The organism is Streptomyces sp. NPDC001068 (genome assembly GCF_042897315.1).
Classification (GTDB): Bacteria; Actinomycetota; Actinomycetes; order Streptomycetales; family Streptomycetaceae; genus Streptomyces.
The window spans coordinates 1-57158 of the sequence record NZ_JBIAYD010000009.1 but is presented as its reverse complement, the minus strand read 5'-3'; the positions used below and the strand labels follow the sequence as shown (position 1 = coordinate 57158).

45 protein-coding genes and 1 pseudogene (1 of these 46 running past the window's edge) are annotated in these 57158 nt (G+C 72.6%); 18 read left to right on the top strand and 28 right to left on the bottom strand.

Annotation, left to right across the window (positions count from 1 at the left end; genetic code table 11):
* The 8 genes from ACFY3I_RS24960 to ACFY3I_RS24925 form a co-directional block, all read right to left on the bottom strand.
* Window positions 1-1092, bottom strand: the 5' portion of a protein-coding gene (locus ACFY3I_RS24960; RefSeq protein WP_390862788.1) for a hypothetical protein. Its footprint begins 3 nt before the window's first position; 1092 of the gene's 1095 nt are visible here — the first part of the coding sequence; the start codon lies at window positions 1090-1092; its stop codon lies off the left edge, out of view.
* A gap of 102 nt (window positions 1093-1194) precedes the next feature.
* Window positions 1195-2820: a serine/threonine protein kinase gene (locus tag ACFY3I_RS24955; protein ID WP_390862786.1), complete on the bottom strand. Its 1626-nt coding sequence runs from the start codon at window positions 2818-2820 to the stop codon at window positions 1195-1197.
* 199 nt (window positions 2821-3019) lie between these two features.
* Window positions 3020-3979, bottom strand: a complete 960-nt coding sequence (locus ACFY3I_RS24950; protein WP_390862784.1) for a threonine/serine dehydratase — start codon at window positions 3977-3979, stop codon at window positions 3020-3022.
* A gap of 81 nt (window positions 3980-4060) precedes the next feature.
* Window positions 4061-5149 carry a polyprenyl synthetase family protein gene (locus ACFY3I_RS24945; RefSeq protein ID WP_390862783.1) on the bottom strand — a complete coding sequence of 363 codons (1089 nt, stop codon included), beginning with the start codon at window positions 5147-5149 and terminating at the stop codon, window positions 4061-4063.
* On the bottom strand, window positions 5146-6186 hold the full coding sequence (locus ACFY3I_RS24940; protein WP_390862781.1) for a tetratricopeptide repeat protein: 1041 nt from the start codon (window positions 6184-6186) through the stop codon (window positions 5146-5148). The genes ACFY3I_RS24945 and ACFY3I_RS24940 overlap by 4 nt, the downstream gene beginning before the upstream one ends.
* 192 nt (window positions 6187-6378) lie before the next feature.
* Complete coding sequence (locus tag ACFY3I_RS24935; RefSeq protein WP_365287736.1) at window positions 6379-7056, bottom strand: AIM24 family protein; 678 nt, start codon at window positions 7054-7056, stop codon at window positions 6379-6381.
* A 56-nt stretch (window positions 7057-7112) separates the two neighbouring features.
* Entirely contained in the window at window positions 7113-8456 is a 1344-nt protein-coding gene (locus tag ACFY3I_RS24930; RefSeq protein WP_390862779.1) for a CAP domain-containing protein, read from the bottom strand.
* 554 nt (window positions 8457-9010) lie between these two features.
* Window positions 9011-10240, bottom strand: coding sequence for a serine hydrolase domain-containing protein (locus ACFY3I_RS24925; RefSeq protein ID WP_390862777.1), 1230 nt, complete (start codon window positions 10238-10240; stop codon window positions 9011-9013).
* A gap of 313 nt (window positions 10241-10553) precedes the next feature.
* Between ACFY3I_RS24925 and ACFY3I_RS24920 the strand changes: the two genes are divergently transcribed.
* The 5 genes from ACFY3I_RS24920 to ACFY3I_RS24900 all read left to right on the top strand — a co-directional run bounded on the left by ACFY3I_RS24920 (window position 10554) and on the right by ACFY3I_RS24900 (window position 19247).
* Window positions 10554-12320 (top strand): M4 family metallopeptidase, encoded by a 1767-nt coding sequence (locus ACFY3I_RS24920; RefSeq protein WP_390862776.1) that lies wholly within the window; start codon window positions 10554-10556, stop codon window positions 12318-12320.
* A gap of 217 nt (window positions 12321-12537) precedes the next feature.
* The gene (locus ACFY3I_RS24915; protein ID WP_390862774.1) at window positions 12538-13728 is read left to right on the top strand and encodes an ROK family protein; all 1191 of its coding nucleotides are present in this window, start codon (window positions 12538-12540) and stop codon (window positions 13726-13728) included.
* 31 nt (window positions 13729-13759) lie between these two features.
* Window positions 13760-15568 carry an alpha-galactosidase D gene (locus ACFY3I_RS24910; RefSeq protein ID WP_390862772.1) on the top strand — a complete coding sequence of 603 codons (1809 nt, stop codon included), beginning with the start codon at window positions 13760-13762 and terminating at the stop codon, window positions 15566-15568.
* A gap of 137 nt (window positions 15569-15705) precedes the next feature.
* Window positions 15706-18051 (top strand): glycoside hydrolase N-terminal domain-containing protein, encoded by a 2346-nt coding sequence (locus ACFY3I_RS24905; protein ID WP_390862770.1) that lies wholly within the window; start codon window positions 15706-15708, stop codon window positions 18049-18051.
* Window positions 18048-19247: an SGNH/GDSL hydrolase family protein gene (locus ACFY3I_RS24900; RefSeq protein ID WP_390862768.1), complete on the top strand. Its 1200-nt coding sequence runs from the start codon at window positions 18048-18050 to the stop codon at window positions 19245-19247. Before ACFY3I_RS24905 ends, ACFY3I_RS24900 begins: the two co-directional genes overlap by 4 nt.
* 86 nt (window positions 19248-19333) lie before the next feature.
* Here the strand turns inward: ACFY3I_RS24900 and ACFY3I_RS24895 are convergent, their stop codons facing one another.
* From ACFY3I_RS24895 to ACFY3I_RS24885, 3 genes are read right to left on the bottom strand one after another with little or no spacing between them, the layout of a single operon-like run.
* On the bottom strand, window positions 19334-19687 hold the full coding sequence (locus ACFY3I_RS24895; RefSeq protein ID WP_365296652.1) for a UBP-type zinc finger domain-containing protein: 354 nt from the start codon (window positions 19685-19687) through the stop codon (window positions 19334-19336).
* Window positions 19684-21168, bottom strand: coding sequence for an ATP-binding protein (locus ACFY3I_RS24890; protein ID WP_390862766.1), 1485 nt, complete (start codon window positions 21166-21168; stop codon window positions 19684-19686). Before ACFY3I_RS24890 ends, ACFY3I_RS24895 begins: the two co-directional genes overlap by 4 nt.
* Complete coding sequence (locus ACFY3I_RS24885) at window positions 21165-22841, bottom strand: FAD-dependent oxidoreductase (protein ID WP_365296649.1); 1677 nt, start codon at window positions 22839-22841, stop codon at window positions 21165-21167. Before ACFY3I_RS24885 ends, ACFY3I_RS24890 begins: the two co-directional genes overlap by 4 nt.
* A 183-nt stretch (window positions 22842-23024) precedes the next feature.
* Here ACFY3I_RS24885 and ACFY3I_RS24880 point away from each other — a divergent pair, with 183 nt between their 5' ends.
* Window positions 23025-23909 carry a universal stress protein gene (locus tag ACFY3I_RS24880; RefSeq protein ID WP_390862764.1) on the top strand — a complete coding sequence of 295 codons (885 nt, stop codon included), beginning with the start codon at window positions 23025-23027 and terminating at the stop codon, window positions 23907-23909.
* On the opposite strand, the gene ACFY3I_RS24875 is transcribed toward ACFY3I_RS24880, so the two are convergent.
* From ACFY3I_RS24875 to ACFY3I_RS24865, 3 genes are all read right to left on the bottom strand, one after another.
* On the bottom strand, window positions 23896-25131 hold the full coding sequence (locus ACFY3I_RS24875; protein ID WP_390862762.1) for a DUF4032 domain-containing protein: 1236 nt from the start codon (window positions 25129-25131) through the stop codon (window positions 23896-23898). The two genes, ACFY3I_RS24880 and ACFY3I_RS24875, sit on opposite strands and share 14 nt — an antisense overlap.
* Window positions 25132-25305: 174 nt before the next feature.
* Entirely contained in the window at window positions 25306-26055 is a 750-nt protein-coding gene (locus ACFY3I_RS24870; RefSeq protein ID WP_390862760.1) for an MBL fold metallo-hydrolase, read from the bottom strand.
* 87 nt (window positions 26056-26142) lie between these two features.
* On the bottom strand, window positions 26143-26769 hold the full coding sequence (locus ACFY3I_RS24865; protein ID WP_390862758.1) for an alpha-ketoglutarate-dependent dioxygenase AlkB: 627 nt from the start codon (window positions 26767-26769) through the stop codon (window positions 26143-26145).
* A 127-nt stretch (window positions 26770-26896) separates the two neighbouring features.
* Here ACFY3I_RS24865 and ACFY3I_RS24860 point away from each other — a divergent pair, with 127 nt between their 5' ends.
* Both ACFY3I_RS24860 and ACFY3I_RS24855 read left to right on the top strand, forming a co-directional pair.
* Window positions 26897-27523 carry a TetR/AcrR family transcriptional regulator gene (locus ACFY3I_RS24860; protein ID WP_390862757.1) on the top strand — a complete coding sequence of 209 codons (627 nt, stop codon included), beginning with the start codon at window positions 26897-26899 and terminating at the stop codon, window positions 27521-27523.
* A 58-nt stretch (window positions 27524-27581) separates the two neighbouring features.
* Window positions 27582-29255 carry an FAD-binding dehydrogenase gene (locus tag ACFY3I_RS24855; protein WP_390862755.1) on the top strand — a complete coding sequence of 558 codons (1674 nt, stop codon included), beginning with the start codon at window positions 27582-27584 and terminating at the stop codon, window positions 29253-29255.
* Here the strand turns inward: ACFY3I_RS24855 and ACFY3I_RS24850 are convergent.
* Entirely contained in the window at window positions 29252-29599 is a 348-nt protein-coding gene (locus tag ACFY3I_RS24850) for a DUF488 family protein (RefSeq protein WP_365296637.1), read from the bottom strand. The genes ACFY3I_RS24855 and ACFY3I_RS24850 overlap by 4 nt on opposite strands.
* Window positions 29600-29765: 166 nt before the next feature.
* On the opposite strand from ACFY3I_RS24850, the gene ACFY3I_RS24845 reads away from it, so the two are divergent.
* From ACFY3I_RS24845 to ACFY3I_RS24830, 4 genes are all read left to right on the top strand, one after another.
* On the top strand, window positions 29766-31175 hold the full coding sequence (locus ACFY3I_RS24845; RefSeq protein WP_390862753.1) for a M1 family metallopeptidase: 1410 nt from the start codon (window positions 29766-29768) through the stop codon (window positions 31173-31175).
* 151 nt (window positions 31176-31326) lie between these two features.
* Window positions 31327-32070 (top strand): hypothetical protein, encoded by a 744-nt coding sequence (locus ACFY3I_RS24840; protein WP_390862751.1) that lies wholly within the window; start codon window positions 31327-31329, stop codon window positions 32068-32070.
* Window positions 32071-32100: 30 nt separating this feature from the next.
* Complete coding sequence (locus ACFY3I_RS24835; RefSeq protein ID WP_390862749.1) at window positions 32101-32799, top strand: response regulator transcription factor; 699 nt, start codon at window positions 32101-32103, stop codon at window positions 32797-32799.
* Entirely contained in the window at window positions 32796-34661 is a 1866-nt protein-coding gene (locus ACFY3I_RS24830) for an ATP-binding protein (RefSeq protein WP_390862747.1), read from the top strand. The genes ACFY3I_RS24835 and ACFY3I_RS24830 overlap by 4 nt, the downstream gene beginning before the upstream one ends.
* Here ACFY3I_RS24830 and ACFY3I_RS24825 read toward each other — a convergent pair.
* Entirely contained in the window at window positions 34654-34908 is a 255-nt protein-coding gene (locus tag ACFY3I_RS24825) for a WhiB family transcriptional regulator (RefSeq protein WP_365296627.1), read from the bottom strand. The two genes, ACFY3I_RS24830 and ACFY3I_RS24825, sit on opposite strands and share 8 nt — an antisense overlap.
* A gap of 110 nt (window positions 34909-35018) precedes the next feature.
* Window positions 35019-36233: a saccharopine dehydrogenase family protein gene (locus ACFY3I_RS24820; RefSeq protein ID WP_390862745.1), complete on the bottom strand. Its 1215-nt coding sequence runs from the start codon at window positions 36231-36233 to the stop codon at window positions 35019-35021.
* Window positions 36234-36483: 250 nt separating this feature from the next.
* Between ACFY3I_RS24820 and ACFY3I_RS24815 the strand changes: the two genes are divergently transcribed.
* Complete coding sequence (locus ACFY3I_RS24815; RefSeq protein WP_390862744.1) at window positions 36484-37176, top strand: TetR/AcrR family transcriptional regulator; 693 nt, start codon at window positions 36484-36486, stop codon at window positions 37174-37176.
* A 20-nt stretch (window positions 37177-37196) separates the two neighbouring features.
* On the opposite strand, the gene ACFY3I_RS24810 is transcribed toward ACFY3I_RS24815, so the two are convergent.
* Window positions 37197-38081, bottom strand: coding sequence for a LysR family transcriptional regulator ArgP (locus tag ACFY3I_RS24810; RefSeq protein WP_390862742.1), 885 nt, complete (start codon window positions 38079-38081; stop codon window positions 37197-37199).
* An 87-nt stretch (window positions 38082-38168) separates the two neighbouring features.
* Between ACFY3I_RS24810 and ACFY3I_RS24805 the strand changes: the two genes are divergently transcribed.
* Both ACFY3I_RS24805 and ACFY3I_RS24800 read left to right on the top strand, forming a co-directional pair.
* Entirely contained in the window at window positions 38169-38786 is a 618-nt protein-coding gene (locus tag ACFY3I_RS24805) for a LysE/ArgO family amino acid transporter (protein WP_390862740.1), read from the top strand.
* A gap of 128 nt (window positions 38787-38914) precedes the next feature.
* Window positions 38915-40225 carry an MFS transporter gene (locus ACFY3I_RS24800; RefSeq protein ID WP_365296618.1) on the top strand — a complete coding sequence of 437 codons (1311 nt, stop codon included), beginning with the start codon at window positions 38915-38917 and terminating at the stop codon, window positions 40223-40225.
* A 51-nt stretch (window positions 40226-40276) separates the two neighbouring features.
* On the opposite strand, the gene ACFY3I_RS24795 is transcribed toward ACFY3I_RS24800, so the two are convergent.
* On the bottom strand, window positions 40277-40726 hold the full coding sequence (locus ACFY3I_RS24795) for a cyclic nucleotide-binding domain-containing protein (protein WP_365296616.1): 450 nt from the start codon (window positions 40724-40726) through the stop codon (window positions 40277-40279).
* Between the two features lie 397 nt (window positions 40727-41123).
* Between ACFY3I_RS24795 and ACFY3I_RS24790 the strand changes: the two genes are divergently transcribed.
* Both ACFY3I_RS24790 and ACFY3I_RS24785 read left to right on the top strand, forming a co-directional pair.
* Window positions 41124-41537, top strand: a complete 414-nt coding sequence (locus ACFY3I_RS24790) for an ATP-binding protein (protein ID WP_390862738.1) — start codon at window positions 41124-41126, stop codon at window positions 41535-41537.
* Between the two features lie 265 nt (window positions 41538-41802).
* A complete protein-coding gene (locus tag ACFY3I_RS24785; RefSeq protein ID WP_390862736.1) occupies window positions 41803-42630 on the top strand; it encodes a SigB/SigF/SigG family RNA polymerase sigma factor in 828 nt (275 codons plus the stop codon).
* Window positions 42631-42643: 13 nt separating this feature from the next.
* Here the strand turns inward: ACFY3I_RS24785 and ACFY3I_RS24780 are convergent, their stop codons facing one another.
* Together ACFY3I_RS24780 and ACFY3I_RS24775 are read right to left on the bottom strand one after the other, a co-directional pair.
* Entirely contained in the window at window positions 42644-44869 is a 2226-nt protein-coding gene (locus tag ACFY3I_RS24780) for an FUSC family protein (RefSeq protein ID WP_390863320.1), read from the bottom strand.
* Between the two features lie 60 nt (window positions 44870-44929).
* Entirely contained in the window at window positions 44930-46306 is a 1377-nt protein-coding gene (locus ACFY3I_RS24775) for an NAD(P)/FAD-dependent oxidoreductase (protein WP_365296608.1), read from the bottom strand.
* A gap of 247 nt (window positions 46307-46553) precedes the next feature.
* Here ACFY3I_RS24775 and ACFY3I_RS24770 point away from each other — a divergent pair, with 247 nt between their 5' ends.
* A complete protein-coding gene (locus ACFY3I_RS24770) occupies window positions 46554-47363 on the top strand; it encodes a methyltransferase domain-containing protein (protein WP_390862734.1) in 810 nt (269 codons plus the stop codon).
* 36 nt (window positions 47364-47399) lie between these two features.
* Here the strand turns inward: ACFY3I_RS24770 and ACFY3I_RS24765 are convergent, their stop codons facing one another.
* The 7 genes and pseudogenes from ACFY3I_RS24765 to ACFY3I_RS24735 all read right to left on the bottom strand — a co-directional run.
* A complete protein-coding gene (locus ACFY3I_RS24765; RefSeq protein ID WP_365296605.1) occupies window positions 47400-47834 on the bottom strand; it encodes an ATP-binding protein in 435 nt (144 codons plus the stop codon).
* 98 nt (window positions 47835-47932) lie between these two features.
* The gene (locus ACFY3I_RS24760) at window positions 47933-49837 is read right to left on the bottom strand and encodes an AMP-dependent synthetase/ligase (protein ID WP_365296604.1); all 1905 of its coding nucleotides are present in this window, start codon (window positions 49835-49837) and stop codon (window positions 47933-47935) included.
* A gap of 164 nt (window positions 49838-50001) precedes the next feature.
* The gene (locus tag ACFY3I_RS24755) at window positions 50002-51090 is read right to left on the bottom strand and encodes a glutamate--cysteine ligase (RefSeq protein ID WP_390863319.1); all 1089 of its coding nucleotides are present in this window, start codon (window positions 51088-51090) and stop codon (window positions 50002-50004) included.
* A 106-nt stretch (window positions 51091-51196) separates the two neighbouring features.
* Window positions 51197-53434 carry a 1,4-alpha-glucan branching enzyme gene (glgB, locus tag ACFY3I_RS24750; protein WP_390862732.1) on the bottom strand — a complete coding sequence of 746 codons (2238 nt, stop codon included), beginning with the start codon at window positions 53432-53434 and terminating at the stop codon, window positions 51197-51199.
* Between the two features lie 4 nt (window positions 53435-53438).
* On the bottom strand, window positions 53439-54797 hold the full coding sequence (locus tag ACFY3I_RS24745; RefSeq protein WP_390862731.1) for a maltokinase: 1359 nt from the start codon (window positions 54795-54797) through the stop codon (window positions 53439-53441).
* A 31-nt stretch (window positions 54798-54828) separates the two neighbouring features.
* Window positions 54829-56547, bottom strand: coding sequence for a maltose alpha-D-glucosyltransferase (treS, locus tag ACFY3I_RS24740; RefSeq protein WP_390862730.1), 1719 nt, complete (start codon window positions 56545-56547; stop codon window positions 54829-54831).
* A pseudogene (locus ACFY3I_RS24735) lies at window positions 56544-57158 on the bottom strand (alpha-1,4-glucan--maltose-1-phosphate maltosyltransferase); the annotation flags it as partial. The pseudogene ACFY3I_RS24735 and the gene treS, both read right to left, overlap by 4 nt.

Here is a 57158-nt window from a genome sequence, read left to right as displayed (position 1 = left end):
ATCGTGGGCGGAATCCGCGGCGGAATCCCCTTCCGGACGGACCGTGGCCCCGCTCCTCGTGACCCGCAGCGCGTCCAGGCAGGAGCCGATGGCCTGCTGGAGTTCCTCCAGGCGCTGCACCATGTCGTCCTCGTAGAAGTCCTGGGCGTCGTCGAAGGTCAGCTCCTCGAACGCCCTGGTGGCCTTCTGCAGGCTGCTGTAGAACCGGGTGCGCTTCTCCTGGACCCGCAGGTCCGGGTCGGCCTCGACCGTCTCGACGACCAGGTTCTTCATGGAGTCGTAGGCCTCGGCCGCCCACTCGCCGGTGTCCTCGTCCTCGTCCAGTTCGTCCAGGAGCGAGAGATGGCGCTCGGCCTCCTGCCGCAGTTCGACGGGGGCGTCGACGGTCTGCCCGGCCGGCGTCCTGATCTGCCCCGACTCGGCGATCTGGCGGACGTATCCGATGCGGTCGGCGGAGCGGCTCTCGGTGGCGACGGCCTTCTTCAGGTCGGCGGTGCGGACCACGTCCCTGGCCAGCACCGTCTGCAGGTCCGGGTCCTCCTTGATGCGGTCGAGGAGGGCCGAGCGGGCCGCGCGGGCGGTGGAGGGGTCGGCGAGGATCGCGGCCCGCAACGCGGTCGGGTTCTCGGCCACCTCCAGGGCCTTGGTGGGCCGGATGCCCGCCGCCTCGGCGGCCTCGCTGATGGCGGTGCCGCGCTCGGACGCCGCGCCGTCACGGGAGACGTAGTAGTCCAGCCAGACGTCGGAGTCCGGGAGTCCGACCTCCTGGCCCGGGGCGAGGACCTCGAAGTGCGGCACCACGCCGTCGTCGGCGGCCCGGTCCCACGCCTTGTAGTAGCGCATCACCCGTGCCGGGGAGCAGCCGGCCAGTTCGGCGAACTCCTTCGCCGACACCTTCGGCGTCCCGTCCGCGCCCTGCCCGCCGGGCCGCACACTGCGGGCCACCATCAGCCCGAACGCCCAGCCCCCGGAGCGCACATAGGCGCCGAACTCCCGGGCGTCCCGCGCCACGAGGTCGGACAGGGGGACCGGAGACGCGCCGGACGTCCCGGACGTCCCAGACGTCTCGGACGGGTCGATCGCTAGGGTCACGGAGGACACTCCTGGAGGCTGCCGAACTGCGTACGTACCGACCGGCAGCCTATATCGACCCTTTGGCCGGGGTTTGCCGCACGACCGGGACCAGCCACGGACTCAGCCCGCCGACGCCCGGAACGTGGCCAGGAACGTCTTCAGCGCCAGCGTGTCGTCGGCGTCGTCCCAGCGGTCGGCCGGGGCCGTGACCCGCAGCGAGAAGCTGCGGCCGCCGCCGAGCAGGAAACCGCGGCCGAAGGTGCGCAGCCGGCCGGCGCCCGTGCCGGACAGCCACTCCATGTCCGCCGCCCGGTACCCCTGGTAGGTGGTCGCCTCGATCTGCCCGATCCGCCGGTACCCGTCCAGCTGTTCCAGCCCCGGTTCCACGTCGTCGCGCCAGACCGCGACCGGGTCGGGGCCGGCCTGCGTGCTGTAGGTGACCGCCAGCGTGCGCGGGTCGTCGCCGCCGGGGCCGAAGGTGACGCGGTAGGCGGCGTCGTCCCGGTCGGTGCCGAGGCGCCGCCAGCCCGTCGGCAGTGCCACGGAGAAGCCCTCCGGGGCGGTGTGGCGCCGGAACCCGGCCGGCAGCGCGCCGGCCGTGACCGACGGGGAGGGAGACGGCGCCGTCCTCGACGGTGACGGCGAGGAGACCGGCGCCGAAGAGGCGGGGGAGGGCGGGGCGGTGGGGGCGTTGCCGTCCGTGCGGTTGCCCGGGTCCGCGGCCGTCGCGGCGGTGCTCGGCGCCGAGCCGGCCGCGGACCCCACGCCCGGGATCCCCTGGGTGGCGGCGAGCACCGCGACCGACACGGTCACCACCGCCAGCGCGGTTCCCCCGATCATCGTGGTCCGGCTCCAACCCGAGGCCCGCGCCGCCACGTAGGCAGCCCGTGGCCGGGGCACCGGAGCGGGCTGCTCGACCGTGTCGGGATCCGTGTCCAGGACACGTGTCAGCGCCTGCCGGAGCACCGGACGGCTGAGCCGTTCCCGGGAGTTCTTGCGCAGCAGTCCCTGGACGACCTGCGTGAGCGGCCCGGCCCGCAACGGGGTGCGCAGCGGCAGCCGGTCCACGCCCTTCAGCGTGGCGTCCGCCCGGCCGCGGTCCCGGAACGGCGGCCGCCCCTCGACCATCGTGTAGAGGATCGCGCCGAGCGCCCACAGATCGGCGGCCGGGCCGAGGCGCTCGTCCCTGGCCTGCTCCGGGGAGGCGTACGACGGTGCGGTGACCCGGGGGGCCAGGGTCGCGCCCGCCAGGCCGAACCCGGTGATCACGACCGGGCCCGTGTCCCGGACGAAGACCTGGCCGGGGCTCAGTTCGCCGTGCGTGTAGCCCTCACCGTGCGCGCCGTCCAGCACGTCGAGCACCTCGAGGGTGATCCGGGCGGCCCGCGCGAAGTCGAACGGGGTCTGCCGGCCGAGCAGTTCGCTCAGCGGTGTGCCGTCGATCAGCTCCGTGACCGTCCACAGCGCGCCCGCCTCCTCGAAGGCGTCGATCGCCATGGCGACCCGGCCGGGCCGCAGCGCGCCCATGACCTCGGAGGTGCGCAGGATGCGGGAGGTGGTCCGGCGCACCACGTCGGGGGTGAGGGCGTCGGGAACCTCGATCCGGGTCACCAGGCGGGGCCTGCCGGCCTGCGTGTCCTGCGCGTACCAGCTGACGCGGTTCGGCTCGCGGTCGGCGACCTCCAGGAGCCGGTACCTGCCGGCGACCACCTGTTCTGCGGTGACATGCGCCTTGACCATCGTCATCCCTCGCTGGAACCGCTGCGTCGTCTTGACCAGGGGTACGCGGGACCCGCCCGGGTGTGTTCAAAGAATCTGCAACTCCGAGGCCCTTCTTCCCTTTTATTCAAACGGTGTCCCCGGCCCGGGACTTGGGGAAGACGACCGATGGCCGGGGGACGACCTGCGGGTAACCGACGGTAAAGGGCCGGCTGCGGTGCGCCGTTCAGCGCAGTCCGAAGCGGTCGCTCCATTCCGCGATCTCGGCGTGCGTGACATTGCCGCCGCACACCACCAGGCCGAGCCGGGCGCCGTCACCCACCCGTTCCAGTACCCGCCGGGCGGCGGGCAGCAGACAGCCGGCGGCGGGCTCGGCCCACACCTTGGCGTGTTCGGCGAGCAGCAGAGAGCCCTGTACGGCCTCCCGGTCCGGGACCACCAGGACGTCCTCGACCAGCGCGGCCACATGGTCGTACGTCAGCCGGGACGCGGACGGCGCGCTGAGCGTCGTCACGATCGACGACACGGCGACCGGCAGCGGACCGCCCGCCGCGAGCGCCTCGGACAGGGTCTCGGAGCCCTCCGTCTCCACACCCCACACCCGTACCCGCGGCCACCGGGCGCGCAGCGCCGCCGCGACCCCGGCGATCAGCCCACCGCCGCCGATGCTGACGAGCACGTCGGTGAGCTCGTCCGCGTCCTGGGCGAACTCCAGGCCCACCGTGCCCTGGGCCGCGATCACCACCGGGTCGTCGAAGGGGTGCACCAGGGTCAGCCCCTCGTCCCGCAACCGTGTCACCAGCTCGAACGCCGAGGCCATGCCGTCGGTCAGCCGCACCGACGCCCCCGCCGCCTCCACCAGCCCGATCGAACGGGCTGGCGCCGTGCGGGGCATGACCACGGTCGCCTTCACGTCGAGGGCCGCGGCCATCACCGCGAGGGCGATCCCGTGGTTGCCGCCGCTGACGGCCACCACACCGGCCGCCCGCTCGGCCTCGGACAGCGACAGCAGTTTCGCCGTGGCCCCGCGTGCCTTGAACGAGCCGGTGCGCTGGAGGAGTTCGAGCTTGAGGGTCACGGGGACGCCGAGCAGCTCCGTCAGCCCCGGACTCGGGACGGTGGGCGTGCGTACGACGTGCCCGGCGATGCGCCGGGCCGCGGCTTCGATGTCCGAGATGCCGATCAAGGCGGTTCACCCTTCCGGCGCGGGGGTGGAGACCGCGCCCCTCGCACCCTGGCCCGAGGACACCGCGCAGGTCAACACGGTTCAGAGGTCGCGACGGACCAGGAACTCCAGCAGGCCGCGCAACCCGGCAGGTTCGGCCGGCAGTCCGGCGAGCAGCGCCTCGGCACGGGCGGTGTGCCGCCGGGCCTCGGCGACCGCGGCCGCCCGCCCGCCGGCCTCCTCGACGAGCGCGGCCGCCTCCCCGGTCCGCCCTGGGGTGTCGAGCAGCCGGGCGAGCCGTGGGCCGGCGGGGGAGCCGAGCGCGGCCAGCACGGGGAACGTCTTCTTCCGCTCCCGCAGGTCGCCGTGCACCGGCTTGCCGGTGACGGCCGGGTCGCCCCAGATCCCCAGCACGTCGTCGGCCAGCTGGAACGCCACGCCCAGCTGCCGTCCGGCACGGTCCAGCGCGCTCACCGTGTCCGCGGGCGCCCCGGCTAGCGTGGCCCCCAGCGCCAGGGCGCACCCGAGCAGCGCACCCGTCTTGTGCTCGGCCATCAGCCGGTACTCCCGCGGGGAGACGCTTGTCCAGGGCCGCGTGGCGAACAGCAGGTCGTCCGCCTGTCCGCGCACCAGGTCGGTCAGCGCGGCCGACAGCAGCCGCACGGCGCCCGGTCCGCCGGGAGCGGTGGCCAGGGTCTCGACGGCCAGCGCGAACAGGGCGTCGCCCGCGAGCACCGCGGGGCCGGTGCCGTACGCCCGCCACACCGCCGGGCGGCGGCGCCTGAGGTCGTCGCCGTCCATGATGTCGTCGTGCAGCAGGGAGAAGGCATGCACCAGTTCGACGGCCACGGCCGCCGGGACCCCGCGGGCGGCGGGCCCGCCTGCCGCCTCCGCGCCGAGCAGCGCGAGTGCCTGCCGGACGCCCTTGCCGCCGGGACCGCCGGCGGGCGCGCCGCCGACCTCGCACCAGCCGAAGGAGTACGCGGCCATCTCCCCGACCCACGGATGCAACCGCCCCACCGCGGCCTCCAGAGCGGGCCGCACCAACGCGTGGCAGCGGGCCAGGGCGGGCGGGGGAGCGGGCGCGGTGACGGCCGTGGACGCGAGCGGCGTGGACACGGTCGGCGGCGTGCTCGTGGTGGGGGACGTGGACTCGGGCGTGGACGTGGTGAGGGACGTCGTCGTGGTCATCGGGTGGACTCCGTCCCGGTGCCGAACTCCTCCTGCGCGCGGGTGACCATCTCCCGGGCGTGCCGCAGACCGGCGCGGTCCAGCACGCCGGCCAGGTCCGCCAGTTCGGCGGCCGTCTCGGCCCGGGGCCTTCCCAGGCGGGCCCGCGACTTGGCCAGGCCGAGCCGGGCCAGTGCCTCGCCGCGCGGCTCGCTCATCGCGCGGAACTCGCTCAGCGCCAGCTCGTACAGCTCCCTGGCCTCGGCGTAACGTCCCGCCCGGTACAGGACGTTGCCGCGCATCTTGTGGTTGTACGCGAGCGCACTCGACAGGTTCATCGCCCGGCAGGCCGCTTCCGCCTCCGACAGCAGCTCCAGCGCCCGGCCGGTGTCGCCGTCGCGCACCGAGACGATGTCCGCGAGCCCGCGCAGTGCCCAGGCGTGCCCCCGCCGGTCCTCGGCCCGGGCCGCGATCTCCGACGCCTCCTCGAACAGGGCGTACGCGGTGTCGTACGAACCGGTGTTGCGGTGGATCTGCGCGATGCCCTCCAGCGCCCACACCGTGTGCCGGGCCTCGCCTCGCCGACGCGCCTCGGCGAGGAGCTGTTCGTGCAGTCGCGCGACGGCCGCGTAGTCGCCCTGGATCCGGCCGGTCTCGGCGAGCCCCGCGAGCGAGTAGCCGCGCACGACGACGTCGCCGCCCTGCTCGCCGAGGTCGGCGGCCAGCGCCAGCAGGCGCCGGGCCAGCGGGAACGCCCCACGCTGCCGGGCCAGGGTGCCGCCGCTCCACAGCGCCCACGCCCGTGCGGCGGTGTCTCCGGCCGCGCGGGCCGCACGGTAACTCGCCTTCCAGGCCCGGTCGGCGTCCCCCACCCGGCCCAGCCTGCGGTGCGCCTCGGCGACGGCGAGCTGGCAGCGCGCCTCCTCGTCGCGGCGCCCCGACCGCTCGGCCTCCCGGAGCCGCTCGGTGCCCTCGGCCAGTACGTCGACCAGCGAGGAGTTCACGGACAGGGAGGTCAGCGTGCCCTGGTACTCCGGGGCGAATGCCTTGCCGTACATGCGTGCCTCTCCAGACGTGGGCACTGCGCACTTCACGTATACATGTCGTGTATACGCGATGTGTATACATCGTGTGCATAGTGCGCCCGAAATGGGCCCTGGCCGCGGGGGCCAGGGCTTCACTGTTGTGAATCAAGACGCGGGCATGTCCGACGGGGTTGCGCGCGTGGCGCGGATCACCGCACGCGGCCGTCAGTGCTGCTGGGCCTTCTGCGGGGTCGCCTCGCTCGGCCGGACCACGACGTACCCCTCGCCCTGGAGCATCAGCTGGACCGCCTCGCCCGAACCGCCGCGCAGCATCGACCCTATGGACTGCGAGCGGTGCAGCGAGGTCTGGAGCCGGGCCGTCCACCCCACCACCGCGTCCGTGTCGACGTACACCGGCGCCTGCGGCGAGACGGGGATGACCAGCGGGTTGCCCTCGCAGATCAGTCCCAGCCGGCCCTGCCCGGTGAACACGCTGTTGAACAGACCGCCACCGGCGATGCCGGACCCCTTCACGGTCTTGATCTCGTACGACAGCGAGGCGTCGAAACACAGGACGTTGCGGCCGTTGACGGTGAACTGGTCACCGGGCTCGACGGTGACGATGAAGCAGTTCTGCGCCTCGTGCGCGAACCAGGCCTCGCCCTGGCCCTGCACGGACATCAGGGGCAGCCCCTCACCGGTGACCGCGCGTTTGAGCATGCCGCCCACGCCCTGGCCCTTGCGCTCGAACTTCAGGTTGCCGCGGTGCGCGATCATCGCGCCCTGGCGGGCGTACATCTCGCCGTTCACGACGTACCGGACGCACTTCGCGTTCTCGGTCGTCATGCCCGGCTCGACGGCCGGCTCCACCATGTGCTGACTGGAAAAGAGATCACCCTTCATGCCCGGCATGGTGTCCCGGACGAACCCGTTCCGCCAAGATCACGGAACGTGTCGGTTCAGGCACCGAAGAGCTGGGTCCAGTACGTGCCCGCCCGGCCGCCGCCCGCGAAGCCGGTGCCGATGTGGGTGAAGTCCGGCTTGAGGATGTTCGCCCGGTGGCCGGGGCTGTTCATCCAGCCGTCCACCACCTCGGCGGCCGAGCGCTGCCCGCAGGCGATGTTCTCGCCGATGCCGCGCCGCCGGGAGCCCGCGGCGGCGGCCCGGTCCCAGGGCTGGGTGCCCTCGGGGGAGGTGTGCGAGTAGAAGTCCCGGGTCGCCATGTCCGTGCTGTACGCCTGTGCGGCCGTGGCCAGGTGCCGGTCCACCGCGAGCGGCCGCAGCCCCGCCCGGACACGCTCCCGGTTGGTGAGGTCGACTACCTCGGACCGGGTGCGGGTCAGCTCGGCCGGGGTGAGGGGTCTGGCCCACAGCGCGGTCCAGTAGGTGTCCCCGTCCCGCGGCCCGCGGACGTACGCGAGTCCGGCGTGGGTGAACGCCGGGTCGAGCAGGGTGCGCCGGGCGTCCTCGGCACGCAGGCAGTACTCGACGAACTCGGCCGGGGTACGCGGGCCGGAGACGAGATGTTCGCCGACCGTGACGTACGCGAATCCGGTCCGGCCGACCCGCTGGTGGAGCGAGACCCCGTCGGCTCCCTCGGTGGCCAGGTGGCCGGCGCCGGCCATCGCGGTGGCATGGGCGAGGGCGGCGGAGGCGAGCCGGGCGTCCGGCGCCACCGGAGGCCGGCCGGCCACGGCGCGGGCGGAGTTGACCAGGCCCAGCAGGCCGTCCGGGTCCGGAAGGGCGGCCGCCGACGGCCGGGGCGGGGCGGCGGCGGTGCGCTGGGTGGGGATCGTGGGGCGCGGCGCCGGGGCCGGCCGCCGGTCCTCGAGGACGTCGACCCCGAAGTCCCGGGCCAGTCCCGCCAGTCCGTCGGCGTATCCCTGTCCGACCGCGCGCAGCTTCCAGCCGGTGCCCCGGCGGTATATCTCGGCGAGCAGCAGCAGGGTCTCGGTCTGCGGGCGCGGCGGCGCGAACCGGGCCACCGTACGGCCGAGGCGGTCGGTGACGTGCAGCGTGGAGGCGGGCAGGCGGCCGAGCGGGGTGCCGGGCTCGTCACCGGTGACGGCGAGGGTCACGCGCTGGGCGCCGGTCCGCAGCCGGGCCGGCTCGACGGTCAGGGTGTCGCCGCGCAGCCGGACACCGGGCGCGTCCGGCTGGTTGTAGAAGACGAAGTCGCCGTCGCCGACGACCTTGCCGCTCTCGCCGGTGATCAGCGCGCAGACGTCGAACGGGCCGGGCACCCGCAGAGTCAGCGGGCCGTCCGGCAGCGGCAGATTGCCCCCGGGCACCAGCTCGCTCATCGCGCCGCCTCTGCGAGGTCAGGGGCCGAACGTCGCGCCCGGTGGGGAATCCGCCGGTAGAACGTCCGGCCCGACCGCGAGGTTCCCCTGCGGGGAGGCCCCGCGCCGGAAAGCGAGCGCCGTGGTCGCCGCCGCGTCCGGGAGCGGCACAGCGGTCGTCGTCACGGCGGTTGCGGTGGTCCTCGGGTGGGGTTCGGCGGTCGCGGTGGTCCTCGTGCGGGGGGCGGTTGGGGTGGTTTTTGTGCGGGGTTCGGCGGGTGCGGTGGCCGTCGTGCGGGGTTCGGCGGTTGGTCCTCGTGCGGGGTTCGGCGGTCGCGGTGGTCCTCGCGTCGAACGCGACTGTCGCGCCGACCGTGTTCCGGCGGCGCGTGCCGGGGTGGGCGCCGCCCGGGGAACCGCCGGTCTTTCCGCGCCGGGGAGGGGCGCGGTCGCGGCCGGTGTCCGCGCGCCGCGTGGTCGCGCGGCCGGCATTCTCGGCCGGTGCGTGTCCCGGTGGGGTCGCCGTTGCGGTGGCACCCGCCCGTGGGCCGGTGCCACCGCTTCCTCGGGGGGCGTTACTGCTCGCGCGGGGCGGACGGGGCGATGTCCTCCCGTTCGACCGGTGCGCCGGCCCGCCCGGACTTCGCCGCCTGCTTGCCGCAGAACGCCGCCTCCAGCGACTGCGCCAGCGTGTTGAGCACGGCCGAGTTGTTGGAGGTGTTGGCCATCGCGGTCAGGCTGCGCCTGCCGTCCTTCGAGGTGAACGCGTAGGTGTAGTAGCCCTGCACGGCGCCCGTGTGGCCGTACACCGAGATCCCGCACGACAGGTCCCGGCGGCGCAGCCCGAGGCCGTAGGAGGTCGTGGCGTTGACCCGGGTGAAGCGTCCCATGTCGGCGAGCCGGGCGGCCGACATCAGATCGCCCCGGACCAGCGCCGAGTAGAAGGTGTCGAGGTCCCGGGCGGTGGAGATGATCGCGCCCGCGCTCTGCGCCCAGGACACCGTCTGGTCCGTCGCGTCGACCGCCTGCGCACCCGCCTCGTCCGCGCTGAGGTAGCCCTTGGCGTGCTGCCCGGGGATCTTCGCGTCGGGGTGGACGTAGAAGGTGTCGCGCAGCCCCAGCGGCTTGAAGACACGGTTCTCGTACTCGGTCGCCACGCTGTGCCCGGTGAGCTTCTCGATCAGCATCCCGGCGACCACGAAGTTGGTGTTGGAGTAGGAGTAGGCGGCGCCCGGCGCGTTGGTGAGCGGCTTCTCCAGGGCGAGGTTCACCAGTCGGCGGTAGGTGAAGACCTTGTTCCGGACCGACTCGAAGCCCGGGACGCTGTGGGCGAACATGTCGTTGGTGTAGTCGTACAGGCCGCTGCGGTGGCCGAGCACGTGCCGGACGGTGATGCGGTCGTCGGGCAGCAGCCCCGGCAGGTAGCGGTTGACCGGCGCGTCCAGGGCCAGCCTGCCCTCGTCCACCAGTTGCAGGAGGACGACCGCCGAGAACGTCTTGGTGACGCTGCCGACCCGGAACCGGTCGCCCGTGGTGATGACACGCCGGGTGGACCGGTCGGCGACGCCCCGCGTCGTCTTGTGGACCGTCGCGCCGTCGTCGATCCGCGCCATCGCGCCGGGCGCCCCCTTCGCCACCACCGAGTTGAGCACCGCGGCCATGCCCGCGGTGTCGGGCGCCGGCAGGGCGGCGGCCGGCCGGGGCCCCGCTCCCGCCTTCGTGGGTGCCGCGTGGGCCGGTACCGCCAGCAGCGACAGCGCCACCGCTCCGAGCACCGCGCTCGTGCTCACCTTTGCCGAGACCATCCGGACCCTGCTCCTCTCTGTCTGTCTTCGATGCGAGATGGCTCACATTCGGTTCGGGGAACCTTCTCGCATCCCGTCACATCTCCACAGTCGATGCACAGTTGGTGACTTTGCGATCACCACGCGGTGCGAATTCGCAAAGTCTTGCCGCGAACCGCTAGAAAAGCGATGAATTGCGCTTTACATGGACATGACTCGTCCGTAAGGGTTGCGGCGGGGGCCCGACCAGCCCCCTTGGCGCCTCGACGGCGCCGTGCCGCAAGGCGGTCGGTGAGGGATCCCGGCCGCCTTCGAACGTAAGGAACCCTGACCAGTGCGTAGCGCGCACATACGCAGCGTGGCGGTCGCCGTCGCGGTGACCACGGCCGCCACGGGCCTGACCGGTACAGCCTTCGCCGGTCCCGCCACGGGGGTGCGGCAGCAGGCCGGCACCACGGCCGCGCAGGTGGTGAACGCCGCCCGGACCGCGGCCTTCGCCCACTCCTCGGCGACCGGTGTCGGCACGGGCGACGAACTCCACGCCCAGGACGTGATGATCGACCCCGAGGGGGCCCGGCACGTCCGTTTCGTCCGCACCCACCGGGGCATGCCGGTGCTCGGCGGCGACCTCGTCCTCCACCTCTCCCGCCGGCTCGACTACACCGGCGTCACCCGGGCCGCCGACCACGCCGTCCGGCCCGCCACCACCGAGGCGAGGCTGACGGCCCGCCAGGCCGAGGACAGGGCCGCCTCGGCCGCCGACGGCGACGCCGGCACCGCCGCACTCGTGGTCGACGCCCGCCGAGGCGCCCCCGTCCTCGCCTACCAGGTGGTGGTCGACGCAGCGGACGGCTCCCGGACGGTCGTCGTCGACGCCGTGACCGGAACCGTGCGCAGCAGCACGCCGGACAACGACGAGTTCCTGTCGCCCAAGGTGCTGGAGGCCCTGCACCGGCGCGGCGAGAGCCTCGACCCGGCCACGGGCATCGCCGCCCGGGCCTTCGCCGGTACCTCCGTCTCCGCCGCCGCCCACTACCCGGCGACCGCGCACGGCTCCGGCAGGTCGCTCTTCGTCGGCAAGGTCCCGCTCACCACCACGCAGACCGCCCGCAAGAGCTTCCTGCTCAAGGACCCGACCCGGTACGGCACCGAGACCCGGGACGCCAAGGGCAGGGAGACCGAGAGCTTCGCCCAGGGCGCCAAGTTCACCAGCACCACCGACACGTGGGGCAACGGCGCCACCAGCAGCCGGGGCAGCGCCGCCGCCGACGCGCAGTACGGCATCGCCAAGACCCTGGACTTCTACAAGAAGACCTTCGGCCGCAAGGGCATAGCCGACAACTCCAAGCCCGCCCGCGCCATGGTCCACTGGGGCAAGAAGGTCGGCAACGCCTTCTGGGACTCCGACTGCGGCTGCATGCTGTACGGCGACGGTGACGGCCAGGAGATCAGGAAGCCGCTGGTCGTCCTCGACGTCACCGGCCACGAACTGACCCACGGCGTGGTGGACGCGACCGCGAAGCTCGAACCGACCCGCGTCGACGACGACGGCAACCAGTACGGCGAGCCGGGCGCCCTGAACGAGTCGCTGGCCGACATCTTCGGCTCGAACGTGGAGTTCTCCGCGAACAACCCGAAGAACCCGCCGAACTACCTGCTCGGCGAGAAGCTCGGCCTGGCGCAGAAGTTCCTGCGCCGTCTCGACCACCCCTCGCTCGACCGCCTCGAAGGCACCGTCGACTACTGGTCGCCCGAGGTGGCGGACGCCGAGGTGCACGCGGGCTCCGGTGTCTCCTCGCACGCGTACTACCTGCTGGCCGAGGGCAGCGGCCGCAAGAAGATCGGCGCCACCACCTACGACTCGCCGACCTACGACGGCTCCACGGTCAAGGGCATCGGCCGCACCAAGGCCACGGCGATCTTCTACCGCGCCCTGACCCGGTACATGGTCTCCTCGACCGACTTCCACGACGCGCGGACCGCGACGCTGAAGGCCGCCAAGGACCTGTACGGCGCGAGTGGCGTCGAGTACCGCACGGTCGACCAGGCCTGGGCCGCGGTCAACGTGACCGAGGCCGGCACGCCGGCCGCCCGCCACTGACGGGCAGGCAGGACCGCCGATCCGGGTGCCCCGCCGGGGGGCCGGGCGCCCGGATCGGCCCCACCAGGGGGAACGGGGTTGGTCCCACCGGTGGAACGTGGGTCAACGTCCCCATGTCACCCGCCATTTGAAGGCCACGGTGGCCTCACAGTCAACCTTCAGGTGATTCCTGTTTCTTTTATTGACAGCGGAAAATAAGCCACCTAAGTTCCCGGCCATGCGCTCCACCTCCCGTGCCGAGACGTTCCCGGCCCACACGCCGGCCGCCTCGCAGATCTTCACCACGGTCCTGTCCCACGGCCCGCTCACCCGGCTCGAGGCGGCCCGCCGGGCCGGCCTGTCGGCGGCGGCCGTGACCAAGGCCGTCCGGCCGCTGCTGGCGGCCGGATATCTCGCGGAGGACGCCGACGGCGAGGCCCGGCCGACCCTGGGCCGCCCCGCCAACCTGGTGCGGGTCGACGGCGGTCGGGCGCTGTTCATCGGGGTGAAGGTGACCGGTGACGAGGTCATCGCCGTCCTCACCGACCTGTGCTGCCGGATCCGGCTGGCCCGCCGGCAGCCGGTCACCGACCGCGCCGCCAGGGCCGTCCTGACCTCCGTCGCCGAGCTCACCCACGAACTGCGCACCGAGGCCGAGGACTTCGGCGCCCCCGTGCTCGGGCTCGGCATCGCCGTATCCGGCGACGTGGACCGCGCCCAAGGGGCCGTGCGCTACTCGCCCTTCCTCGACTGGCGGGACGTCCCGCTCGCCGAACTCGCCGCCATGACGACCGGGTTGCCGGTCGTCGTCGACAACGACGTACGCGCGCTGACCGTCGCCGAGCAGTGGTTCGGCGCCGGCGTCGGGCTCTCCGACTTCGCCGTGGTCACCGTCGGCGCCGGGATCGGCTGCGGACTGGTGATCCACGGCCGGCTGGTCGCCGGCGCGCACGGCGTGGCGGGGGAGATCGGCCATGTGGCCATCGACCCGGCCGGCCCCCGCTGCCACTGCGGCAACCGGGGCTGCGTGGAGGCGATCGCCGGGGACGCGGCGATCGTCGGCCGTATGCGCGAGGTGACCGGCCGTCAGGTGACCGACTCCGCCGCCGCGGTGGCACTGGCCCACGAGGGCGTGCCCGGAGCGCGGGAGGTGTACGCGAGGGCGGGCGAGGCGATCGGCCGGGGCATCGCCACCGTGGCCAACCTCTTCGGACCCGAAAGGGTGATCATCTCCGGCGAGGGGCTCTCCGCCTACGACCTGTTCGCCGAGCAGATCCTCGACTCGTTCGCCGCGGCCGCCTTCGGCTCCGCCGCGCAGTGCGACGTACAGACCCGCCCGCTCCCCTTCGAGGAGTGGGCGCGCGGGGCCGCGGCCACCGCGATCCAGTCCTTCATCACCTCTTCTCCCACCCCAGCGGGCAAGGGCTGAGCCGCCCGAGACCCCGACCCCAGGAGGGCCCATGCGGTCACCTTCGTACTCCGTCCTGCCCGCACGCGGGCTGAGAGCAGTCCTGGTGCTGGCACTCACCACGGCCTTCGCGGCCGCCGTGCCGGCCGCCCAGGCCCAGACACCCGACGGCGCCACCGCCCCGATCGCCGCCAAGCCCTACATGGGCTGGTCGAGTTGGAGCATGCAGTCGTCCAAGTACCCGGGTCTGAACGACAAGGGCGACTACAGCTACCTCACCGAGGCGAACGTCCTCAAGCAGACCGACGCCCTGGCGGGCAAGCTCAAGAAGTACGGCTACGACCACGTCAACATCGACGCCGGCTGGTGGATGGACTGGAACTGGAAGCAGGGGTACGACCAGTACGGCCGCCAGAAGGCCGACGCGGCCCGCTTCCCCAGCGGGATGAAGGCCGTCGCCGACCACATCCACGCCAAGGGCCTCAAGGCCGGCATCTACCTCCCGGCCGGCCTGGAGAAGGGCGCCTACGGCGACGGCAAGACGCCGATCTGGAACGCCGCGGGCTGCACCACCGCCGACATCGTCTACGACGACCTGCGCACCACCAACGGCTGGGACAGCTCGTACAAGATCGACTTCGGTAAGCCGTGCGCGCAGAAGTACATAGACTCCCAGGCCCAGTTGATCGCCGGCTGGGGCTATGACTTCCTCAAGCTCGACGGCGTCGGCCCCGGCTCCGGCAAGAGCGGCGACCAGTACGACAACGTCGCCGACGTGGCCGCCTGGCACCAGGCGATCGCCGCCACCGGACGCCCGATCCACCTGGAGGCCTCCTGGTCCCTGGACTACGGGCACGCCGCCGACTGGCAGAAGTACACCAACGGCTGGCGCATCGACACCGACGTCGAGTGCTACTGCAACACCCTGGTCAGCTGGGAGAACTCGGTCGACGACCGCTGGGACGACACCCCGGCCTGGACCGGCAAGGCGGGCCCCGGCGGCTGGAACGACCTCGACTCCCTCGACGTCGGCAACGGCGCGATGGACGGCCTCACCAAGGCCGAGCGGCAGAGCTACGCCACGCTGTGGGCCATCGCCAAGTCCCCGCTGTTCACCGGTGACGACCTCACCAAGCTCGACGACTACGGCGTCTCGCTGCTGACCAACCGCGACGTCATCGCGATCGACCAGAGCACGAACCCGCCGGCCCGGCCCGTCACCCCGTCCGACCCGCAGCAGGTCTGGGCCGCGAAGAACGCCGACGGCACCTACACGGTGGCCCTCTTCAACCTCGCGGACTCGCCCGCGGCGGTCACCGCCGACTGGACGTCGCTCGGCTTCACCGGCAAGGCGTCGGTGCGGGACGTGTGGAACCGCGAGGACCTCGGCTCCTACACCAGCAAGATCACCGAGGCGCTGCCCGCGCACGGCTCGCGGCTGTTCACCGTGACCCCGAAGGGCGGCGCGCTCGCCTTCACCGGGTACGAGGCCGAGGCGAGCGGCAACACGCTGAGCGGCAACGCCTCCGTAGCCGGCTGCGACGCCTGCTCCGGGCAGAAGAAGGTCGGCAACCTGTACCAGGGCGGCAAGCTCACCTTCAACGACGTGGTCGTCGCCAAGGCGGGCACCTACCTGGTGAAGGTCGCCTACGTCAGCGGCGACTCCCGGTCGGCCGTCGTCGCGGCCGGCTCCGGGGCCGGCACCAGCCACAAGTTCCCGTCGACCGGGGACTGGGGGACGGTTTCGACGGTGAGCGTCCCGGTGACCCTGAAGGCCGGGGCCAACACGATCAGCTTCGACAGCGGGTCCGGGTACGCGCCGGACGTCGACCGGATCGACGTTCCCAAGTCGCCTCGGTAGTCGGTTCGCTCAGCGTTGTTCGGGGAACTGCGGGCCGGTGGGGGCCGGTCGCGCAGTTCCTCCCCCAGCCTTCGGCCGGGGGTGCCCCCCGCGCCCCCGGCGGAGTGCCCCCCTCACGGACGTTGGATTGGAACCCCATGGACAACCACCCCAGCAGGCGTGGCTTCCTCGCCCTCGCCGCCGCCACGGGCGCCCTCGCCGGACTTCCCGCCTTCACCGCCTCCGCCGCCCCGCAGCGGTCCGCCGCGCCGCTCGCCGCCGCCCGCCACCGGCTCTGGTGGCAGGCGCCCGCAGGAGACGGGTCGATGATCGAGCAGGGCCTGCCCGTCGGCAACGGCCGGCTCGGCGCGCTCGCGAGCAACGACTCCGGCCGTGAGCTCCTCCTGATCACCGACGCCACCCTGTGGACCGGCGGCCTCAACGACACCCTCGACTCCGACGGCCAGTTCCCCTACGGCCGCGCCGACTTCGGTTCGCTGACCCTGCTCGCCAGGCTCACCGTGGAGATCCCCGACCACGACCTGGGCAGCGTCTTCGGCTACCGCCGTGAACTCGACCTCGACAACGGCGTGGTCTCGGCCTCCTACGTCCGCTCCGGCGTGACCTACCGGCGGCAGGTGTTCGCCAGCCGCCCCGACGACGTGATCGTCGTGCACTTCGGCCAGGACGGCGGCGGCCGCTACACCGGCAGCATCACCCTCGAAGGCACCCACGGGGAGACCGGCGGCACCGCCGAGTCGTTCGCCGGCGCCTTCGCCAACGGGCTCAGGTACGCCGCCGCCCTCGACGCCCACGGCGTCGGCGGCCGGGTGCGGGTGAACGGCTCGCGCATCGACTTCGCCGACTGCCGTGAGCTGACCGTCGTCCTCAGCGGCGGCACGAACTACGCGCCCGACGCGAGCACCGGCTTCCGCGACCGTTCGCTCGACCCACGCGCACTCGCCGCCGCCAAGGTCAAGGCCGCCGCCCGGCACTCGGCCGACGCGCTGCTGCGCACCCACGCGGCCGACCACCGTTCGCTGTTCGGACAGTTCGACCTCACCCTCGGCACCTCGAGCGCGGAGCAGCGCGAGCTGGACACCTGGGAGCGCATCCAGGCCCGCACCGACACCGGCGACCCCGACCCGGAACTGGAGGCCGCCTACGCTCAGTTCGGCCGGTACCTGATGATCGCCGGGTCCCGGGACGGCCTGCCGATGGGGCTGCAGAGCGTCTGGCTGGACGGCAACGACCCGGACTGGATGGGCGACTACCACACCGACATCAACATCCAGATGAACTACTGGATGTCCGACCGCCTCGGCCTGTCCCAGTGCTTCGACGCCTTCACCGACTACTGCGTCGACCAGCTCTCGTCCTGGAGCGACCTCACCCGGCGGCTGTACCAGGACCCCCGCAACCGCTACCGCAACTCCACCGGCAAGGTGGCCGGCTGGACCGTGGCCTTCTCCACCAACCCCTACGGCGGCCTCGGCTGGTGGTGGCACCCGGCGGGCAACGCCTGGCTGTGCAACAGCCTCTTCGAGCACTACGAGTTCACGCTCTCCCGCTCCCACCTGGAGAAGATCTACCCGCTGCTCAAGGGCGCCTGCGAGTTCTGGGAGGCGCGGCTGATCACCACCACCCTGGACGACGGGAGGCAGGTGCTGATCGACGACAGCGACTGGTCGCCGGAGCACGGCCCGCAGGACGGCAAGGGGAACACCTATTCCCAGGAACAGGTGTGGACGTTGTTCGGCAACTTCCGCGCTGCGGCCGCCGTCCTCAAGAGGGATGCTGGATACGCGGGTACCATCGGCAGGCTCCGCGACCGTCTCTACCTGCCGGTGGTGAGCCCGAAGACCGGCTGGCTGGAGGAGTGGATGTCCCCGGACAACCTCGGCGAGACCACCCACCGCCACCTCTCGCCGCTGATCAACCTCTTCCCCGGCGACCGCATCCGCCCCGACGGCTCCACACCCGCCGACATCGTCAAGGGCGCGACCGCCCTGCTGACCGCGCGTGGCATGGACAGCTTCGGCTGGGCCAACGCCTGGCGCTCGCTGTGCTGGGCACGGCTCAAGGACGCCGACAAGGCCTACCAGCTCGTCGTCACGAACCTCCGCCCCTCCAGCAACGGCAGCAACGGCACCTCGCCCAACCTCTTCGACATCTACGAGGTCGAGCAGGGCCGGGGCATCTTCCAGATCGAGGCCAACTTCGGCACGCCGGCCGCGATCGCGGAGATGCTGCTGTACTCGCGCCCCGGTCACCTGGAACTGCTGCCCGCCCTGCCCGACGCCTGGGCCGCCTCCGGCCGGATCACCGGCGCCGGTGCGCGCGGCGGCTTCGTCGTCGACCTGAGCTGGCGCGACGGCAGGCCCACCGAGGCCCGGATCCGCAGCGTGGGCGGCCGCACGACGACGGTCGCGTACGGCGGGAAGACCCGGACGATCACGCTGAAGCCCGGCGCGTCCGTCACGCTGAAGGACTTCGCGAGGTGACCGGACGGTTCGCACGCCTCACCGGCGTCGCCGCGGTCCTGCTGGCGACGGTCGCCTGCCAGACCGGACCCGCCCACGCGGCGCCCGCCCGGCACGACGTCGTCACCTGGGGGGCCGCCGCCGACCGGCTGGGGGACGGTGTCGCCGACCGTGCCTACCGGCTGGTGGTGCACACCAGTGCCGCCGGCAGCGGCCTGCGGGTGCGGCTGTCCAATGCCTTCGGCGACCGGCCGCTGACCCTGGACAGCGTCTACGCCGGCCTGCGGAGCCAGGGCGCGGCCCTGCGGCCGGGCAGCAACAGGCGGCTCACCTTCGACGGCGCCCGCACGGTCACCGTGCCGGCCGGCGACACCGCCTGGAGCGACCCGCTGCCCGGCACCCTGCCCGCCGGCAGCGACCTGGTGGTCAGCCTGCACAGCCCGGACGCGGCCGGCCCGGCCACCGGGCACGGGATGGCCATGCAGACCTCCTACGTCGCCCAGGGCGACCACACCGCCGAGGAGAGCGCCACCGGCTGGACGGGCACCACCGGCTCGTGGTGGTACCTGGACTCGGTCTCCGTACGGCCGCCGGACGCGGCCACCGGAGCCGTGGTGGCGCTCGGCGACTCCATCACCGACGGCTGGGCGTCCACCACCGACCTCGACCGCCGCTGGCCCGACTACCTCGCCCGCCGTCTGCAGAAGGCGGACACCGGGATCAAGGGCGTCGCCGACGAGGGCATCTCGGGCAACCAGGTGCTCGCGGACGGTGCCGGGCAGGCCGCCCTGCGCCGGCTGGACCGTGACGTGCTGAGCCAGCCGGGACTGCGCACCGTCTTCCTCTTCGAGGGGGTCAACGACATCAAGGCGCACACCGGGGTCACCGCGGCCGACCTGATCGCCGGTTACCGCGAGATCGCCCGGCGGGCGCACGCGGCGGGCAAGTGCGTGGTCGCCTCGACCGTCGGGCCCTTCGAGGGGTGGCCGGAGTGGGACGCCGCGGGCGAGGCCGTCCGCCAGGAGGTCAACCACTTCATCCGCACCAGCGGGGAGTTCGACGGGACCGCCGACTTCGACCGGATCCTGCGCAGCCCCTACGACCAGGCACGGATGCTGCCGTTCCTGGACGGCGGCGACCACATCCACCCCAACGACAAGGGGATGCAGGCCATGGCCGACTCCGTCGACCTCGCCGGACTCGACTGCGACCGCTGAACCGGAGTTCTGCCCGATCGTCCCGGCGCCGACGGCTCCGGGACGATCGGGCAGAACGCGCGGGCCGCCCCGCACCCCCGGTGCGCTCAGCCCCGCAGCACCTCGGCCCAGTTCTCCGGGACCCTTTCCGCGGGACCCGGCACGGACTGGTTGGCCGGGTGGCTCTCCGGCGGCGCCAGCTCCGGCCCCGCCTCGAACACCTCGTCCGTCTCGAAGTTCCAGAACCAGCCCTCGCCCGGCTCGTAGCTGCGGATGATCGGGTGCCCGGTGTCGTGGAAGTGCGCCGTCGCGTGCTTCGCCGGCGAGTCGTCGCAGCACCCGATGTGCCCGCACTGCGCGCAGCGCCGCAGATGGAACCACCAGCCCCCGTCCTTCTCGCACTCCATGCACCCGGCGCCGCTCGGCGGAACGTTCGGGTCTATCACGGTGTCGCCGCTCATGCCGTCTCCTCAGATGATCGGGGTTCTTCCGACCCCGCCGGGGGCGCCTCGGCGGTCAGCGGAAGCAGAACCTGGAAGCGGGTGTCGCCGGGCACCGACTCCACCCGCATGGTGCCGTGATGCTTGTTGACGACGATCCGCCACGAGATGTCCAGACCCAGGCCCGTGCCCTGCCCCACGGGCTTGGTCGTGAAGAAGGGGTCGAAGATCCGGTCCTTGATCTCCGGCGCGATCCCCGTCCCGGTGTCCCGGAACTCGACCAGCAGCTGCTCGTGGTCGAGTGCCGTCCGCACGGTCAGCGTGCCCTGCCCGGTACCGTCCTCGCCCTTCATCGCGCAGGCCGCGTTGTCGATCAGGTTGGTCCACACCTGGTTGAGTTCGGCCGGGTAGGCGGGGACCGCCGGGACCGTGCGGTCGTACTCCTTGACCACCCGGACGTTCTGCCCGATCTTGCCGGACAGCATCAGCAGCGTGCTGTCGAGGAGTTCGTGCACGTCCACGACCCGGTACGGCGCCCGGTCCAGCTGGCTGTACTGCTTGGCGGCGTCCACGAGGCTGGAGATGCGGATGGTCGAGTCCTCGATCTCGTTCATCAACAACTCGGTCTCGATGGTGTAGTTGAGCCAGTGGATCGAGTTCGGCAGGATCTCCTCGTCCACGGCCGCCGCGACCTGGTCCAGCCAGTCGACGTCGAGCCCGGCCTGTACGAAGGTCGGCGCCACCTGCCAGCCGTTGTCGCAGCCGTGGTCCTCCAGCCAGTCGGTGAGCAGGTCCTCCCGGTCGGCGGCCTCCAGCGGACTGAGCGAGGGTGCCTTGGCGACCCGCTCGGCGGTGCGCTCCTGGATCTCGACCAGACCGGCCAACTGCTCCCGGGAGAACGGACTCTCGGCGATGATCGCGAGCTTGTGCCGCATCTTCGCCACCCGCTCGCGCAGGGACGAGGTGGCCCGGACGGCCGCCGCGGCCGGGTTGTTCAGCTCGTGGGTGAGCCCGGCGGACAACGACCCGAGCGCCAGCAGCCGTTCGCGCTGCCCGATCGCCGCCTGGGTGTTCTTCGAACCGAAGAACAGCCCCTCCAGCAGGTGCACGGCCATCGGGAACCAGTCCTGCATGATCTCCGCGAACGTGTCCGCCGGGAGCACGAAGAACCGCGTCGGCTCGGTCACCCGCATCGAGTTGTTGTACCCCTGCCGCACCCGGTCCCCGAGGTACGCCTGCATGGCGCCCGCGTACACCCCGGGCTGCGAGGTCCGGGTGACCTCGATGTCGTCCCCGCCGACCTGCCGGGACAGCACCACGGTGCCCTCGATCATCACGAAGAAGCAGGTGGCCGGTTCGCCCTCGGCGTACACCGGACCGGGCTCGAACAGCTCCACCTGGCCGGCGGCGCACAGCCGCCCGAGCTGCTCCGGCTCCAGCTTCTCGAAGAGGAAGAGCGCGCCTACCTCCTGCGGACTGCACGGCATCGGCTGCCCGCTCATGACTGCTCCAGATAACGGTGGACGAGCATCACGGCCATGGCTCCCTCTCCGACGGCGGACGCGACACGCTTGGCGGACTCGGCGCGCGCGTCGCCCGCCACGAACACTCCGGGCACGCTGGTCTCCAGGTGGTACGGCGGCCGGTCCAGCTCCCAGGCGGTCGGCGGCCGTCCGTCGGCCGTCAGGTCCGGGCCGGCCAGGATGAACCCGCGCCCGTCGCGCAGCACGGTGTCGCCGAGCCAGTCGGTCAGCGGGGCCGCGCCGATGAACACGAACATCCACTGCGCCTCGACCGACTCGGTCTCCCCGCTCACCGAGTGACGGAGCGTCAGCCGCTCCAGCCGGTCGGACCCGTGCGCGGACTCGACCACCGTGTGGCCGCGCACCGAGATGTTCGGGGCCTCGTTGATCTGCTGGATCAGGTAGTACGACATCGAGGCCGACAGGTCGGCGCCGCGCACCAGCAGTGTCACGGACTTGGCGAACCGCGACAGGTACATGGCCGCCTGGCCCGCCGAGTTGGCGCCGCCGACGACGAACACGTCCTGGCCCTGGCAGGAGGTGGCCTCGGTCAGCGCGGAACCGTAGTACACCCCGCAGCCGGTCAGGGCGAGACAGCCGGCGGCGTCCAGCTGCCGGTACTGCACACCGGTCGCCAGGATCACGCTGTGCGCCGCGATCGCCGAACCGTCCGCGAACCGCACCACCCGCGCGGCCCCGTTGGCCTCCAGGGCGGTGACCTCGCGGGCGGTCAGCACCTCGGCGCCGAACTTGGCGGCCTGCCGCCGGGCCCGGTCGGTGAGCTGGGCCCCCGACACCCCGTCCGGGAAGCCCAGGTAGTTCTCGATCCGGGAGCTCTGCCCGGCCTGCCCGCCGGTCGCCGCCCGCTCCACCAGCACGGTGCGCAGGCCCTCCGACGCCCCGTACACCGCCGCGCCGAGCCCGGCCGGACCGCCGCCGATGACCACCAGGTCGTAGAAGTCCGCCGTGGGCGTGGTCGCGAGCCCCACCCGCGCCGCGAGCTCTGGTGCCTCCGGTTCGATCAGGGGCGTGCCGTCCGGCGTGATCACCAGCGGCAGCCGCTGTCCGTCGGTGCCGGCGGCCGCCAGCAGCCGCCGGCCCTCGGGCTCCTCGACCGAGTACCAGCGGTAGGGGACCTGGTTGCGGGCCAGGAACTCCCGCACGTCCGACGACCTGGCCGACCAGCGGTGCCCGACGACCTTGGTGGCCGGCACCGGCTTGTACGCGCTGCACCGCCAGGCGTCCAGCAGGTCGTCGAGGACCGGGTAGAGCTTCTCCTCGGGCGGATCCCAGGGCTTGAGCAGGTAGTGGTCCAGATCGACGACGTTGATCGCGTCGATCGCCGCGCTGGTGTCCGCGTACGCGGTCAGCAGTACGCGCCGGGCGCCCGGGTACACGTCCAGGGCCTGTTCCAGGAACTCGATGCCGTTCATCTGCGGCATCCGGTAGTCGGCCAGGATCACCGCCACCAGGTCGCCGCGCAGCTTGAGTTCCCGCAGCGCGTCGAGCGCCGACTCCCCGGACTCCGCGCGCACGATCCGGTAGGACGCGCCGTAGCGGCGCCGCAGGTCCCGCGCGACGGCACGGGAGACTCCCGGGTCGTCGTCCACGGTCATGATGACGGTCCGTGCTGCGTCGGCAGCCTGTGCCATACGTCTCCCACCCCGAGCCGTTGGTTCGTCGGTACGGCGGGCCCTCCGTGGGGAGCGCGGCCACCGCACCCGCCCATCGTATGTTCGATCGCCCGCCCGCGCTCTTGTACACGGGCGCGGAGCGGGCACCTGTCCGTGCGCGAGACTGATCGCGCAACACGGAACCGACGAGGAGGCCGGTGCATGACACGCCCGATCACGGCAGGGGTCGACGGTACGGAGGAGAGCCTGGCGGCTCTGGACTGGGCGGCCCGGGAGGCGGTGCGCAGGGGTCTGCCGCTGCGGGTGGTGCACGCCTGGCGGCCCGAGGACCAGGAGGCGGTCGGCGGCGACCGGGAGACGCAGCGCCGATGGGTGTCGGAGGGGGTGGCCGAGTCGGTGCGCGCCGTCACCGGGCGGTATCCGGAACTGGAGGTGGGCGTCGACGTCCTGGAGGGCGGCCCGGTCGAGGCGCTGGCCGCGGCGGCGGCCGGGGCCGAACTGCTGGCGCTGGGCTCGCGCGGCCACGGACCGGTCGTCGGGTTCCTGCTGGGCTCGGTGGGACAGCAGGTGATCGCCGAGGCGGCCCGGCCCGTCGTCCTGGTGCGCGCCGGGGACCGGGCCGTGACCGAGGCCGCGGGGCGGGAGATCGTCGTGGGCCAGCAGGGCGGGCCCGAGGACAGCGCCGCCGTGCTGGAGTTCGCGTTCGGGACGGCGGCGGCCCGCGGGGCGGCGGTCCGGGTGGTCCGGGCCTGGACCCTGCCGCCGGTCTTCGCCTACAGCCCGGGCTCGCTGAGACTGCTGGACGAGTCCGGCGGTCTGGAGCCCTACGAGAAGAAGGCCCTGTCCGAGGCGGTGCGGCCGCTGCGCGAACGGTTCCCGGACGTACCGGTCGCCGAGCACGTGGAGATGGGCAGCGCCGGCCAGGTGCTGCTCTCGGTGGCCGGCCGGGCGCAGCTGATGGTCGTCGGCCGGCGCGCCCACCGCACGGCGGTCGGTGCGCGCATCGGCTCCGTCGCGCACGGGGTGCTGCACCACGCCGACTGCCCGGTGGCCGTGGTGCCGCACGGGCCGGTCACTCCGGGCTGACCGGCTCCAGGGTCTCCCGGGCCTTGGGCAGCACGTTCCTGATGTAGTCCTCGACCGCGCTGTCCAGGCCTATGTCGTGCTGGGCCCGCTCGGACAGGTACCAGCGGTGTTCGAGCAGCTCGTGGTAGATCTCGGCCGGGTCCATGGAACCGCGCAGTTCCGGTGGCACGGCCCGCACGGTGGGGCGGAAGACGTCCCGCACCCACCGGTGGGCCAGCACCTCGGGCCGGGCGGCGAGGGGGTCGCCGGGGGCGTAGTCGTCCTGGGTGGCCATCCAGCTCTCCAGGTCGTTCAGCAGCCGCCTGGCCTGGTTCTCCTCGGCGTCCAGGCCGGTCAGCCGCAGCAGCTGGCGCTGGTGGTGGCCGGCGTCGACGACCTTGGGCACGAAGGTGACGCTGTCGCCGTTGGAGGAGTGCTCGATCTGCATCTCGGCCACGTCGAAGCCCAGCTCGTTGAGGCGCCGGATCCGGCGCTCGATGTAGTGGTACTTGCCGGCCGGGTACACCGAGGTACGGGTCAGCTCCTGCCACAGCTCGCCGTACCGGGTGCAGATCTCGAACCCGAACTCGACCGGGTCGAGCGACGGGTGCAGCGCCCCCGAGGCCTCCAGGTCGAGGAGTTCGCCGCTGATGTTGACCCGGGCCAGGTCGAGGTCGTACTCCCGCTGCCCGTTGCTGAGCTGCGGACGCAGGTCGCCGGTCTCGGCGTCCACCAGGTACGCCGCGTACGCGCCCGCGTCCCGCCGGAACAGCGTGTTGGACAGCGAGCAGTCGCCCCAGGCGAACCCGGCCAGGTGCAGTCGTACGAGCAGCACGGCGAGGGCGTCCATGAGGCGGTGCATGGTGGCCGGGCGCATGGTCGTCTCGAACATCGAGCGGTACGGCATGGAGCCGCCCAGATGCCGGGTGACCAGCACGGACTCCAGCGGGTCGCCCGCCGGGTCGGTACGGCCGGTGATCACCGCGAGCGGGTCGACCGCGGGGATGGAGAGCCGGTCCAGGTCGCGCAGCAGCTCGTACTCGCGCAGCGCGGGGCGCTCCGCCAGCTCCTTCACCGCGATGACCTCGTCACCGGCCCGGGCGTAGCGCACCACGTGCCGGGAGATGCCGCGGGGGAGCGGCACGAGGTACTCCTCGGGCCACTCCTCCAGCGGTACGTCCCACGGGAGTTCGAGCAGGAGCGCGGGGTGTTCCGGGTTGGTGGCGCTGATCTGCAATGCCATGGCCCGACCCTAAGGGCTGTCCCGTAATCCCCGGCGGGCGCACGACGACAGCTACGGCACCTCGCGGCGTTGTCGGGGTCGCCCGAATACGCCCGGTATGAGGGCGATCCTCCGCCTTGCGATGCACCGCATCCGACGCCGTGCGCCGACCCACCGGGGATTACGGGACAGCCCTTAGACGGCGCGCTCACGGGCCTGCCGGGCGGCCGCCGCCACGGATCCCTGGTGCACGGGGCCGTGTCCGGGCAGCAGCACGTCGGCGTCGAGCCCCTCGATGATTCCGAGCGACGCCACGGCCCGGGAGCGCTCGTGGTGGAACATGTCGGGCAGCAGCTGCGGGCCGGCCAGCCGCGACGTGGGGTGGCCGCTGACCAGGGCGTCGCCGGAGATGACGATGCCGGCGTCGGGCAGGTGGTAGACGGTGTGTCCGTCGGTGTGTCCGGGCGTGTGCACCGGGACGGGCCGGCCGGGCAGGTCGAGCGGACCGTCGGCGACCGGGAAGACCTCGGGCGAGGCGACCGGATGCTGCTCGGTGCCGCCGACCCGCAGGACGTGCACCAGCCACGGCACGACCCCCGGCCGCCAGGCGTTCTTCAGCACCGCCCCCACGGACACCTGCTGGAGGAAGTCCCGCCGGGCGTGCGGCACTTCGGCCTCGTGCAGATAGACCGGGGTGCCGTGCGCGTCGCGCAGGTACTCGGCCGAGCCGAGGTGGTCGTTGTGCGCGTGGGTGATGAGCACGGCCGTGAGCGCGTCCGGCGAACTTCCCACCTCCGCGAGGGAGTCGAGCAGTCCGGCACGGTCGCCGGGGTAGCCGGTGTCCACCAGTGTGACGGCGTCGCCGTCCTTGAGGATCACCCAGTTGGTGTGATGCCCGTGCACCAGGTAGATGCCCTTGCCGACTTCGTGTACCTCTGCGCGCATGATCTCTCCGACGTTCCCGCGGCGTGCCGACCGGTCCGGGGGACAGCCAACCAGACGGAGCCGGGGCTCCGGTGACGGGGATCCCGGTCAGCGCACCCCGTGCGGCCGGAACTGGACGCTGATACGCGGACCGGCGGCCCGCGCGGTCTTCGGTACGCAGTGCTCCCAGGTCCGCTGGCAGGACCCGCCCATCACGATCAGGTCGCCGTGGCCCAGCGGACGCCGGACCGAGGGGCCGCCGCGCAGCGGGCGCAGCAGCAGGTCGCGGGGCGCGCCCACGGAAAGGATCGCGACCATGGTGTCCTCCCGTGAGCCGCGGCCGATCCGGTCGCCGTGCCAGGCGACGCTGTCCCGGCCGTCGCGGTAGTAGCAGAGCCCCGCCGTGGTGAACGGCTCGCGCAGTTCCCCGGCGTAGTGCCGGGTGAGCGCCTCGCGTGCCTCGGTCAGGACGGGCTGCGGGAGCGGGTCGTCCGCGCCGTAGAAGGCGAGCAGCCGCGGTACGTCCACGACGCTGTCGTACATCGTGCGGCGCTCGGCGTGCCAGGGGACGTCAGCCGCCAGCTGTTCGAACAGGGTGTCGGCGCCCCTCAGCCAGCCGGGGAGCACGTCGATCCAGGCGCCGGAGCCCAGCTCGGTGCGGCGGATCCCGGTGAGGGAGCCGAGCCGCAGCTCGTCGGTCTGGTCGAACAGGGAGCCCTGGAGGTGCGTGGCCATGGAAACCAGCGTACTCCTTAATCGAAAATGTGTTCCCATTCGATCATGCGGCCTCGCGGGTTCGTGCGATGGTCTTTCGATACGTTCATGTATCCGATACATTCGCGTATCGAACGGAGGTCGGGACATGACGGTCGACGGCGCGCCCCCGCGAGTGACCCGGCGCCGGGTGCGGACCCGGGCCCGGCTGCTCGACGCCGCGTTCACCGTGTTCGCCGCCAAGGGGTTCGGGCGCGTCTCCATCGAGGAGGTGTGCGAGGCCGCCGGTTTCAGCAGGGGTGCCTTCTACTCCAACTTCGCCACCCTGGACGAGCTGTTCTTCGCCCTCTACCGGGACCGCGCCGACCTCATCGCCCGGCAGGTGGCCGACGCCCTCGCCCTGGACCGCCCCGACCTGGACGTGACGGCCTCCGTGGACCGGGTCACCGACGTGCTGCTCCTCGACGTGGACTGGCTGCTGGTGAAGACGGACTTCCTGGTGCACGCGGCCCGGGACCCCGCCGTCGCCGACGCCCTCCTCGACCACCGGGCCCGGCTGCGGCAGGCCATCGCCGACCGGCTCTTCCGGGCCCACGGCCACACCCCGGTCCCGGCCGTGCTCGGCGGGGTGGACGGCGCCGCCCACGCGGTGGTCGCCGCCTACGACGGCGTGACCACCCAACTGCTCCTCGACAAGGACGTCGACCGGGCCCGCGCCTGGCTCAAGCAACTGCTCACCGCGCTGCTGACCGACGGCAGCACCCCCTTCGGATGAGCAGCCCCCTTTCGGACAAGCAGCACCCCCTTCGGACAAGAGAGAGGCAACGGTTGCCATGGACGCGGACGTCATCGTCGTCGGAGCGGGCCTCGCCGGCCTGGTCGCGGCGCACGAACTCACCAGCAAGGGCCGCCGGGTCGCCCTGGTCGACCAGGAGAACGCGGCCAACCTCGGCGGCCAGGCGTTCTGGTCCTTCGGCGGGCTCTTCCTCGTCGACTCGCCCGAACAGCGCCGCCTCGGCATCAAGGACTCCCTGGACCTGGCCTGGAACGACTGGCGGGGCAGCGCCCGGTTCGACCGCGAGGACGACGAGGACTCCTGGGCGGTGCGCTGGGCGCGGGCGTACGTCGAGTTCGCGACGTACGACAAGCGGCCCTGGCTGACGAGCCACGGCATCAGCCTGCTCCCGACCGTCGGCTGGGCCGAGCGCGGCGACCTGCGCGCGACCGGGCACGGCAACTCCGTACCCCGCTTCCACATCGCCTGGGGCACCGGGACCGGCGTCGTGGAACCCTTCGTCCGGTACGCCAGGCAGGCCGCCCGCGACGGACTGCTCACCTTCCACCACCGCCACCGGGTCGACGAACTCGTCGTCGGGGACGGCGCGGCCCGCGGGGTGCGCGGCACGGTCCTCGCCCCCGACGACTCAGCGCGCGGCGTCGCCTCCAACCGCGACCGGATCGGCGACTTCGAGCTCACCGCCCAGGCCGTCGTCCTCACCACCGGCGGTATCGGCGCCGACCACGACATCGTCCGCCGCTACTGGCCCGAGCGCCTCGGCACACCCCCCGCCGAGATGGTCACCGGCGTCCCGGCCTACGTGGACGGCCGCATGCTCGACATCAGCGCCGAGGCGGGCGTCCGCCTGGTCAACCGCGACCGCATGTGGCACTACACCGAGGGCATCCGGAACTGGAACCCCGTCTGGCCCGGCCACGGCATCCGCATCCTGCCCGGCCCGTCCTCGATCTGGCTGGACGCCCTCGGCCGCCGGCTCCCCGACCCCTGCCTGCCGGGCTACGACACCCTCAGCACCCTGAAGTACCTGCGCACCACCGAGGACATCGCGCAGCACGACCACTCCTGGTTCGTCCTCACCCGGAAGATCATCGAGAAGGAGTTCGCGCTCTCCGGCTCCGAGCAGAATCCCGACATCACCGCCAAGGACCGCAAGGCCGTGCTGCGCGACCGGCTGCTCGCCAAGGGCGCCCCGGGCCCGGTGCAGGCCTTCGTCGACAAGGGCGCGGACTTCGTGACCGCGAACTCCCTTGAGCAGCTGGTCGAGAAGATGAACGGACTCACCGACAAGGCACTCCTGGACGCGGCCGAGGTGCGCCGCCAGATCGTCGCCCGCGACCTGCAGATCGGCAACTCCTACAGCAAGGACTCCCAGGTCCAGGGCATCCACAACGCCCGCCGCTACATCGGCGACCGCCTCGGCCGGGTCGCGTCCCCGCACCGCATCCTCGACCCGGCCGCCGGGCCGCTGATCGGCGTCAAGCTGCACGTCCTGACCCGCAAGACGCTCGGCGGCATCCAGACCGACCTGGACTCCCGCGCGCTGGCCGCCGACGGGCAGCCGATCGAGGGGCTCTACGCGGCCGGTGAGGTGGCCGGCTTCGGCGGTGGCGGTGTGCACGGCTACAACGCGCTGGAGGGCACGTTCCTCGGCGGCTGCCTGTTCTCGGGCCGGGCGGCCGGACGCGCGGCGGCGGCGCAGACCGCCTAGGCGGACAGGAGCCGCACCAGCACCGTGGCGTGGCTCTCGTCCGGGGACCTGGACGCGGTGAGCAGGGTCACCGGCCCCCTGCTCACCGACTCCCGCAGGCCGTCGAGGAGTCCGGCGGCCTCGGGAGCGGCCAGCTCCGCCTCGTAGCGGCGGGTGAACTCCTCGTACGAACCGCCGTCGTGGAACCAGCGGCGCAGTTCGTTCGACGGCGTCAGCCCCTTCGGCCACTCGTCCACGTGCGCGTCCGCCTTCGCCACCCCGCGCGGCCAGAGCCGGTCCACCAGGACCCGCAGCCCGTCGTCCGGCTCGGGCGCCTCGTAGATCCTGCGGACACGCACGCTCACGGTCGGACACCTCTCGGCTCGGCGACGGTGCCGTGAGGGTACGCGGGGGGTTCGGGCCACCGGCTGCCGACGCGGCACGGCTTGACCAGCATGAGGGGGAAACGCGGATGCCCGCGCGCCTAGTCTGTGGGCCACTGATCATCGGCCACCGTCCGAAGGAGCGCATGTGCAGGTGCAGGGTGCAAGCAGACGTACGGCAGTCCTCCGCCGCGAGGCCGTCCTCGCCACCGTCCCGGTCGCCGTGGCGGCCCTGCTCGCCGCCGCCGGAACGGCGTCGGCGAGCACGCTCGGAGCCGCGGGCGCGGGCGACCCCTACTTCCCGCTCAGCGGCAACGGCGGCTACCACGTCAGCCACTACGACCTGACGCTGCGCTACGACACCGCCTCCCGCCATCTCGACGGCAAGGCCGTCCTCACCGCCCGCACCACCCAGAAGCTCACCCGCTTCGACCTCGACCTCAGCGGCCTGAAGGTCACCAAGGTCACCGTCGACGGCCGCGCCGCCCGCTTCAGCCGCAGCGGACAGGAACTCGTCGTCACGCCGGCCCGCGCGCTCGCCGAGGGCAGGCAGTTCCAGGTCGCCGTCACCTACAACGGCACCCCCAAGCAGGTCTCCGACCCCGACGGCTCACCGGACGGCTGGATCCGCACCGACGACGGCGCGTTCGTCGCCGGCGAGCCGCAGGGCGCGATGACCTGGTTCCCGGCGAACAGCCACCCCAAGGACAAATCGTCGTACGACTTCACGATCACCGTCCCCAAGGGACGCACCGCCGTCGCCAACGGCGTCCTCCTCGGGCAGCGCACCTCCGGCGGCCGGACCACCTTCCGCTGGCGGCAGAGCGAGCCGATGGCCGCGTACCTGGCCACCGCCACGGTCGGCACCTTCAAGGTCGAGCAGTACACCACCCGCAGCGGTATCAAGGTGTACAACGCGGTCGACCCGCGCGAGGCGAGCGGTTCCGCGGCCGTGCTGAAGAAGCTGCCGTCGGTCCTCGACTGGGAGAGCGAGCTGTTCGGGCCGTACCCGTTCCGCTCGGCCGGCGCGATCGTCGACCACGCGCCGAACGTCGGCTACGCGCTGGAGACGCAGGGCCGGCCGATCTACGACTCCGCGCCCGACCTCGACACGCTGGTGCACGAGAACGCCCACCAGTGGTTCGGCGACTCCGTCTCCCTCACCTCCTGGAAGGACATCTGGCTCAACGAGGGCTTCGCGACCTACGCGGAGTGGCTCTACGAGGAGCAGCACGGCGGCGACAGCGCGCAGAAGACCTTCGACGCGCTGTACGCCAAGCCGGCGGGCAACGAGTTGTGGGCGTATCCGCCGGCCGACCCGGGGAGCGGCGCGAACATCTTCGGCACGCCGGTGTACGCGCGGGGAGCGATGGCGCTGCACGAACTGCGCAAGGCCGTGGGGGACAAGGTGTTCTTCCGGATCCTGCGGGTGTGGGCCGCCCAGCACCGCCACGGGCACGGGACGACCGCGGAGTTTGTGAAGACGGCCGAGGGGCAGTCGGGCAAGGACCTCGGGACCTTGTTCCACACGTGGTTGTACAAGAAGGGCAAGCCCTAGCGGTCGTCGGAGTGCCGGCCGGCGGGGGCCTGTCGCGCGGTTCCTCCCCCGGTCCCCGGCCGGGGGCACGCCGGCGCCCCGGTGGGGCGCTCCAGCCGACGGGAACACGAAGCTGACGGGTTTCTTACAATTTTCGGCCACAGTCGGTCGCATGATCCATCGCAGAACGGCTGTCGCCCTCCTCGCCTCCCCCCTCCTGCTCTCGGGCTGCGGGGGTGGCGCCGAGGCCGCGCCGAGCCGGTCGGGCGACGACCGGCCGGCGGGGACGGCAGCCACCCCCACACCCGAGAGCAGCAGCAGCCCGCGCCCCACCGGCATACCGGGCCTCGGACCGCGGACGACCGCCGCGATACCCGAGCGGGCCGAGCAGGTCGTGCTCGCCAGGGGGCGGGGCAAGAACTCGCCCGTCTCCAGCGTCGTCCTGTACGAGCGCGACGACGACGTCTGGCAGCCCGGAGCCGCCTGGCCCGCGCACAACGGCAAGGACGGCTGGAGCGAGCACCACATGGCCGGGGACCTGCGTTCGCCGGTCGGCGTGTACGGACTCACCGACGCCGGAGGCCTGCTCGCCGACCCGGGCAGCAGGCTGCCGTACGACCACGGATGGGGATTCCGCTCGCCCGGGACCGGCTTCGAGGGCGAGCCGCTGGAAGGCTCCTTCGACTACGTCGTCGCCATCAACTACAACCGCAAGCCCGGCACTTCACCCCTCGACTGGACCCGGCCGATGGGCGCCGGACGTGGCGGTGGCGTCTGGCTGCACGTCGACCACGGCGGTCCCACGCACGCCTGTGTGAGTGTCGCCAAGGCGCACATGAGGCAGCTGCTGCGCACCCTGGACCCCGACCGGCACCCGGTCGTCGTCATGGGGTACGCCGACTGGCTGGCCCGGTAGGCCCCGGAACTCCGCTTAGGATCCGAACCTGTGTGCGCACATGTACTGGTCGCCGAGGACGACGAGATGCAGGCCGAGCTGATCCGGCGCTCCCTGCTGGCCGAGGGCCATACCGCGACCGTGGTCCACGACGGCGCCGCCGCGCTGGACGCGGCCCGGCGGCTCGGACCCGACCTGGTCGTCCTGGACCTGATGCTCCCGGTGATCGACGGCTTCGGGGTCTGCCGGGTGCTGCGCGGCGGTGACCCGGAGATCCCGGTGCTGATGCTCACGGCCCGGTCCGAGGAGGAGGACGTCCTGCTCGGCCTGGAACTGGGCGCCGACGACTACATGACCAAGCCGTACAGCCCACGCGAGTTGATGGCCCGGATCCGGACGGTCCTGCGCCGCAGCGGCCGGAGCGCCGCGGTACGGGAGGAGCCGGCCGTGACGGCGGCCGGGATCAGCGTGGATCCGGTACGGCACGAGGTGCGCTGCGACGGGGTCCCGGTGGAGGTGACCCCGGCCGAGTTCCAGATCCTGCTCGCCATGGCGGGGGAGCCCGACCGGGTGTTCACCCGGCGCCAGCTGCTCCAGTGCACCCGCGGCTTCGACCGGGCCTCCACCGAACGGGCCGTGGACGTGCACGTGATGAATCTGCGCCGGAAGATCGAGGCCGATCCCCGCCGGCCCAGACGCCTGCTGACCGTGTTCGGCGTCGGCTACAAGCTGAGCGGCGGCCGGCCGTGAGGGCCCGGATACCCTGGCGCAAACGGCTGCTGGTCCGGCTGCTGTTCGCCTCGGTGCTGATCGCCGCGTGCTCGGTGGCCGCCACCGCCTGGCTCGCGGTGACGACCACCACCAGCGCGCTGGAGGAGGAGCAGGGCCAGGACCTCGCGGCCGACAACAAGATCCTCGCCCAGCTCAGCGGGTACGCGGCCGACCACCCCGACTGGAGCGGGGTGGCGCACACGGTCCGCGCGCTGGCCGCGCGGACCGGCCGCAGGGTCGCGCTGACCACCGCCGACCGCACCCTGATCGCCGACTCGGCGGTCCGCGGCACCGCGCTGCCGCCCCGGCCGGCCGCGGCCATCGACCCGCTGCACACCGACACCTACACCCAGTCCGGCGCCCAGCTCAGCGGCATCGACCCGCGCGTGGTCGGCCCCTACCGGCTGACGGCGAAGGAGCGCGGGGAACTGGACGCGGTGGCGGACAAGGAGCGGTCCTGCTACGACGTCTACGGCATCCGCACCACCGTCGCCCACACCCCGAGCGGGCGGCCCTACCTGGTCGACGACGACGGCACGGACACCTCGGCCTTCCGCTCGATCGGCTGCGGCGGACTGGACGACCCCATCATGGCGATGAAGAAGGGGTACCTCGGCACCACCCGCACCGAGTCGAAAGCCCTCACCGCGCTGACCGACCTGGTCCGGCCCTGCCTCCAGGCCAAGGACATGGACCTCGCCGGACAGCTGTACCTCACCTTCGACCAGACCGGACGCAACCCGGTCACCGGAGGTTTCCTGTTCACCACCAAGAAGTCCAGGCGCGACCTGGCGCGGGACGACCAGGCCGGGAAGAACTGCGTCACCAGCGCCCGCCGCACCCAGCTCGAACCGTACGCCGCGCCGCCCGCCGAACTCTTCCTGGGCCTCGGCGACCAGACCGCGCCCCGGTTCGACATGTCCCGGACCAACAAGGCGAAGATCGTCGGCGCGGCCGGACTGGTCCTCGCCTTCACCGTCGCCGTCACCGCCGTGGTCGCCACCCGGCTGGTGCGGCCGCTGCGCGCGCTGACCGTCGCCGTGCGCCAGCCGCCCGAACTGCACGCGCGGGCGCCGGTGCGCACCCGGGACGAGACCGGGCTGCTGGCCGAGGCGTTCAACGACCTCACCGAGCGCCGGGAACGCCTCGAGGAGCAGCGCAAGGCGATGGTCAGCGACATCGCCCACGAACTGCGCAGTCCGCTCACCAACATCCGGGGCTGGCTGGAGGTCACCCGGGACGGTGTGGTCGCCCCGGACCCGGCGCTGCTGGCCTCACTGCACGAGGAGGCGCTGCTGCTCCAGCGGATCATCGACGACCTCCAGGACCTGGCGGCCGCCGACGCCGGCACCCTGCGCATGCACCGCGAACCGGTGCGCGCCGCAGACCTGTTCGAGCAGGTCGCCGCCGCCCACCGGGTGGCCGCCGACGCGGCCGGGGTCGCGCTGCTGACTGACGCGGACGGCACGGTCTGGCTCGACGCCGACCCGGTGCGGATGCGTCAGGCGCTCGGCAACCTGGTGTCCAACGCGATCCGGCACACCCCCGTGGACGGCACGGTGACACTGGCCGCCCGCCGGGACGGCGACGAGGTCCTGCTCACCGTCACCGACACCGGCAAGGGCATCGCCCCCGACGATCTGCCGCACGTCTTCGACCGGTTCTGGCGCGCGGAGAAGTCCCGCAGCCGCCGTACCGGGGGCAGCGGGCTCGGGCTGCCGATCGTGCGGCACCTGGTGGCCGCCCACGACGGGACCGTCGAGGCGGCGAGCGAACCGGGCGAGGGAGCCGAGTTCACCCTGCGGCTGCCGGCCGCCGAGGCTCCGGCCGACGTCAGCTGATCCGGCGCGTGGCCCGTTGCCGGCGACGGGCCAGCAGCCGGCGCTCCGCCTCCGTCGTACCACCCCAGACACCGACGGTCTGCCCGGTGTCCATCGCCCAGTCCAGGCACTGCTCCCGGACCGGGCAGCGCTCGCACACGGCCTTCGCGCGCCGCGTCTGGTGCAGCGAAGGCCCGGTGGTGCCGACCGGGAAGAAGAGGTCGGGGTCCTCCTCGCGGCACTCGGCGTGGTCTCGCCAGTCCTCCATCGAATTCACCTGCGATCCATGTCGACTCTGCCGTTTCGGCGCGTACTCGGTTCCGGGTCACCGGAGCGGGCGCCTCCGAAACGGTCAAGTCCCGGAAAATTCGCGGGCGGTCACTGCTCGCGCAGGCCCCAGGGCGAGCCGTACTCGGTCAGCAGGTCGAGGAACGGGCGGGCCGGGAACGCCTCCGGACCGAGGACGCCCGAGCCCGACCACGCGCCGGTGGCCAGGAGTTCGAGGGCGACGACCGGGTTGAGGGCCGTCTGCCACACCACGGCCTGACAACCGTACTCCGCCATGGACCACTCGTTGTCGACGACGTGGTAGAGATACACCTCGCGCGGCCGCCCGTCCTTGACGCCGCGCACCCAGGTGCCCGCGCAGGTCCTGCCGCGCATCCGGTCGCCGAGGGTCGCCGGGTCGGGCAGCGAAGCGGCGACCACGTCCCGCGGCGAGACCGCGACCGGGCCGCCCGGGCCGGGCACGGTCACCGGCGTGGTGCTGTCCAGGCCGAGCAGGTGGAGCGTCTTCAGCGTGTCGATGAACTCGCCGCCGAGCCCGTACTTGAAGGTGACCCGCCGCGCGTCCACCCAGCGGGGCACCAGCAGCACCTCCTCGTGTTCGACGTTGACGCACTCCACCGGTCCGATTCCCTCCGGGAAGTCGAACACCTCCGGCTCGCTGAAGGGTGCGGTGGTGAACCAGCCGCGGTCCTTCTCGTAGACGACCGGCGGGTTGAGGCACTCCTCGATCGTGGTCCAGATGCTGAAGGAGGGCGCGAAGTCGTAGCCGTCGACGGTCAGGTTCGCGCCGTCGCGGATGCCGATCTCCTCGATCTCGTCGAAGAGTTCGTCGGCCGCGTACCGCGCGAACACATCGGAGAGCCCCGGCTCCACGCCCATCCCGACCAGCGCCAGCGCGCCGGCCTCCTCCCACTCCCCGGCCCGCGCGAACTGCTCGTCGCCCAGCTTCACGCCGCACTCCTCGTACGGCCGCTCGGCGTGCGGGCGGGAGAGCGACATCGCCATGTCGAGGTAGCCGGCGCCGGCCGCGCGGGCGGCGCGGAACAGCGGCATCACGAAGCGCGGGTCGGTGGCGTTGAGCAGCACGTCGCAGCCGTGCCGGGCCAGCAGGGCGGTCACGGCGCCCTCGTCCGAGGCGTCGACCCGCTCCGCGCGGAACCGGTCGTCGCCGACGGCGGCCACGGCCGCCTCGGCGCGGGCCGGGTCGTAGTCGGCGACCACCATCACCTCGAAGAACGGGCGGCGGGCGGCGATCCGGGTGACGGCGGTGCCCACACCACCGGCTCCCACGAGCAGTACACGCATGGCGGATTCTCCTTCTCGAACAGTGTGCGAGGCCGGGTACGGGGGCGCCCGGCGGGAATCAAACGCCGGACCATGGCATAAGGTCAATGGCGTTGGCATAAGAGCACCGGCACGAGAGCGCCGGCACGAGAACGTCGGCACGAGAGCGCCGGCACGAGAACGTCGGCACGAGAGCGCCGGCACGAGAACGTCGGCACGAGAGCGCCGGCATGACAGCGTCCTCGGCGCACGGACCCAGGGAGAGCGCCCGATGCCCAAACCGGTCGTACCGGAGGAGAAGCGCCGCCGGCGCCGGCCCACCCGCGGCGGCACCGTGCTGTCCGAGGGGCTGATCGTGGCGACCGCCCTCAGGCTGCTGCGCGAACACGGCAGCGCGGGCCTCACCGCCCGCCGCCTGGGCCTGGCCCTGGACTGCGACCCCAGCACCCTGTACCGCTACTTCCGCGGCATGGACGACCTGACCCTGGCGATCGGCGACGCCCTGATCGGGCAGGCACTGGCCGGCTGGGCGCCCACGGGGGAGTGGCGCGCCGACCTGCGCGGGATCGGCCTGCGCATCCACGCGGAGTACCTGGCCCATCCGCAGGCGGCCCTGCTGACGGCGAACCGGGTGACCGGCCGGGCGCAGGAACTGGCCGCGGACGAGGCGATCCTGGACGTCCTGCGCACGGCCGGCTTCCCGCTGGCGGAGACGGTCCGCGTCTACCACGCCTTCATCGACCAGACGCTGGCGTTCGCGGCACTGGACGCGGCCTCCCTGACCCTGCCGGCGGACTCCCAGCGGGCGGACGAGGCCAAGTGGCATTCGACCTACGCCCGCCTGCCGGCCGCCACCCACCCGCGCATCGCGGAAGCGGCCCCCCTGCTGGCGAGGACGATGGTGACCAGCGCCTATCCGACGGCACTGGAGATGCTCCTGGAGAGTGCCGAACGCTCCCTGTGAACACGCCGTCCACGGACCCCTCAGGGCCGGCGCAACGCACCCCCGGCCGTCCGCACCACCGAATCCGCCAGCGCGCCCAGAGCCGGCGAGTCCAGCTTCCACTGCTGCCAGTACAGCGGCACGTCCACCCGCAGCTCCGGCCCGCCCAGCCGTACCAGCCGCCCCTCCCGCAACCGCGGCGCGGCCTGCACCTCGGGCACCATCCCCCACCCCAGCCCCGCCGTCACCGCGTCCACGAACCCCTCCGACGTGGGCACGTAGTGCCGCAGCGCACTCGCACCCGTGCCGCCCAGCCGTCGTACGAACCCGTCCTGGAAGTCGTCGACCCGGTCGAACACGATCACCGGCGCACCGGCGAGCGCCTCCACCAGCGGCTCCCCGGCGAACTCCGCCGCGAACTCCGGTGCGGCCACCGGCAGATACCGCATCCGCCCCAGCGCCCGCACCGAGCATCCGGGCACCGCGTCCGCCGACGAGGTCACCGCGGCCATCACCAGCCCCTCGCGCAGCAGCGCGGCCGTGTGCTCCTCGTCCTCCCGGCGCAGTTCGACGAAGACGTGCGGGATGCCGTCGAGCGCGCCCAGGAACCACGTGGCCAGTGAGTCCGCGTTGACCGCGACCGTCACCCTGGTCGGCTCCCCGGCACCGCGCATGCCCAGCTCGCCGCGCGCGTCGCGTTCCAGCCGGACCAGTTGCCGGGCGAACCGGACCAGCACCTCGCCCGACTCGGTCGGCCGCACCGGCTTGGTGCGCCGGAGCAGAACCCGGCCCGTCCGCTGCTCCAGCGCCTTGACCCGCTGGCTGACCGCCGAGGGCGTCACGTGCAGGGCCGCGGCCGCCGCGTCGAAGGTGCCCTCGTCCACCACCGCGAGCAGTGTCCGGACCTGGTCGAGAGGAAGCTCCACCGACTCCCCTCCCTTCTGCAGCAGCGCTAAGGGTACGTAAGAATCTTTAGCTGTACGTCCAGAGATCGCTTCCTTACGGTCGAGGGCATGTCCAGCACCCTCGCCGCGGCTGCCGCCGGTTTCGGCAGCGGCCTCTCGCTCATCGTCGCCATCGGCGCCCAGAACGCCTTCGTCCTGCGCCAGGGCATCCGCCGGGACGCGGTCCTCGTGGTCGTCGGGATCTGCGCCCTGTCCGACGCCGCCCTGATCGCGCTCGGTGTCGGCGGGGTGGGCGCGCTGGTGGTGGCGTGGCCCGGCGCGGTGCGCGCCGTCGGCCTGGTCGGCGGCGCCTTCCTGCTCTGCTACGGCGTCCTGGCCGCCCGCCGGGTCCTGCGGCCGGGCGGCGGCGGGCTGCGCACCGAGGGCGGGGCGGCCGGTTCGCGGCGCCGGGCCGTGCTCACCTGCCTCGCCATGACCTGGCTGAACCCGCACGTCTACCTCGACACCGTCTTCCTGCTCGGCTCCCTGGCCGCCGACCGCGGCGACCTGCGCTGGACCTTCGGCATCGGCGCCGCGCTGGCCAGTCTGTGCTGGTTCGCCGCCCTCGGGTTCGGCGCCCGGCTGCTCGGCCGGTACCTCGCCCGCCCGGCCGCCTGGCGGGTGCTGGACGCTCTGGTGGCCCTCACCATGATCGGGCTCGGCGTGATGCTGGTGGCCGGATCCTGACGCTCAGGGCCTCGGGTGCGGCCGGATCCCGAGACGGCTGGTTCGGCGGTCGCGGAAGTTGCTGGGATAGTGATCCTGCAGTCGAAAGATGTAGTGAGCACCAAGAGGACCAGGACACCAGGAACTCCGTGGACACCAGCGAGAGCGGCACCCAGTCCGGCATACAGCCCCCCGAGGACACCACGGCGTCCCCGCCCCCGCCACGGCAGGGCTGGCGACGCTGGGCGATGGACACCCGCCCGCTGGCCGTCCCGGCCTACCGCCGGCTGTGGACCTCGACGATCGTCACCTCGGTCGGCAGCCAGCTCACCGCGGTGGCCGTGCCCAAGCAGATCTACGACATCACCGGGTCCTCGGCCTGGGTCGGCGCCGCGAGCCTCGCCGGACTGCTGCCGCTCATCGTCTTCGCCCTGTGGGGCGGCGCGGTGGCCGACGCGATGGACCGCCGCAAGCTGCTGCTGGTCACCAACTGCGGCATCGCCGTCACCTCGCTGCTGTTCTGGCTCCAGGCCGTCACCGGCATGGAATCGGTGGCCGCGCTGATGGTCCTGCTCGCCGTGCAGCAGGCGTTCTGGGGCCTGAACGCCCCCGCCCGCACCGCCTCCATAGCCCGCCTGGTCCCCGAGGGCCAGCTGCCCGCGGCCAACGCCCTCGGCTCGACGGTCATGCAGACCGGTCAGGTGATCGGGCCGCTGCTGGCCGGTGCCCTGATCCCGGTCATCGGCCTGCCCGAGCTGTACCTGATCGACGCGCTGGCGCTGTGCGTCACGGTGTGGGCGGTGTACCGGCTGCCCGCCCTGCCGCCGCTGGCCCGTGCGGCGGCCCGCCGGGCCGGGGTGCGGGAGGTGGTGGCGGGATTCCGGTACATCTCGATGCACAAGGTGCTGCTGCTGTCGTTCGTGGCCGACATCATCGCGATGGTCTTCGGCATGCCGCGCGCCCTGTTCCCGCAGCTGGCGGCGGAGACCTTCGGCTCGTGGGGCGAAGGGCTGGCACTCGGCCTGCTGTTCGCCGCGATCCCCGTCGGCGCGGTGCTCGGCGGGCTCTTCTCCGGCACGTTCTCGCGGGCCCGCCGGCACGGCTGGATGGTGATCGGCGCGGTCGTCGGCTGGGGAGCGGCCGTCGCCGGGTTCGGGCTCAGCCGCAACCTGTGGGTGGCGGTCGCCTTCCTGGCCGCCGCCGGCGTCGCCGACATGGTCTCCATGGTCTTCCGGGGCGCGATCCTGCTGTCCGCCGCGACCGACGAGATGCGCGGCCGGATGCAGGGCGTGTTCACGGTGGTGGTCGCGGGCGGCCCACGGCTGGCCGACGTGCTGCACGGGACCATGGGGTCCGCGTTCGGGCCGCGTGCGGCCGTCGCGGGCGGTGGGCTGCTGGTCGTGGCGGTGATGCTGGTGCTCGCCGCGGTCGCGCCCGCCCTGCGCCGCTACCGCGTCTGACCGCTGGTGCCGCGACCGGAAGGGTTCACCGGCTCGCGACGCCGGCAGGCCCTAGGCGGGCCGTCGGCCCACGTACGCGTCCAGCAGCTTGCCCCGGGTGACCTCCAGCCTGCTGGCGAGGATCTCGGCGACGGTCCGCACCAGCGACAGCCCCAGCAGCGGATCCTCCACGCACAGCGCGAGCACGGCCGCCGCGTCGTACTCGTAGGCCCGCACCTGGCTGAAGGCCACCGCCCCGAAGTCCCAGGCGTACGGCGGGAACAGCCATGACCAGCCGAGCAGGTCGCCGGCGCCCAGGGTGGCGACGGTGACCCGCTTGTGGGAGGTCACCTCCTGGTCCAGGTTGACCGCGCCCGAGCGGATCACCCAGAACCGGTCCGCGGTGCCCCCGGCCTCGAAGATGCGGGCGTCCTCGGGGAAGGAGACCTCCTCCGCCAGTTCCATGAGGCGCTCGCGCTGCGCCTGCGGCAGCGCGGTCAGCAGTTTGATGGCTTTGGTCATGGCGCGGGGCTCCTCGCCGGCGAGGGTACGGGGGCATTCCCTACGCCCATTTCAGCCGCTGCCGCCGCGCCGGGCACCTCGAAGGGCATGAGAATCGTCTGTCACCGGCGTCCGGGCGTTAAAAAGCCCTGGCTGGACGGGGGAGGCCAGCCAGGGCCGTCAAACGGTGGTGCGGGGAGGACCTGCCGTCGACTCCTCGACCACGTATGGATGAACGCTAAACCATCCAGGGCCTTCTCAGGTACCCGGGAACAGGCTACGTGACCCGTTTCACTCGGGGAAGCCCTTGCCGCCCCCGGATGTGTTTGGCGGCGCTCCTGCCGGTGAGGCGAAGGGGGAAGGCCCGTACCGACGGGCCCGCCGATCCACACCGGTCCACCAGTCAGGGAGCGAAGGGATGCACGAGACGTTCCGGACCGAACCAGCGGTGATACCGACCGAGTGCCGCCGGCCCTCGCTGCGCCCGTCCGACGCCCGCAGAGCGGTCCGCGGCGAGGTCGCGCGACAGGCCGTGCCGTGCGCCGCGGAGGCCCTCGACGACGCCCTGCTCGTCACCTCGGAGCTGACCACCAACGCGATCCTGCACGGCGGCGGGATCACCGGCTTCGACGTGGACGTCGACGCCCGCGCGGTACGCGTGTCGGTCAGCGACCGAAGCGACGCGCTGCCGGTCGCCGACCGGGTCCCGGACGAGCGCGGCCGTCCCGGCGGACGCGGCTGGCCCATCGTCTGCCGGCTGGCCCGTGACGTGGAGGTCGCCGGACTGCCCCGCGGGGGCAAGCGCATCACCGCCGTCGTGCCGCTGGGCTGAGACGCGGACCGACCGCGCCGCGCCGTCAGGCCGAGCCGGCGACCCCGAATCCTCCCCGCGGTGTTTGCGTCCGGCGTCAAGGGGCAGGCGGAGTGTCGTGCTTCGGACCGGAGGCGCGCGCCAGTGGGAGCAGCTCCATCGCCCCCGGCCCGCACAGCGGTCCGGGCGGTGTTCCCGCGGCGACTCTGACACCGCAGTTCGGGGTCGAGTCCCGGAACCACGTTCCGGTGATGCCCTGGAACCCACCGTTCAGGATCGAGTCCGCATGCTCACCGACTTGTCGAACAACCGTTCTCGCACGTCCGGCCACGGCACGCCCACCCCGCCCCGGCGTCCGCACGACGACGCCCCCGACACCGCGTCCAGGTTCGCCCGGCTCGCCGCCCTCGGCGACGGCCCCGAACGCGAGGCCCTGCGCGACGAACTGGTCGCCGCCTGGCTGCCGATGGCACACCGCATCGCGGGCCGCTTCCGCGACCGCGGCGAGTCCGTGGAGGACCTGCGCCAGGTCGCCGCCCTCGGCCTGGTCAAGGCCGTCGACCGCTACGACCCCTCCCGCGGCGCCTTCGAGAGCTACGCCGTACCCACCATCACCGGCGAGGTCAAACGGCACTTCCGCGACCGGATGTGGGCCCTGCGGGTCCCCCGCCGCGTCCAGGAGCTCCGCAACCGCGTCCGCGTCGCCCTCCGCGAACTCACCGAGACCCCGGGCAGCCCACAGCCCTCCGTCGCCGACCTCGCCGCCCACACCGGCCTGACCGAGGACGAGGTCAACGCCGGAACGGAGGCCCTGGAAAGCTTCTCCACCCTGTCCCTGGACGCCGAACTGTCCATGGGCGAGGACGGCTACAACCTCGCCGACACCCTCGGCGACACCGACGGCTCCTACGACACCGTCATCGACCGCGAGGCCGCCAAGGAAGGGCTGCGGCTGCTCCCCGAACGCGAACGCGCCATCCTCTACATGCGCTTCTTCGAGGACATGACCCAAAGCCGCATCGCCGAACACCTGGGCATCTCCCAGATGCACGTCTCCCGCCTCATCAGCCGCAGCTGCGCCCGCGTCCGCAGCCAGGCCCTCGGCCGGCAGTGACCCCGGCCGGACGTCAGACGGGGCGCGGCCGGACCGGCACGTCCAGGGGCCGGGCCAGACCCGTCACCGCCTCGTCGAGACGCTGCAGGTGACGCAGCACCCGGTCGGTGACCCGCCCGTAGCGCGGGGCGCGCAGCGTACCCGGCTCCAGCATCGCCGCGATGCTGGGGCCGGTCTCGATCTCCCCGGCCGGCCGCTCGCCGTCCACCTGGGCGGCGATCGCCTCGATGTTGTGCACGATCCGCCGTCCGGCCCCGCGCAGCCGCGGATCGGCCGCGATCGCGGGATGGGTGGGCAGCAACTCGGCGGTCGCCGCGAGGGACCGCGCGTGATAGGCGCAGGTCTCCAGGAGCGCCACCACATAGCGGGCGGTGTCCCGGCGGGACCGCAGCGGGGTGATCGGATGCGTCAGTGGCTGCACCGCCGCCCGCAGGTCGGCCAGCGCCTGGTCCAGGTCACGGGCTTTCTCCACCAGATCGGCGGGCGGCGCCCCGCTCAACTGGTCGGCGGCGGCCCGGGTCACGTCGGCCAGCCGGTCCAGCGTGGTGACGAGCAGTTCGTCGGTGCGGCGGCCGGTGTGCACCGGCAGCACCACCGCCGCCGCGATCACCCCGCACAGCGCGCCGAGCGCCGTCTCCCCGATCCGCAGCACCAGGACGTCCAGGCTGTACGTGTTGAGCAGCGTGTACAGCAGACCCAGCATCGCCGTGACGAAGAACGACATGAGGGTGTACGACAGCGGCGCCGAGTAGAACATCGCGAAGACGAACAGCAGGACCAGCGCGAACGCGGTCCAGGTGTGGTGCCCGACCAGCCCGGCCAGTCCGATGCCGGCCACCACGCCGAGGACCGTGCCGAGCAGCCGTCGGTAGCCCTTCACCAGGATCTCGCCGGTGGACGCGGTGTTCAGGAACACGATCCAGCAGGTCAGCACCGCCCAGTACCAGCGCTGGGCGGACAGGAACTCGCCGCCCACGATCGCCAGCGACGAGCCGACGGCCACCTGCACCGCCGCCCGCGTGGTGGGCCGGTGCAGTCCGCTCGGCTCCTCGGTCCCGCCTTCCTCCTCGGCGACCTCGATCGCCGCGTCCTCGGCGTCGAGTTCCTCGCGGGACCTGGCGGTGGCCGGGGTGTCGTCGGATTCGTCCTGTGGCCCGTCCAGCGCGATCCGCAGCCCCATGACGGCGCGGGCGGCCTCGCCCACCCCCCGGAAGACGTCCTGCACGGCGGGCTCCGCGAGGGGCAGGTTCTCCTCCTCGCGGTAGCCGAGCAGCCGGTTGCGGACCTGGGACAGCGCGGTCCCGGACCGCGGGCCGGGCGGCCGCAGCACCAGTAGCCGCAGCGCCTCCAGGTCCAGGCGCAGCTGGTCCAGCGCCTGGTCCCGGACCGGCAGCGGGGCCGCGGAGGGCAGGTGGGCCCCCGGCAGATGCAGGGTGAGCGTGTCGGCCCGCCGGGCGCTGCGCGCGGTGAGCAGCATCAGCCCGAGCCGCTCGGCGGCGATCTCGGCGTCCGCGATCCGGCGCTGCACCAGCCGGGCCACCGCCTCGTCGGAGGTGCCGTCCTCGAGCCGCCCCTGGATCAGCAGCGCCGTCTCGTGCAGCCGGGCGGTCCTGACCCGGACCTCCTCCACGGCCTTGTCGAGCTCGTCCGGTTCCGCGTCGAGCAACTCCGCCTGCGCGGCGACCAGCTGGGCGAACCGGCCCCGGAAGGCGCGCCGCAGCCGGTCGAGGACGCCGGCCGGGGTCTGCGGCACGAGCACGAAACGGGCCAGGGCCGCGCCGCCGAAGGCGACCGTGATCACGACGTACAGTTCCGGCAGCATGGGCACGGTGGCGTGCACGAACAGCGAGGCGAAGTAGATCTGGAACCCGATCAGCCCGAGCGCCGTGCCCCGGTCGCCGAACCGGCGGCTGTAGACCGCGCAGAAGATGAGCGCCACGAAGAACAGGTCACCGATGACGACCCGCTGGTTGAGCAGGGCGCCCAGGGACATGGAGGCCAGCGCCACCGGCAGGCCGAGGGCGAGCGTGACGGCCTGCTGCGCGAGCCCCTTCTCCCGGATCGCGAACGTCGCGACCATCGCCGCGATGGCCCCCGCCACCAGATGCGACACGTCGAGCCGCAGGGCCGCGAGCACGACGAGCGTGAGCGTGATGGCGAGAACCGTCCGCAGGCCCGCGGTGAGACGGAGCAGCCCGGGATCGGCCGCCGCGAGCCGTCCGCGGAGCTCCGCGGGCAGCGACCGTCCCGCGGTGCCGGGCCCGGCACGCCCCGCCGTGCTCACCGGCCGCGCCCGGCGTCAGGCGGTGACGTCGCCGGGACTCTCGGCACGGGCCCGGACCTGCTCCGGTGTCAGGTACGTGTTCGTGTACTCGAAGTCCTTCAGCCGGGCGGGCCTGCGGGACTGGAAGCCGGTGCGGACGAAGTCGTCGCCGGCCAGCGCGTTCAGCAGCCAGTTGGTCGCCACCCTGGTCTTGGCCACGTTGGTGCGCAGCGCCGACCAGTGGTAGCCGCGGGCGACCGCCTGGGCGGGCAGCCCCCGCAGTTCGATGCCCAGCGGCTTGGAGACCGCGTCCTTGCCGCCGAGGTCGACCACCAGCCCGAGGTCCTTGTGCACGTAGGGCTGGAGCGCCTGGCCCCGCAGGGTCGCGATGACGTTGTCGGCGGCCACCTTGCCCTGCCGCATGGCGTGCTGCGCGGTCGGCGGGCAGACCGCGCCCGGCTCGTGCTTCGCCTCGTCCGGTACGGCGGCCGCGTCGCCGAGCGCGAACACGCCGTCCTGGCCCGGCAGGGTCATCTCGGCGTTCACCGCGAGCCGGCCCCGGACGGTCTCCGCGCCCAGGGTGGCGATCAGCGGGCTGGCCACCACACCCGCCGTCCAGATCAGGGTGTGGGTGGGCACCACCCGGCCGTCGGTGAAGGTGACCTCCTCGGGACCCGCCTTCTCGATCGACACCCCGAGGGAGATCTCCACTCCGCGGCGGCTCAGGATCTCCTGGGCGCTGCGGCCGAGCTTGTCGCCCAGTTCCGGCATCAGCTTCGGCGCGATGTCGATCAGGTGCCACCTGATCAGCTTCGGGTCCAGGTTCGGGTACCGGTGCAGCGCCGCGTGCGTGAGCCGCTGCAGGCAGGCCGCGGTCTCGGTGCCCGCGTATCCGCCGCCGACCACCACGAACTGCAGCCGCGCGGCCCGTTCCGCGGGGTTGTCGCTGGCGTCCGCCAGGTCCAGCTGGGAGATGACGTGGTCACGGACGTAGGCGGCCTCGGCGAGGGTCTTCATGCCGAAGGCGTGCTCGGTCAGACCCGGGATGTCGAAGGTACGGGTGACGCTGCCCGGGGCCAGCACGATGTAGTCGTACCGCTCGTTCACCAGCTGGTCGGTGATGGTGCGGACCACGCACACCTTGGACTTGAGGTCCACGCCGATCGCGCCGCCCGGGATGATCCTGGTGCGGTACTTCCTGCTGCGACGCAGCGAGACGGCGATCGACTGCGGTGTCAGCACCCCCGAGGCGACCTGCGGCAGCAGCGGCAGATAGAGCTGGTAGGAGGTCGGCGACACCAGGGTGACGTCGGCCTCGTCGGGGCCGAGTCTGCGTTCGAGGCGGCGGACGCACCCCACTCCGGCGAAGCCTGCGCCCACCACGAGGATCCTGGGTCGTGTCACGGTGTCCATCCCTTTCCGTTGCTCCAGGGGCCCGGGTCACGCCGTTCGCATGCCCTGGAACGCCTGCCTCGCACCAGTCCGATCCCACCGTGCCCGGCGCCGTTCCGCCAGCCGGGCGGCGCAGGCAGACGAACGCATGGGCTCCAGCATGCCCCTCGATCAAGAGGAGTAACCGGCTGTCGCACGGATATGCGTCGCACTTCCGTCCGGTGCAAGGTCGTCCACGACGATCACGTACGCCAGTAGAGTGCCCGCCATGGCGCAGATCCAGCCCGGAACGGGCTTCCAGAAGCGGCACATCGACCCCGACCGCGTGACCCCGCTGGTCGGCGCCCTGGACTCCCAGGACGCCAATCCGGGAGTACGGCGACTGCGTGCCTGGGCCGAGGAGTCGCTGGCGATACGGCCCGGCGAGCGGCTGCTCGACATCGGCTCCGGCACCGGTTCGCAGACCCGGGTCCTGGCCGCCGCGCTGGGCCCGGACGGGGTCGCCGTCGGCGTCGAACCCAATCCGAGCCTGCGGGCGGTCGCCGAGGAGCGGTCGCCGGGGAGCCGGGTCCGTTTCATGCACGGCGAGGCGGCCGCGCTGCCGGTGCCGGACGGTTCCATGGACCTGGTGTGGTGCGAGCGGGTGCTCCAGCACCTGACCGACCCCGACCGGGCCGTCGCCGAGATGGCCCGGGTGCTGCGGCCGGGCGGGCGGGTGGCGCTGCTGGACACCGACTGGGGGACCACCGTGCTGCACCCTGGCGACCCGGCGGTCGTGCACGCGCTGACCGGGGTCGCCCTGCAGGGCGCGAACCCCTACTCGGGGCGCCGCCTGGTCGGTCAGCTCAGCGCGGCCGGCTTCGTGGTGGACGACCGCGGCTCGCAGGCCCTGCTCCAGGACCACCGCACGGTCGCCTGGCCGCTTATCCGCATGCTCGGGGAGGCCGCCGTCACCGCCGGTGCCCTCACCGAGCTGCAGCGGGACACCCTGTACGCCGACCTCACCGAGGCCGCCGGGCGGGGGGCGCTGCACATGTCGGTGACGATGTTCGGGGTGGTCGCGCACCGTCCCGAGTGACCGGGACGGCCGCTCACCGTGGCCGGGATCCGCTGCTCACCAGGGCAGGAAGACGTGGATGTCCTTGCCGGTCTCGGTGACGACCACGCTGACCTGGTCGCACAGGGTGTGCAGCAGGTGCCAGCCGACTCCGCCGCCGCCGTGCCGCGGATGGAAGGGCCGCGGCTCGGGCTGGACCTGACTGGTGTCGTGCATGGTGAAGTGCACGCCGTCGTACGTGCGCCGCATCCGCAGCTCGAAGGGCCCCGGCGCGTACTGGACGACGTTCGCGGCCAGCTCCGTCACCACCAGCAGGATGTCGTCCCAGCACTCGGGCGCGGTGGGCGGCGAGGTGCGGGAGAGTTCGGCCAGGTAGCCGTCCGCGGCCAGCCGGGCACCGGTGACGTTGGGCAGCTCGCCGGGGAAGGAGACTGTCCGTTCGAGGGTCTCCTCCGTGGAGCGGCTGTGGTCGCGCGCTGGCCCGGTCGCCATGTCGTCTCTCCCGGCCCTCGGGGATCAGGGCCGTCACTGCTGTCGGATCTCCCCATCGCGGCGAGTTCCCCCTGCCGCCGCGTATACGCGTCCCCGGTTCAGCGGAACACGTCGTCCGGTTCGTCCCAGTCGGCGGGCTCCGCCGGGCCCGTCCGGCGGGCGGCGCGCGTCCGGGCCTGGTACATGGCCTCGATCTCGGCCGCGTAATGGTGCGCGATGGCGTCCCGGCGGAGCTTCAGGGAGGGCGTGAGCATGCCGTTGCCGGGGGCGAACGGTTCCTGGAGCACCCGGTAGACGCGGATCGACTCGGAGCGGGACACCGCGCTGTTGGCGGACGCGATGGCCCGGGCGATCTCCTCGCGCAACGCGTTCTCCTCGCGCGTCTCGCGGCCCGCCGAGTCGCCCGGCAGCGACAGGGCACCCCGCCAGTGCGTCAGGAACTCCGGGTCCAGCGTGATCAGGGCACCCACGCAGGGCCGGTCGTCGCCGACCACCACCGCCTGGTGCACCAGCGGATGCATCCGCAGCCGCTGCTCCAGCGGGGCCGGTGCCACGCTCTTGCCGCTGCTGGTGACGATGACGTCCTTCTTGCGGCCGGTGATGGTCAGATAGCCCTCGGGGTCGAGCCGGCCGATGTCCCCGGTGGCCAGCCAGCCACCGCGCAGCGCGGCCCGGGTCGCGTAGTCGTCACCCACGTACCCCTGGAACACCGACGGCCCGCGGACCAGGATCTCGCCGTCGTCGGCGACCTGGATCTGGGTGCCGGGCAGCGCCTGGCCGACCGTGCCGGACTTCTCGCGGCCCAGCGGCTGCATCGTGATCCCGCCGCTGGACTCGGTCAGGCCGTAGCCGTCGTGCACGAGGATCCCGATGCCCTCGTAGAACAGGGTGAGTTCACGGCTGAGCGAGGACCCGCCCGAGGTGGCGCGCAGCACCCGCCCGCCGAGCACGGACCGCAGCTTGCGGTACACCGTGCGCTCGTACAGGGCGTGCTGGAGCCGCAGGTCCAGCCCCGGCCCGGCGCCGGTGCCCAGCCGCTGCCGTTCCTGGGCGGTGGCGAAGTCCCGCGCGGTGTCCGCGGCGCGCTCGAACAGGGCGCCCCGGCCGTGCTGGTGGGCGGTGCGCAGGAAGGTCTTGTAGAGCTTCTCCAGGACCGACGGCACGGCGTACAGATAGGTCGGCCGGAAGCTGCGCAGCGCGGACGCCAGCGCGCCCTCCGTCATCTCCGGCTCGTGACCCATCAGGACCCCGCCCCGCAGGCACAGCACCATCACCATCAGGCCGTACACGTGCGAGAACGGCAGGTACGCGAGTACGGAGGCCTGTTCGCCGGCAGGGGCGGCGGTGTGCCCCCAGCCCGCGAGCAGGGTGTCGCACGGGTAGGCCAGGCTGCGGTGGCTCAGCGCGCAGCCGAGCGGACGGCCCGAGGTGCCCGAGGTGTAGGTGATCGCCGCCGTTGAGTCCGGCATCACGATCCGGCGCAGCGACTCCACCGTGGTCAGCGGGACGAACGCGCCCTGCTGCACCAGCGCGGGCAGCGCCCCCGCGTCCAGCTGCCAGACGTGTTTGAGCCCGGGCAGGCCCTGGCACACCGTGCCGACGGTCATCACCGCCAGCTCGTCCTCGACCACCACGGCCACGCAGCGGGCGTCCCGCAGGATCCATTCGACCTGGTCCCGGGCGGAGGTCGGATGGATCGGCACCACCTCGGCGCCCACCGACCACAGCGCGAGGCAGAACACGGTCCACTCGTAGCGGGTCCGCGCCATCACGGCCACCCGGTGACCGGGTGAGATACCCGAAGCGACCAGACCCTTGGCCAGGTCGACCACCTCGTCGCGGAGTTCGACCGCGGTGATCTCCTCCCAGCCCACGGCGGCGGTATCGGGCCGGCGCGCCAGCACCGGCAGGGTCGGGTTCCGGTCCGCCGTCTCGAAGACGCTGTCGGCGAGCCCGCCGGCCAGGGTCGAAGCGGTAGTCGGAGCGAGGGCGTAGTCGCGCATGCGCTGCTCCAGATTGTACGGAGGGTGACCCTCCCGATCGGTACTGTTGTCGAGCGGGTCGAATCTAGCCCAGGGGAGGGCGGCCCGTGTCAGGAACGGTCAACTCGTATCCCCCGGACGACAAGACGGATACCGAAGGGGCGACGGAGCGGGATGACCGGAGGTCAGCCCTGGGTGCGGCGCACGCACTCGACGACGACGTCCCGCAGGCTGCCCGTGCGCTCCAGCAGCGAGCGCTGCTCCCCGGCTCCGGTCCCCCGGTGCAGCAGCTGTGCCACGGCCTCCTCCACGCCGCTCGTGTCCCCGCTCCCGGCGAGCGCCTCCGCGGTGTACGCCAGGAGCGCGCCCACCACCTCGGCGGCCGGCCGGGGCCGCATGGTCGCGGGATCGAGCAGCTCCTGGTCGAGGCCGGAGCGGGCGGCCTGCCAGGAGGCCAGCCGCAGCATGCTCACACTGTGGTCGAGCGGCGGCCGGCCGGCCCGCCAGTCGCGGGCCGCCGTCTCCACCAGGGCCCGGGCCAGCGTGGCGATCAGGACGGTGGTCTCCGCCCGCAGGCACACGTCGGCCACCCGGATCTCCACCGTCGGGTAGTGCACCGCCAGCCGGGCGTCGAAGTACACCATCCCCGAGTCGAGGATGACCCCGCTCGCCACCATGTCCGCGACCCGGCGCCGGTACCCCTGCGCCGAGCCGAACAGCTCGGTGGGACCCGCCGACGGGCCGCGCGCCCACAGCCGGCCGCGGAAACTGGCGTAACCGGAGTCCCGGCCCTGCCAGAACGGCGAGTTGGCGCTGAGCGCGCGCAGCACCGGCAGCCACGGCCGCAGCCGGTCCAGGACGGCGACGCCCTCCTCGTCGGACTCCACCGACACGTGCACATGGCAGCCGCACACGAACTGGTCCAGCGTGGCACTGCCGAACCGCCCGGCCATCCACCGGTACCGCTCGTGCGCGGTGAGCGCGGGCGTCACCGGCAGCGGGCAGGTGGCGAGCGCCGCCACCGCGCAGCCGATCTCACCGGCCAGCCGGGCCGCCTCCTTGCGGCAGCGCGCGATCTCCGCGCCGAGGTCCGCCATGTGGAGATGCGGGCTGGTGGCCAGCTCCAGCATCTGTTCGAACAGTTCCTTCTGGAACACGCCCTGCCCGGGGTCGTCCACCGCGGCGCGCTCCAGGACGGCCGCCGACCGGGACATCGGCTCCCCGCTGTCCGGGTGGACCAGCAGGAGTTCTTCCTCCACTCCGACGGTACGCAGCACCGAGGACCGCCCTCCGGCCGGGCCGCGACCGGGCGCGGCGGGGTCTTTCACCCCGAACTGCCCCGGCCCGGGCCCCCGGACACGTGACGGCCCCCTCGGCGGCCTACGGGGCGACGGGCTCCAGCCACACGGTGCCCAGCGGCGGCAGCGTCAGCCGCACGGCGCCCTCGTCGGCCAGCAGCGGCCCCCGGCTGACGACGTCCCCGCCGCCGTACCGCGCGCTGTCGGTGTTGAGGATCTCGCGCCAGACGACGGCGCTCCCGGGCACGGTCAACCGGTAGTCGGGACGGACCACGGGGGAGAGGTTGGACACCGCGAGCAGCGGCCGGGCCTCGGCATCGAACCTCAGGAAGGCGAAGACGTTGTCCTCGGCCGCGTCCCCCACGACCCACTGGAAACCCGCCGGATCGGTGTCCCGCTGCCACAGCGCGGGGTGCGCGCGGTACACGGAGTTGAGATCGCGGACCAGATCCCGGACACCCCGGTGGTCGGCCTCGGCGCCGTAGGCCGGGTCCAGCAGCCACCAGTCGGGGCCGTGGGCCTCGGACCACTCGCCGCCCTGGGCGAACTCCTGCCCCATGAAGAGCAGCTGTTTGCCGGGATGGGCCCACATGAAGCCCAGATAGGCGCGGTGATTGGCGCGTTGCTGCCACCAGTCGCCGGGCATCTTCGACACCAACGCCTGCTTGCCGTGCACGACTTCGTCGTGGGAGATGGGCAGCACGTAGTTCTCGCTGTAGGCGTACACCATCGAGAAGGTCATCTCGTCGTGGTGGTACCTGCGGTGGACCGGCTCGTGGGCCATGTACTGCAGCGAGTCGTGCATCCAGCCCATGTTCCACTTCAGGCCGAACCCCAGCCCGCCGCTGTCGGTCGGCCGGGTCACCCCGTCCCACGCGGTGGACTCCTCGGCGATGGTCACCACGCCGGGTGCCCGCCGGTACACGGTCGCGTTCATCTCCTGGAGGAACGCCACCGCGGCGAGGTCCTCGCGCCCGCCGAACACGTTCGGCGTCCACTGGCCCGAGTCCCGCGAGTAGTCGAGGTAGAGCATCGAGGCGACCGCGTCCACCCGCAGCCCGTCGATGTGGAACTCCTCGCACCAGTACACCGCGTTGGCCACCAGGAAGTTACGCACCTCCGTCCGGCCCAGGTCGAACTCGTAGGTCCCCCAGTCCGGGTGCTCGGCCCGGCGTTCGTCCCCGGGCTCGTACAGCGGGTCCCCGTCGAAGCGGGCCAGCGCCCAGTCGTCCTTCGGGAAGTGGGCCGGGACCCAGTCCATGATCACCCCGATGCCGGCCCGGTGCAGGGCGTCGATCAGGAACCTGAGGTCGTCGGGGGTGCCGAGCCGTGAGGTCGGCGCGTAGAACCCGGTGACCTGGTAGCCCCAGGACCCCCCGAAGGGGTGCTCGGCGACCGGCATGAACTCGACGTGGGTGAAGCCCAGGTCACGCACGTACGCGGGGAGTTCCTCGGCCAGCTCGCGGTAGGTCAGGCCGGGGCGCCAGGACGGCAGGTGCACCTCGTAGACCGAGAACGGGGCCTCGTGCACCGGCGTGTCACCCCGGTGCGCCATCCAGTCGGCGTCACCCCATTCGTGGCGGGAGACCGACACGATCGACGCGGTCGCCGGCGGCACCTCGGTGCGGCGGGCCATCGGGTCGGACTTGAGGAACCGGCCGCCGTGCCGGGAGGTGATCTCGAACTTGTACCGCGCGTCCTCGCCGACGCCCGGCAGGAACAGTTCCCACACCCCGGCCGCGCCCAGTGAGCGCATCGGGTACTGCGTGCCGTCCCAGCACGTGAAGTCCCCGGCCACCCGCACGCCTCGGGCGTTCGGCGCCCACACCGTGAACCGGGTGCCGGTCACCCCGTCATGGGTCATCGGCTCGGCGCCGAGCGCCTTCCACAGCTGCTCGTGCCGCCCCTCACGGATCAGGTGCAGGTCGAACTCGCCGAGCGCCGGCGGGAAGCGGTACGGATCGTCCACCTCCAGCTCGTCGCCGTCGCCGTGGCCGTCGACATCGTCGTTGTCGTCGCCGTACGTGACGAGGAGCTTGTACGAGGGGAGTTCGGCGTACGGGAGCACGGCGGCGAAGAGTCCGTCGTCCTCCGGGACCAGCGGGCTGCGCACCCCGTCGACGAGCACGCTCACCGCACGGGCGTGCGGGCGCAGCGCGCGGACCAGGGTGCCCCCGTCCACCGGGTGGGCGCCCAGCAGGGCGTGCGGGTCGTGATGGGCGCCCGCCAGCAGGCGTCCCCGGTCGTCGGCGTCCAGCGGCGGGGCCGCGGGCCGGGACGGGCCGGAGGGCTCGGGCAGCAAGGAGTCGCGCAGGGCCATCAGGTCAGCCTCCCCAGCGGGCGAGCCGCTCGATCGCGGCCATCGGAACCGGAAGCCAGGCCGGCCGGTGCCGGGCTTCGTACACCACCTCGTACACCGCGCGGTCCGTCTCGTGGGCGCGCAGCAACGCGTGCTTCTTCCGCGGATCCCAGCCGGCCCGCGCAGCGTAACCCGCGCAGTAGGCCTCCCGGCAGCGGCGGGCCCACTCCGGGCGCCAGGGCCGGCGCTGCCGGGCCGCGTAGTCGAAGGATCGCAGCATGCCGGCCACGTCCCGCACCGGGGACTGGGTGCTGCGCCGCTCCGCGAGCGGCCGGGACGGCTCGCCCTCGAAGTCGATGACGAACCACTCGCGGTCCGCCCGCAGCACCTGCCCGAGATGCAGGTCGCCGTGGATCCGCTGCGCCTCCGGACCCGCGTCGCAGCTGGCGAGCGCGTCGAAGGCGCCCCGCAGCCCCGGGACGTACGGGCGCAGCGCGGGCACCGCCTGCGCGGCCTCCGCCAGCCGCGCGGACATGGCCTCGGCGGTGTGCCCGTGGCCGTCGTGGACGGCGGACGGGAAGGCGGCGGCGAGCGCGACGTGCACGTCCGCCGTGGCCCGGCCCAGCTCGTGCGCCTCGGTGGCGAAGTCGTCCCCGGCCGCCAGCGCGCGCAGGGCGAGGGTCCACCCGTCGGCCGCGTCCGGCAGGAAGGGCTGCAACACCCCCAGGGTCGCCGGGCTCGGCTCGGTGGTGCTGAACCAGGCCACCGGTGCGGGCACCCGGGCGCAGCCCTGCGCGGCCAGCGCCCCGGGCACCTCCAGGTCCGGGTTGACGCCGGACTGGATCCGCCGGAACACCTTGAGGATGTAGGAGTCGCCGTACACCAGCGAGGAGTTGGACTGCTCCGCGGTCAGCAGCCGGGGGGCGAGGCCTCCCGGTATGCGGATCCGCGGGGCCGTCTCGAAACGCAGTGGTCCGACCGTGCCGGGCATCCGCAGCCGCTCCAGCAGCAGTTCGGCCGCGCGGGGGTCCTGCAGGGCGTCGTACACGGCGAGTCCGGCCAGCGGGCCCTCCACGGCCCGGCCGATGTACGCCCGTTCCAGCCGGGGCGTGCGCTGCTCGCGCACGCCGAGCAGCAGCTGGTAGCAGTCACCGGAGGGGGCGCTGTCGCCGCCGGGGGAGTGGTCCGCGTGCACGAGGAGATGCAGACAGCCGGGGAAGAGCTCGGTCAGGGAGAGCACGGAGAGATCCGTGACGGGCCGGTCCTTGCCCGCGAACCAGCGCTGCCGGGGCAGCCAGTCGCGCAGCAGGCCGCCGAGCGAGGCCAGTGGCCGGTCCAGACCGGTGGTCGCCGTGGACCGGGGGAGGTCGACGGTCTTCGTCATGGTGACGCGTCCTTTCCTCGGCTCCGCACGATCAGCGCCCGCGGCCGACGGAGGAGGCGACTCGGGGGAGCCGGAACCAGTAGAAGCCGTGGCCGGCCAGGGTCAGCAGATACGGCAGCTCGCCGATGGCCGGGAACCGCACCCCGCCGATCAGCTCGACCGGATGGCGGCCGTCGTAGACCCTCAGGTCGAGTTCGGTGGGCTGGGCGAACCGGGAGAAGTTGTGCACACAGAGGACGAGATCGTCCTCGTACTCCCGCAGGAACGCGAGCACGGCGGGATTGGACGACTGCAGCTCCGTGAACGTGCCCAGTCCGAAGGCGGGATTCTGCTTGCGGATCTCGATCATCCGGCGCGTCCAGTGCAGCAGCGAGGACGGCGACGACATGGAGGCCTCGACGTTGGTGACCTGGTAGCCGTGGACCGGGTCCATGATCGTCGGCAGGTAGAGCCGGCCCGGGTCGCAGGTGGAGAATCCGGCGTTGCGGTCGGGGGTCCACTGCATCGGCGTGCGGACGGCGTCTCGGTCACCGAGCCAGATGTTGTCGCCCATGCCGATCTCGTCGCCGTAGTACAGGATCGGCGAGCCGGGCAGGGACAGCAGCAGGGCGGTGAACAGCTCGATCTGGTTGCGGTCGTTGTCGAGGAGGGTGGCGAGCCGGCGGCGGATGCCGATGTTGGCGCGCATCCGCGGGTCCTTGGCGTACTCGGCCCACATGTAGTCGCGTTCCTCGTCGGTGACCATCTCCAGGGTCAGCTCGTCGTGGTTGCGCAGAAAGATGCCCCACTGGCAGCCGGACGGGATGGCCGGGGTCTTGGCGAGGATTTCCGAGACCGGGTAGCGCGATTCCCGCCTGACGGCCATGAAGATGCGCGGCATGACCGGGAAGTGGAACGCCATGTGGCACTCGTCCCCGCCCTTGGCGTAGTCGCCGAAGTAGTCGACGACGTCCTCCGGCCACTGGTTCGCCTCGGCCAGCAGCACGGTGTCCGGGTACATCGCGTCGATCTCGCGCCTGACCCGCTTCAGGAACTCGTGGGAGGCCGGCAGGTTCTCGCAGTTGGTGCCCTCCTGCGCGTACAGGTAGGGCACCGCGTCCAGCCGGAAGCCGTCGATGCCCAGGTCCAGCCAGAACCTCAGCGCGGCCAGGACCTCCTCCTGCACCGCGGGGTTCTCGTAGTTGAGGTCCGGCTGGTGCGAGAAGAAGCGGTGGAAGAAGTACTGACCGCGCACCGGGTCGAAGGTCCAGTTGGAGACCTCGGTGTCGACGAAGATGATCCGCGCGTCCTGGTACTGCTTGTCGTCGTCGGCCCACATGTAGAAGTCGCCGTAGGGCCCGTCGGGGTCCTTGCGGGACTCCTGGAACCACGGGTGCTGGTCGCTGGTGTGGTTGACGACGAAGTCGATGATCACGCGCATGCCGCGCTGGTGGGCGGCGTCCACGAACTCGACGAAGTCGGCGAGGTCGCCGAACTCGGGGAGGACGGCGGTGTAGTCCGAGACGTCGTAACCGCCGTCCCGCAGCGGCGACTTGAAGAACGGCGGCAGCCAGAGGCAGTCGACGCCCAGCCACTGGAGGTAGTCGAGCCTGGAGGTGAGGCCCTTCAGGTCGCCGATGCCGTCGCCGTCGCTGTCCTGGAAGGAACGGACGAGGACCTCGTAGAACACGGCGCGTTTGAACCACTCCGGGTCCCGGTCCTTTGCGGGAGTGTCCTCGAAGGTGTCCGGGACGGGGTCGTTGACAGTCATGACGCGCTGGGTCCTCCGTTCGCTGGTGTCGGTCGCCCTACCTGGAACACGTGCGCCGGTGCCCGGCCGGGGGTCAGGCGCACGTAGTTGGTCCTGCCCCACGCGTGGGTCTCACCTGTCAGTTCGTCCCGCACGGACAGGGCGGCGCCGCAGTCCAGGCCGAGTCGCGGCATGTCCAACGAGACCGTGGCCTCCTGGGTGTGGTGCGGATCGAGGTTGACGACGACCAGGACCGTGTCGGCCCCCGCGCGCTTGCTGTACGCGATGACGGAGTCGTTGTCCGTTGCGTGGAAGACCAGGTTGCGCAGCTGGCGGAGCGCGGGATGGGCGCGTCGGACGGTGTTGAGGCGGGTGATGAGGGGGGCGATGCCCTCGGTGCCGGCGCGTGTCCAGTCGCGGGGTTTGAGCTGGTATTTCTCGGAGTCGAGGTATTCCTCGCTACCGTCCTTGAGGGGGGTGTTCTCGCAGAGTTCGTAGCCGCTGTAGATGCCCCAGGTGGGGGAGAGGGTGGCGGCGAGGACCGCGCGGACCTCGAAGGCGGGACGGTGGCCGTGCTGGAGGTAGGCGTGCAGGATGTCGGGGGTGTTGGCGAAGAGGTTCGGGCGCATCCA

What these genes read in the sequence shown, in the direction of transcription:
- ACFY3I_RS24955 (WP_390862786.1), bottom strand. Translation starts at nt 2,820, where the DNA reads ATGACGATGGTCAAGGCGCATGTCACCGCAGAACAGGTGGTCGCCGGC.
- ACFY3I_RS24945 (WP_390862783.1), bottom strand. Translation starts at nt 5,149, where the DNA reads ATGACCACGACGACGTCCCTCACCACGTCCACGCCCGAGTCCACGTCC.
- ACFY3I_RS24940 (WP_390862781.1), bottom strand. Translation starts at nt 6,186, where the DNA reads ATGTACGGCAAGGCATTCGCCCCGGAGTACCAGGGCACGCTGACCTCC.
- ACFY3I_RS24935 (WP_365287736.1), bottom strand. Translation starts at nt 7,056, where the DNA reads ATGAAGGGTGATCTCTTTTCCAGTCAGCACATGGTGGAGCCGGCCGTC.
- ACFY3I_RS24930 (WP_390862779.1), bottom strand. Translation starts at nt 8,456, where the DNA reads ATGAGCGAGCTGGTGCCCGGGGGCAATCTGCCGCTGCCGGACGGCCCG.
- ACFY3I_RS24925 (WP_390862777.1), bottom strand. Translation starts at nt 10,240, where the DNA reads ATGGTCTCGGCAAAGGTGAGCACGAGCGCGGTGCTCGGAGCGGTGGCG.
- ACFY3I_RS24915 (WP_390862774.1), top strand. Translation starts at nt 12,538, where the DNA reads ATGCGCTCCACCTCCCGTGCCGAGACGTTCCCGGCCCACACGCCGGCC.
- ACFY3I_RS24910 (WP_390862772.1), top strand. Translation starts at nt 13,760, where the DNA reads ATGCGGTCACCTTCGTACTCCGTCCTGCCCGCACGCGGGCTGAGAGCA.
- ACFY3I_RS24905 (WP_390862770.1), top strand. Translation starts at nt 15,706, where the DNA reads ATGGACAACCACCCCAGCAGGCGTGGCTTCCTCGCCCTCGCCGCCGCC.
- ACFY3I_RS24895 (WP_365296652.1), bottom strand. Translation starts at nt 19,687, where the DNA reads ATGAGCGGCGACACCGTGATAGACCCGAACGTTCCGCCGAGCGGCGCC.
- ACFY3I_RS24890 (WP_390862766.1), bottom strand. Translation starts at nt 21,168, where the DNA reads ATGAGCGGGCAGCCGATGCCGTGCAGTCCGCAGGAGGTAGGCGCGCTC.
- ACFY3I_RS24885 (WP_365296649.1), bottom strand. Translation starts at nt 22,841, where the DNA reads ATGGCACAGGCTGCCGACGCAGCACGGACCGTCATCATGACCGTGGAC.
- ACFY3I_RS24880 (WP_390862764.1), top strand. Translation starts at nt 23,025, where the DNA reads ATGACACGCCCGATCACGGCAGGGGTCGACGGTACGGAGGAGAGCCTG.
- ACFY3I_RS24875 (WP_390862762.1), bottom strand. Translation starts at nt 25,131, where the DNA reads ATGGCATTGCAGATCAGCGCCACCAACCCGGAACACCCCGCGCTCCTG.
- ACFY3I_RS24870 (WP_390862760.1), bottom strand. Translation starts at nt 26,055, where the DNA reads ATGCGCGCAGAGGTACACGAAGTCGGCAAGGGCATCTACCTGGTGCAC.
- ACFY3I_RS24865 (WP_390862758.1), bottom strand. Translation starts at nt 26,769, where the DNA reads ATGGCCACGCACCTCCAGGGCTCCCTGTTCGACCAGACCGACGAGCTG.
- ACFY3I_RS24860 (WP_390862757.1), top strand. Translation starts at nt 26,897, where the DNA reads ATGACGGTCGACGGCGCGCCCCCGCGAGTGACCCGGCGCCGGGTGCGG.
- ACFY3I_RS24855 (WP_390862755.1), top strand. Translation starts at nt 27,582, where the DNA reads ATGGACGCGGACGTCATCGTCGTCGGAGCGGGCCTCGCCGGCCTGGTC.
- ACFY3I_RS24840 (WP_390862751.1), top strand. Translation starts at nt 31,327, where the DNA reads ATGATCCATCGCAGAACGGCTGTCGCCCTCCTCGCCTCCCCCCTCCTG.
- ACFY3I_RS24825 (WP_365296627.1), bottom strand. Translation starts at nt 34,908, where the DNA reads ATGGAGGACTGGCGAGACCACGCCGAGTGCCGCGAGGAGGACCCCGAC.
- ACFY3I_RS24820 (WP_390862745.1), bottom strand. Translation starts at nt 36,233, where the DNA reads ATGCGTGTACTGCTCGTGGGAGCCGGTGGTGTGGGCACCGCCGTCACC.
- ACFY3I_RS24815 (WP_390862744.1), top strand. Translation starts at nt 36,484, where the DNA reads ATGCCCAAACCGGTCGTACCGGAGGAGAAGCGCCGCCGGCGCCGGCCC.
- ACFY3I_RS24805 (WP_390862740.1), top strand. Translation starts at nt 38,169, where the DNA reads ATGTCCAGCACCCTCGCCGCGGCTGCCGCCGGTTTCGGCAGCGGCCTC.
- ACFY3I_RS24795 (WP_365296616.1), bottom strand. Translation starts at nt 40,726, where the DNA reads ATGACCAAAGCCATCAAACTGCTGACCGCGCTGCCGCAGGCGCAGCGC.
- ACFY3I_RS24790 (WP_390862738.1), top strand. Translation starts at nt 41,124, where the DNA reads ATGCACGAGACGTTCCGGACCGAACCAGCGGTGATACCGACCGAGTGC.
- ACFY3I_RS24785 (WP_390862736.1), top strand. Translation starts at nt 41,803, where the DNA reads ATGCTCACCGACTTGTCGAACAACCGTTCTCGCACGTCCGGCCACGGC.
- ACFY3I_RS24775 (WP_365296608.1), bottom strand. Translation starts at nt 46,306, where the DNA reads ATGGACACCGTGACACGACCCAGGATCCTCGTGGTGGGCGCAGGCTTC.
- ACFY3I_RS24770 (WP_390862734.1), top strand. Translation starts at nt 46,554, where the DNA reads ATGGCGCAGATCCAGCCCGGAACGGGCTTCCAGAAGCGGCACATCGAC.
- ACFY3I_RS24765 (WP_365296605.1), bottom strand. Translation starts at nt 47,834, where the DNA reads ATGGCGACCGGGCCAGCGCGCGACCACAGCCGCTCCACGGAGGAGACC.
- ACFY3I_RS24760 (WP_365296604.1), bottom strand. Translation starts at nt 49,837, where the DNA reads ATGCGCGACTACGCCCTCGCTCCGACTACCGCTTCGACCCTGGCCGGC.
- glgB (WP_390862732.1), bottom strand. Translation starts at nt 53,434, where the DNA reads ATGGCCCTGCGCGACTCCTTGCTGCCCGAGCCCTCCGGCCCGTCCCGG.
- ACFY3I_RS24745 (WP_390862731.1), bottom strand. Translation starts at nt 54,797, where the DNA reads ATGACGAAGACCGTCGACCTCCCCCGGTCCACGGCGACCACCGGTCTG.
- treS (WP_390862730.1), bottom strand. Translation starts at nt 56,547, where the DNA reads ATGACTGTCAACGACCCCGTCCCGGACACCTTCGAGGACACTCCCGCA.